48 protein-coding genes (2 of these 48 cut by a window edge) are annotated in these 57,339 nt (G+C 65.1%); 25 read left to right on the top strand and 23 right to left on the bottom strand.

The window, feature by feature from the left end:
- On the bottom strand, positions 1-469 hold the 5' portion of the coding sequence (locus ACHQ4I_RS27245; RefSeq protein ID WP_420774696.1) for a DUF4344 domain-containing metallopeptidase. 365 nt of this gene lie to the left of the window's left edge; 469 of the gene's 834 nt are visible here — the first part of the coding sequence; its start codon is at positions 467-469; the stop codon falls past the left edge of the window.
- Here ACHQ4I_RS27245 and ACHQ4I_RS27240 point away from each other — a divergent pair.
- On the top strand, positions 459-770 hold the full coding sequence (locus ACHQ4I_RS27240) for a hypothetical protein (protein ID WP_420774695.1): 312 nt from the start codon (positions 459-461) through the stop codon (positions 768-770). The genes ACHQ4I_RS27245 and ACHQ4I_RS27240 overlap by 11 nt on opposite strands.
- Before the next feature lie 233 nt (positions 771-1,003).
- On the opposite strand, the gene ACHQ4I_RS27235 is transcribed toward ACHQ4I_RS27240, so the two are convergent.
- On the bottom strand, positions 1,004-1,588 hold the full coding sequence (locus ACHQ4I_RS27235; RefSeq protein WP_420774694.1) for a TetR/AcrR family transcriptional regulator: 585 nt from the start codon (positions 1,586-1,588) through the stop codon (positions 1,004-1,006).
- Between the two features lie 97 nt (positions 1,589-1,685).
- Between ACHQ4I_RS27235 and ACHQ4I_RS27230 the strand changes: the two genes are divergently transcribed.
- Positions 1,686-2,825, top strand: coding sequence for an acyl-CoA dehydrogenase family protein (locus ACHQ4I_RS27230; protein WP_420774693.1), 1,140 nt, complete (start codon positions 1,686-1,688; stop codon positions 2,823-2,825).
- A gap of 20 nt (positions 2,826-2,845) precedes the next feature.
- Here ACHQ4I_RS27230 and ACHQ4I_RS27225 read toward each other — a convergent pair whose 3' ends face one another.
- Positions 2,846-4,069, bottom strand: a complete 1,224-nt coding sequence (locus ACHQ4I_RS27225; RefSeq protein ID WP_420774692.1) for a PucR family transcriptional regulator — start codon at positions 4,067-4,069, stop codon at positions 2,846-2,848.
- A 241-nt stretch (positions 4,070-4,310) separates the two neighbouring features.
- Here ACHQ4I_RS27225 and ACHQ4I_RS27220 point away from each other — a divergent pair, with 241 nt between their 5' ends.
- From ACHQ4I_RS27220 to ACHQ4I_RS27210, 3 genes are all read left to right on the top strand, one after another.
- The gene (locus ACHQ4I_RS27220) at positions 4,311-5,459 is read left to right on the top strand and encodes an esterase/lipase family protein (RefSeq protein WP_420774691.1); all 1,149 of its coding nucleotides are present in this window, start codon (positions 4,311-4,313) and stop codon (positions 5,457-5,459) included.
- 17 nt (positions 5,460-5,476) lie between these two features.
- The gene (locus tag ACHQ4I_RS27215; protein WP_420774690.1) at positions 5,477-6,592 is read left to right on the top strand and encodes a PucR family transcriptional regulator; all 1,116 of its coding nucleotides are present in this window, start codon (positions 5,477-5,479) and stop codon (positions 6,590-6,592) included.
- 188 nt (positions 6,593-6,780) lie between these two features.
- The gene (locus tag ACHQ4I_RS27210) at positions 6,781-8,244 is read left to right on the top strand and encodes an MDR family MFS transporter (protein WP_420774689.1); all 1,464 of its coding nucleotides are present in this window, start codon (positions 6,781-6,783) and stop codon (positions 8,242-8,244) included.
- 388 nt (positions 8,245-8,632) lie between these two features.
- Here ACHQ4I_RS27210 and ACHQ4I_RS27205 read toward each other — a convergent pair whose 3' ends face one another.
- On the bottom strand, positions 8,633-11,452 hold the full coding sequence (locus tag ACHQ4I_RS27205) for a helix-turn-helix domain-containing protein (RefSeq protein ID WP_420774688.1): 2,820 nt from the start codon (positions 11,450-11,452) through the stop codon (positions 8,633-8,635).
- A 127-nt stretch (positions 11,453-11,579) separates the two neighbouring features.
- On the opposite strand from ACHQ4I_RS27205, the gene ACHQ4I_RS27200 reads away from it, so the two are divergent.
- On the top strand, positions 11,580-11,738 hold the full coding sequence (locus tag ACHQ4I_RS27200) for a hypothetical protein (RefSeq protein WP_420774687.1): 159 nt from the start codon (positions 11,580-11,582) through the stop codon (positions 11,736-11,738).
- Positions 11,739-12,070: 332 nt separating this feature from the next.
- Here the strand turns inward: ACHQ4I_RS27200 and cyaB are convergent, their stop codons facing one another.
- The 3 genes from cyaB to ACHQ4I_RS27185 form a co-directional block, all read right to left on the bottom strand.
- Positions 12,071-12,637 carry a class IV adenylate cyclase gene (gene cyaB / locus ACHQ4I_RS27195; protein WP_420774686.1) on the bottom strand — a complete coding sequence of 189 codons (567 nt, stop codon included), beginning with the start codon at positions 12,635-12,637 and terminating at the stop codon, positions 12,071-12,073.
- 8 nt (positions 12,638-12,645) lie between these two features.
- The gene (locus tag ACHQ4I_RS27190) at positions 12,646-14,025 is read right to left on the bottom strand and encodes a class I SAM-dependent methyltransferase (RefSeq protein WP_420774685.1); all 1,380 of its coding nucleotides are present in this window, start codon (positions 14,023-14,025) and stop codon (positions 12,646-12,648) included.
- A gap of 460 nt (positions 14,026-14,485) precedes the next feature.
- A complete protein-coding gene (locus ACHQ4I_RS27185) occupies positions 14,486-14,929 on the bottom strand; it encodes a hypothetical protein (RefSeq protein WP_420774684.1) in 444 nt (147 codons plus the stop codon).
- Between the two features lie 242 nt (positions 14,930-15,171).
- Here ACHQ4I_RS27185 and ACHQ4I_RS27180 point away from each other — a divergent pair, with 242 nt between their 5' ends.
- Together ACHQ4I_RS27180 and ACHQ4I_RS27175 are read left to right on the top strand one after the other, a co-directional pair.
- A complete protein-coding gene (locus tag ACHQ4I_RS27180; protein ID WP_420774683.1) occupies positions 15,172-16,497 on the top strand; it encodes a helix-turn-helix domain-containing protein in 1,326 nt (441 codons plus the stop codon).
- A gap of 7 nt (positions 16,498-16,504) precedes the next feature.
- The gene (locus tag ACHQ4I_RS27175) at positions 16,505-17,419 is read left to right on the top strand and encodes a phosphotransferase family protein (RefSeq protein WP_420774682.1); all 915 of its coding nucleotides are present in this window, start codon (positions 16,505-16,507) and stop codon (positions 17,417-17,419) included.
- Between the two features lie 58 nt (positions 17,420-17,477).
- On the opposite strand, the gene ACHQ4I_RS27170 is transcribed toward ACHQ4I_RS27175, so the two are convergent.
- Complete coding sequence (locus ACHQ4I_RS27170; protein WP_420774681.1) at positions 17,478-18,053, bottom strand: TetR/AcrR family transcriptional regulator; 576 nt, start codon at positions 18,051-18,053, stop codon at positions 17,478-17,480.
- A 78-nt stretch (positions 18,054-18,131) separates the two neighbouring features.
- Between ACHQ4I_RS27170 and ACHQ4I_RS27165 the strand changes: the two genes are divergently transcribed.
- Positions 18,132-18,917 (top strand): SDR family NAD(P)-dependent oxidoreductase, encoded by a 786-nt coding sequence (locus ACHQ4I_RS27165; RefSeq protein WP_420774680.1) that lies wholly within the window; start codon positions 18,132-18,134, stop codon positions 18,915-18,917.
- Positions 18,914-19,420: an SRPBCC family protein gene (locus ACHQ4I_RS27160; protein ID WP_420774679.1), complete on the top strand. Its 507-nt coding sequence runs from the start codon at positions 18,914-18,916 to the stop codon at positions 19,418-19,420. Before ACHQ4I_RS27165 ends, ACHQ4I_RS27160 begins: the two co-directional genes overlap by 4 nt.
- Positions 19,421-19,560: 140 nt before the next feature.
- Here the strand turns inward: ACHQ4I_RS27160 and ACHQ4I_RS27155 are convergent, their stop codons facing one another.
- From ACHQ4I_RS27155 to ACHQ4I_RS27145, 3 genes are read right to left on the bottom strand one after another with little or no spacing between them, the layout of a single operon-like run.
- The gene (locus ACHQ4I_RS27155) at positions 19,561-20,697 is read right to left on the bottom strand and encodes a 2Fe-2S iron-sulfur cluster-binding protein (RefSeq protein WP_420774678.1); all 1,137 of its coding nucleotides are present in this window, start codon (positions 20,695-20,697) and stop codon (positions 19,561-19,563) included.
- 13 nt (positions 20,698-20,710) lie between these two features.
- Positions 20,711-22,198 (bottom strand): phytoene desaturase family protein, encoded by a 1,488-nt coding sequence (locus ACHQ4I_RS27150; protein WP_420774677.1) that lies wholly within the window; start codon positions 22,196-22,198, stop codon positions 20,711-20,713.
- Complete coding sequence (locus tag ACHQ4I_RS27145) at positions 22,195-22,611, bottom strand: nuclear transport factor 2 family protein (protein WP_420774676.1); 417 nt, start codon at positions 22,609-22,611, stop codon at positions 22,195-22,197. The genes ACHQ4I_RS27150 and ACHQ4I_RS27145 overlap by 4 nt, the downstream gene beginning before the upstream one ends.
- 123 nt (positions 22,612-22,734) lie before the next feature.
- On the opposite strand from ACHQ4I_RS27145, the gene ACHQ4I_RS27140 reads away from it, so the two are divergent.
- A complete protein-coding gene (locus ACHQ4I_RS27140; protein WP_420774675.1) occupies positions 22,735-23,298 on the top strand; it encodes a PadR family transcriptional regulator in 564 nt (187 codons plus the stop codon).
- Positions 23,299-23,366: 68 nt separating this feature from the next.
- Here ACHQ4I_RS27140 and ACHQ4I_RS27135 read toward each other — a convergent pair whose 3' ends face one another.
- Positions 23,367-24,551 carry a PucR family transcriptional regulator gene (locus ACHQ4I_RS27135; RefSeq protein WP_420774674.1) on the bottom strand — a complete coding sequence of 395 codons (1,185 nt, stop codon included), beginning with the start codon at positions 24,549-24,551 and terminating at the stop codon, positions 23,367-23,369.
- A 177-nt stretch (positions 24,552-24,728) separates the two neighbouring features.
- Between ACHQ4I_RS27135 and ACHQ4I_RS27130 the strand changes: the two genes are divergently transcribed.
- From ACHQ4I_RS27130 to ACHQ4I_RS27115, 4 genes are all read left to right on the top strand, one after another.
- Positions 24,729-26,291 (top strand): GMC family oxidoreductase, encoded by a 1,563-nt coding sequence (locus tag ACHQ4I_RS27130; protein WP_420774673.1) that lies wholly within the window; start codon positions 24,729-24,731, stop codon positions 26,289-26,291.
- Positions 26,288-27,985, top strand: coding sequence for an aldehyde dehydrogenase family protein (locus tag ACHQ4I_RS27125; protein WP_420774672.1), 1,698 nt, complete (start codon positions 26,288-26,290; stop codon positions 27,983-27,985). Before ACHQ4I_RS27130 ends, ACHQ4I_RS27125 begins: the two co-directional genes overlap by 4 nt.
- A 75-nt stretch (positions 27,986-28,060) precedes the next feature.
- Positions 28,061-29,728: a long-chain fatty acid--CoA ligase gene (locus ACHQ4I_RS27120; RefSeq protein WP_420774958.1), complete on the top strand. Its 1,668-nt coding sequence runs from the start codon at positions 28,061-28,063 to the stop codon at positions 29,726-29,728.
- Positions 29,729-30,168: 440 nt separating this feature from the next.
- On the top strand, positions 30,169-31,077 hold the full coding sequence (locus ACHQ4I_RS27115; RefSeq protein ID WP_420774671.1) for an oxygenase MpaB family protein: 909 nt from the start codon (positions 30,169-30,171) through the stop codon (positions 31,075-31,077).
- Between the two features lie 18 nt (positions 31,078-31,095).
- Here ACHQ4I_RS27115 and ACHQ4I_RS27110 read toward each other — a convergent pair whose 3' ends face one another.
- Complete coding sequence (locus ACHQ4I_RS27110) at positions 31,096-32,010, bottom strand: undecaprenyl-diphosphate phosphatase (protein WP_420774670.1); 915 nt, start codon at positions 32,008-32,010, stop codon at positions 31,096-31,098.
- A gap of 79 nt (positions 32,011-32,089) precedes the next feature.
- The gene (locus tag ACHQ4I_RS27105; RefSeq protein ID WP_420774669.1) at positions 32,090-33,364 is read right to left on the bottom strand and encodes a PucR family transcriptional regulator; all 1,275 of its coding nucleotides are present in this window, start codon (positions 33,362-33,364) and stop codon (positions 32,090-32,092) included.
- 395 nt (positions 33,365-33,759) lie between these two features.
- Between ACHQ4I_RS27105 and ACHQ4I_RS27100 the strand changes: the two genes are divergently transcribed.
- Positions 33,760-35,136 carry an ABC1 kinase family protein gene (locus ACHQ4I_RS27100; protein WP_420774668.1) on the top strand — a complete coding sequence of 459 codons (1,377 nt, stop codon included), beginning with the start codon at positions 33,760-33,762 and terminating at the stop codon, positions 35,134-35,136.
- Between the two features lies 1 nt (position 35,137).
- Here the strand turns inward: ACHQ4I_RS27100 and ACHQ4I_RS27095 are convergent, their stop codons facing one another.
- Entirely contained in the window at positions 35,138-35,773 is a 636-nt protein-coding gene (locus tag ACHQ4I_RS27095; protein WP_420774667.1) for a TetR/AcrR family transcriptional regulator, read from the bottom strand.
- 198 nt (positions 35,774-35,971) lie between these two features.
- Between ACHQ4I_RS27095 and ACHQ4I_RS27090 the strand changes: the two genes are divergently transcribed.
- Positions 35,972-37,363, top strand: coding sequence for a lipase family protein (locus ACHQ4I_RS27090; RefSeq protein ID WP_420774666.1), 1,392 nt, complete (start codon positions 35,972-35,974; stop codon positions 37,361-37,363).
- Between the two features lie 44 nt (positions 37,364-37,407).
- Here ACHQ4I_RS27090 and ACHQ4I_RS27085 read toward each other — a convergent pair whose 3' ends face one another.
- Entirely contained in the window at positions 37,408-38,196 is a 789-nt protein-coding gene (locus tag ACHQ4I_RS27085; protein ID WP_420774665.1) for a GNAT family N-acetyltransferase, read from the bottom strand.
- Positions 38,197-38,557: 361 nt separating this feature from the next.
- On the opposite strand from ACHQ4I_RS27085, the gene ACHQ4I_RS27080 reads away from it, so the two are divergent.
- Together ACHQ4I_RS27080 and ACHQ4I_RS27075 are read left to right on the top strand one after the other, a co-directional pair.
- Positions 38,558-39,772: an LLM class flavin-dependent oxidoreductase gene (locus ACHQ4I_RS27080; RefSeq protein WP_420774664.1), complete on the top strand. Its 1,215-nt coding sequence runs from the start codon at positions 38,558-38,560 to the stop codon at positions 39,770-39,772.
- A gap of 11 nt (positions 39,773-39,783) precedes the next feature.
- Positions 39,784-41,145: an NtaA/DmoA family FMN-dependent monooxygenase gene (locus ACHQ4I_RS27075; RefSeq protein WP_420774663.1), complete on the top strand. Its 1,362-nt coding sequence runs from the start codon at positions 39,784-39,786 to the stop codon at positions 41,143-41,145.
- A 229-nt stretch (positions 41,146-41,374) separates the two neighbouring features.
- Here ACHQ4I_RS27075 and ACHQ4I_RS27070 read toward each other — a convergent pair whose 3' ends face one another.
- Positions 41,375-42,670 carry an NtaA/DmoA family FMN-dependent monooxygenase gene (locus ACHQ4I_RS27070; protein ID WP_420774662.1) on the bottom strand — a complete coding sequence of 432 codons (1,296 nt, stop codon included), beginning with the start codon at positions 42,668-42,670 and terminating at the stop codon, positions 41,375-41,377.
- Between the two features lie 60 nt (positions 42,671-42,730).
- Positions 42,731-43,771, bottom strand: a complete 1,041-nt coding sequence (locus ACHQ4I_RS27065) for an alpha/beta hydrolase (RefSeq protein WP_420774661.1) — start codon at positions 43,769-43,771, stop codon at positions 42,731-42,733.
- Between the two features lie 279 nt (positions 43,772-44,050).
- Between ACHQ4I_RS27065 and ACHQ4I_RS27060 the strand changes: the two genes are divergently transcribed.
- Positions 44,051-45,472, top strand: coding sequence for a condensation domain-containing protein (locus ACHQ4I_RS27060; RefSeq protein WP_420774660.1), 1,422 nt, complete (start codon positions 44,051-44,053; stop codon positions 45,470-45,472).
- Positions 45,469-46,230 carry a hypothetical protein gene (locus ACHQ4I_RS27055; RefSeq protein ID WP_420774659.1) on the top strand — a complete coding sequence of 254 codons (762 nt, stop codon included), beginning with the start codon at positions 45,469-45,471 and terminating at the stop codon, positions 46,228-46,230. The genes ACHQ4I_RS27060 and ACHQ4I_RS27055 overlap by 4 nt, the downstream gene beginning before the upstream one ends.
- Positions 46,231-46,410: 180 nt before the next feature.
- On the opposite strand, the gene ACHQ4I_RS27050 is transcribed toward ACHQ4I_RS27055, so the two are convergent.
- Positions 46,411-46,746: a histone-like nucleoid-structuring protein Lsr2 gene (locus tag ACHQ4I_RS27050; RefSeq protein ID WP_420774658.1), complete on the bottom strand. Its 336-nt coding sequence runs from the start codon at positions 46,744-46,746 to the stop codon at positions 46,411-46,413.
- A gap of 123 nt (positions 46,747-46,869) precedes the next feature.
- Positions 46,870-48,048 (bottom strand): cytochrome P450 family protein, encoded by a 1,179-nt coding sequence (locus ACHQ4I_RS27045; RefSeq protein WP_420774657.1) that lies wholly within the window; start codon positions 48,046-48,048, stop codon positions 46,870-46,872.
- Positions 48,049-48,945: 897 nt separating this feature from the next.
- On the opposite strand from ACHQ4I_RS27045, the gene ACHQ4I_RS27040 reads away from it, so the two are divergent.
- From ACHQ4I_RS27040 to ACHQ4I_RS27030, 3 genes are all read left to right on the top strand, one after another.
- A complete protein-coding gene (locus ACHQ4I_RS27040; protein ID WP_420774656.1) occupies positions 48,946-50,367 on the top strand; it encodes an MFS transporter in 1,422 nt (473 codons plus the stop codon).
- A gap of 419 nt (positions 50,368-50,786) precedes the next feature.
- Complete coding sequence (locus ACHQ4I_RS27035) at positions 50,787-51,866, top strand: alpha/beta hydrolase (RefSeq protein WP_420774655.1); 1,080 nt, start codon at positions 50,787-50,789, stop codon at positions 51,864-51,866.
- A 504-nt stretch (positions 51,867-52,370) separates the two neighbouring features.
- Positions 52,371-53,258 carry an alpha/beta hydrolase gene (locus ACHQ4I_RS27030; protein ID WP_420774654.1) on the top strand — a complete coding sequence of 296 codons (888 nt, stop codon included), beginning with the start codon at positions 52,371-52,373 and terminating at the stop codon, positions 53,256-53,258.
- A gap of 464 nt (positions 53,259-53,722) precedes the next feature.
- Here ACHQ4I_RS27030 and ACHQ4I_RS27025 read toward each other — a convergent pair whose 3' ends face one another.
- On the bottom strand, positions 53,723-54,766 hold the full coding sequence (locus ACHQ4I_RS27025) for an AraC family transcriptional regulator (protein ID WP_420774653.1): 1,044 nt from the start codon (positions 54,764-54,766) through the stop codon (positions 53,723-53,725).
- Between the two features lie 409 nt (positions 54,767-55,175).
- Between ACHQ4I_RS27025 and ACHQ4I_RS27020 the strand changes: the two genes are divergently transcribed.
- On the top strand, positions 55,176-55,859 hold the full coding sequence (locus tag ACHQ4I_RS27020; RefSeq protein WP_420774652.1) for a hypothetical protein: 684 nt from the start codon (positions 55,176-55,178) through the stop codon (positions 55,857-55,859).
- Here the strand turns inward: ACHQ4I_RS27020 and ACHQ4I_RS27015 are convergent.
- Both ACHQ4I_RS27015 and ACHQ4I_RS27010 read right to left on the bottom strand, forming a co-directional pair.
- Entirely contained in the window at positions 55,856-57,241 is a 1,386-nt protein-coding gene (locus ACHQ4I_RS27015; protein WP_420774651.1) for a condensation domain-containing protein, read from the bottom strand. The two genes, ACHQ4I_RS27020 and ACHQ4I_RS27015, sit on opposite strands and share 4 nt — an antisense overlap.
- A gap of 41 nt (positions 57,242-57,282) precedes the next feature.
- On the bottom strand, positions 57,283-57,339 hold the 3' portion of the coding sequence (locus ACHQ4I_RS27010; protein ID WP_420774650.1) for a type I polyketide synthase. It continues 6,291 nt past the right edge of the window; the window shows 57 of its 6,348 coding nt (coding positions 6,292-6,348); its start codon lies off the right edge, out of view; it ends in the stop codon at positions 57,283-57,285.

The following is a 57,339-nucleotide window of genomic DNA, read 5'->3' as shown; positions in this document are numbered from 1 at the left end:
CGGCCGCACCGGCCACCCCGATGACACCCGCGGTGCCGGGGGTGGTCAACTGGATCAGGGCGCCGAGTTGGTCTGCGGAGTCCTCCTCGCGTCCCGTGGCGGGCAGCGAATACAGGTTGATCGCCATATGCGCGGACTCGTGGAAGGTGATCATGCGCGTTATGCCGTCGAAGTACGCGTTGAAGTAGTCCATATTTCCCTCGGAATTCTGCTTCGCGTACTTCTCGGCAATCCCGATCATCTCGTAGCAGAGGACGATCTGCTGCTTCTGCGGGTCCCAGTAAGCGTTGAATTCGCCGCACTCCGTGCCGACGAGGGAAATGTCCTTCGGCAGCTTGTACACCGCGCCGAGGGCACTGGCCAGGTCTTCGATGACCTTATTGTCCTGAGCGAGCTTCTTGCCGTCTTTGGCCAGATCCGAAACCATCGCGCGCTCGTACTTGGGCACGAACTTTCCGGTGTCCGCCACCTGGCTCGTCGTCGCGGCGCTCGTCGTCGCGCCGCTGGTCGTCGCCTGCGACGCCGGTTTCCCCCCTTTATCCGTCGAACATGCGGCAGTCGCCGCAACCAGCATGGCCACAACCCCGGCCGATCGACACCATTTGGGAATCATTGCAATACGCCTCTCCAAATCGCAGGGCGCCCCGCTACGCGATGATTGCTACATGGTAGCAAGACCCGGCCTTCGGAGTCTGGTTTTTCTCGTATCGACGAGGCGCCGCCTCGGGGCGGGTGTGTACACCGAGGTGGTCGACAATTCGGTGTCGTGACCGAAAAGATGCCATTAGCTGCGAGAATTTGGTTTACGCAGGGCGTCTTCAAGCAGTTCGAGGAGCATATTTTCGGCGAGGCTCGTGCCCCCTGGCTGTCGTTCGCGGGCCCAGTTTCTCGGTCGGGCGCGGCATTGCTGTCGCGTAACCGACGAGTGGATGGGTGGACCGCGGGGGAGCTATTTGCCACTCGATTGCGGTAACCGATTCGGGGGAGTCGGCCCGGTGTGCGGCTATGCGTTGATGCCCGCGGTGAGGATGGCGGCCAGTTCTCGGTAGGCGTCGGCGTCGTCGAGTCCGGTTCGGGTGCGGACCGTGCCGCGCTGGATGCGGACCATCATGGTGGCGGCGAGGTCGGCGGCAAAGGCGGCGTGGACGTCGCGGAAGTCTCCCGCTTTCACGCCCTCGGCGATCAGTTCCTGGACGCGGCGGGCGGCGATTCGGGTGTTCTGCTGGTAGATCTCGCGCGCCGGGATGAACGCGTGCAGGTCGGCCATGAATTGGTCCGAGGCCGGGGCGAGTGCGGTGCCGACGGCGGATAGGTAGGCGGTGATGCGTTCGCGCGCGGTGGTGATCGGCGCGATGGCTGCCTCTACGTTCTCGGTGGCGCGGCGGAAGAAGTGCACGGTCGCGGCCCGGACCAACTGCTCCTTGCTTTCGGCGAGGGTGTACAGCGTCGATTTGGAGCAGCGCAGGCGGGCGGCGATCTCGTCGAGAGTCAGGTGCGCGAAGCCCTCGGTCAGGAACAATTCGACCAGGGTGTCGAACAGTTCGGTGCGTCTGCGGGTGGCGAAGCCGACGCCACTGGGCTGGTCCATGACAAGGAATAGTACTGAAGTGCTCCTTGCAGTACTGTCTAGGCAAACAGTACTCTGCACAGTAATTCAGTACTGTATTTCGTAGTCGAGGTGATGTGTGGCCGTCGAACGCTTGCTGCCCAGCGAAGAAGCGCATGAGCTGATCCAGCTCACGCGGGATATCGCCGACAAGGTCCTCGCTCCGGTCGTGGATCGGCATGAGCGCGAGGAGACCTATCCGGAGGGTGTGTTCGCCACGCTGGGGGAGGCGGGGTTGTTGAGCCTGCCGTACCCGGAACAGTGGGGTGGCGGCGGTCAGCCGTACGAGGTGTATCTGCAGGTGCTCGAGGAGATCGCCGCGCGGTGGGCGGCGGTGGCGGTGGCGGTGAGCGTGCACAGCCTGGCTTGCCATCCATTGTTGGCGTTCGGTACCGAAGAGCAGAAGCGGCGGTGGTTGCCGGAGATGTTGGGCGGCAATCTGATCGGCGCCTACAGCCTGTCCGAGCCGCAGGCCGGCTCCGATGCGGGTGCGGTCGCGTGCAAGGCGACGGCAGTCGAGGACGGCTACCGGATCAACGGGACCAAGGCGTGGATCACCCATGGTGGCAAGGCCGACTTCTACAACCTGTTCGCCCGCACGGGCGAGGGTTCGCGCGGCATCAGTTGCTTCCTCGTGCCGGACGACACCGCGGGACTGAGCTTCGGCAAGCCGGAGCAGAAGATGGGCCTGCACGCGGTGCCGACCACGACCGCCCACTACGACGATGCGTTCATACCCGCCGAACGCAGAATCGGGGACGAAGGGCAGGGCCTGCAAATCGCTTTGAGCGCACTGGATTCCGGACGACTCGGTATCGCCGCGGTCGCCACCGGACTGGCGCAGGCGGCGCTGGACGAGGCCGTCGGCTACGCCAAGGAGCGCTCCGCGTTCGGCAAACCGATCATCGATCACCAGGGGCTGGGGTTCCTGCTGGCGGACATGGCCGCCGCGGTCGACTCCGCGCGCGCGACCTATCTGGATGCCGCGCGGCGTCGTGATGCCGGTTTGTCGTATTCGCGGCAGGCGAGTGTGGCCAAACTGGTCGCGACCGATGCGGCGATGAAGGTGACCACCGATGCGGTGCAGGTGTTCGGCGGCTACGGCTATACCCGTGATTTCCGGGTCGAGCGCTATATGCGCGAAGCCAAGATCACCCAGATCTTCGAGGGCACCAACCAGATTCAGCGTCTGGTGATCAGCCGGTCACTGGCCAAGTGACCGGCTGAGCATCGAAGTGCCTAGGGCACCTGATAGGTGCGCTGGATAGTGAGCGATGCGGCCAGTAGGCGGGAATTGTTCGGGTCGGTCGGATCGATGCCGGTGAGTTCGGCGATGCGGCGCAATCGATAGCTGAAGGTGTTGGGGTGCACGTGGAGTCGGGCGGCCGCGGCCTTGCGGTCGGAGCCGTGGCGTAGGTGGGCCTCGAGCGCTTCCAGTAGATGTGGATTGCGTAGCAGTGGGGTGATCCGCTCGGCCAGCCGATCGCGGGCGTGACCCGGTCGGGTGAGTTGGTATTCGAGTAGCAGATCATCGAGTCGGTAGGTTCCGGTCGGGCGGCCGAGTAGGCGTGCGAGCGTGGCGAGTTCGGCGACCTCCTGCGCGGCATCCGGCAGGTCGGCGCGGGGGACCGCCGCGCATTCGGCGAGATGGGCTGGGGCGCTGAACTGTTCGGCCAGCTCGGCTGCCAATCCCGCGTGGCGTGCGGGCTCGGGGCCATCGGAATGCGCTGGCAGCAAGGCGATTCCGGTGGTTCCGTCGAATGTCACGAGGGCGGTGCCATTGCTGAGCGCGTCGAGTGTGCGGTGCAGGATTCGGATGCGGCGGCGGGCCAGCAGATCGGCCACCGAGGTCGGTTGGTCGTCGGATTGGATGTGAATGCCCAGCACGGTATAGCGTTCGGTCAGCGGTGTGTCGGCGCGGGCGGCGTGTTCGTCGGCGGAGTGGCCGCGCAACAGCGCCGAGCACAGTTCCCGGCGCGCTTCGCGCTCGGCGTTATAGATGGACTGCTCGACCTCGGTGTATGTCTCGACCACTGTGTTGTTGATGTGTTTGAGCAGGTCGAGCAGCCGCGAGCCCACCACGACCAGGTCCGCCATCTCGGAAGGCGCGGCGAGCGCGGCCGCCTCCGCGAGCACCGATTGGGCCGAATCGTGGATCGCGTCGATCAGAATCCCGAGCGGGAAGCGGTCCTCGGCATGCCGTTCGGCGACTGGTGCGACGAAGAGCGCGACTTCGGCCCTGGTGAACTCGCGTTGCGCGCCGATGGCCTGCAGGACCGCGCGCCCGCACGCGTAGATGGCGGGCAGAACCTCGGCGGTGAAATGCCCCTCGGGCAATTCCGTCGCGGCGGGCGTAGCGCCGAGACCGGCGGCGAACATGCGCTCAGCGATCTGCGGCCAACGGGTCAAGAGTCTGGTCACCAAAGGGGCGTCGGCGGTGACCGCGGGCGGAGCGACTGACATGTGTCGATTGTTGCCGACGACAGGCCCGGCGACGGCGTTTCAGGGCTGGCGGCCAGAACTTTGTCACCGACGACAACCAGTCGCCGACTTTCTTCGTACGGCAGTGCAGTGACGACCGAGACCGACCGGTTCTACATTTCGATTAGCCGCAATCACGATGGCCCCCATCACATTTCGAGGTGGATGTGCTGCGCGTCATAGGGCCGGAGTGCTGCGCGGACGATCGGATGGGAAGTACGAAATGTTTGCAACGAAGCAACGGGGCTGCCGCGCCTTCGCGGGCGCAGCCCTCATCGCGGGACTGGCCGTGGCGCACGGGCTCGGGATCGGAGCGGCGGGAGCGGAGCCCGCCGTCGAATCCGACCAGCAATTCCTCGCGGAGCAGATCACCGCCGGCCTGACGCCTGCTCCGGATGGGCGACAGCCACAGGCGATCGTGGATACCGGCAGCGGATCCGGCTGGGCCAAGAGCACGTCGTCCAGCACCGTCGGCGAGGGTCCCGAAATGGCTGCGGCCCTAGCGGCTTTCGCCTACAGCCTCACCCACCCCGATGCCGCGCCCGCGGGTGCGAACCATTGGGACTGCAAACCGAGTGCCGAACATCCGAATCCGGTGGTGTTGCTGCACGGCACCTGGCTCAACGCCTTCGACACCTTCGCGTATCTCTCGCCGCGGTTGGCGCACGCGGGATTCTGCGTATTCGCCTTCAACTTCGGGCGCTCAGGGCTGCTGGACGGCGGTGGGATCGGTGCGGTGCTGCCCGGACGTTACGGGCTTGGGCCGATGGCCGAATCCTCCCACCAGCTCGCCGATTTCGTAGAGCGGGTGCGGGCGGCCACGGGCGCGGAGAAGGTCGATATCGTGGGTCACTCGCAGGGCGGCACGGTGGCGAATCAGTATCTGAAGTTCGACGGGGGCGCCGATAAGGTCGGCAAGCTCGTCACCTTCGGCGCCACCCACCACGGCACCTCGTTGATGGGCATCGCCACGCTGGGGCGCGCCATCAATAACCTCGGTGTGAACATTCTCGGGTTCTACGAGCCGATCGTCGGGCTGTCGAATATCGAACAGGCGGTGGGGTCGCCGTTCTATGCGCGGCTGAACGCGAACGGCGATACCGTGCCCGGTGTCGAGTACACGGTCGTCGGGTCGCGATACGACGAGGTCACCAACCCGTACAACTGGACATTCCTGCAACCGGGTCCCGATGCCACGGTGCGCAACATCACGCTGCAAGACGGCTGCGAACAGGATCTATCCGACCACCTGACGATCATGTACTCACCGCGCTCGGCCGCCATCGCCCTCAACGCCCTCGATCCCGCGGCGAATCCGAACTCGGACTGCAGCTTCAACCCGTGGCTGATCGGGGGCGGCGGCACCTTCTGAGCCGACGGCCCATTCAGATGTCAGGGGAGATCGCTCCGGCCACCGAGCACATCGTGCGGCATCTACTCGACACGGTTGCCCCGCGGCACCGCACACCGGGCAGCGTGCTGCGCGAAGAGATCAGCAGCACCGTCGCGACCTGCCTCGACCTGCTGGCGGATGGCTTCGAGGAGCCATCCGACCGGATGAGCCGCATTCGCGGCGCCGCGACACGGTGGGCGGGCGTCGGGTTTCCGATCGACGCCGTCCACCGCTTGGTGCAGGAGGGGTTCCGCCTGCATCTCGAAGCCCATGTGCTTGGTGCCGTGCCGAAACTCTTGCAGTACAACGACATACGCCGACTGGTCGACGCATTGCACGCGGTCACCGCGGCGGTGTCGCTGGCCTACCTGGAAACCGTCTCGGCGGTGCCGACCACGGACGACCCGGCCTCGCGCGCCGTCGCGGTTGCCCTGCTGGATGGGCACCGACCATCGAAGATCGCCCGCGAATACGGTGTGACCGTCGCGGACAGCTACACCGTCCTCGCGGTGGCGGTCGACGGCCGTGCCGCGAAGCCAATGCCGGGATCGACAGTGCCGCAGCGAGTCCGGAATGAATTGGCGCTACTGTGCGGCGAGCCGGTACCAGCCCTCATCAGCGCACGCGGCGGAACCATCCTGGTGCCGGGCATCGCGGACCATGCCTTGGACGATCTGGTCAGCGCGGTGACGTCGATAAGGGCCACCGCCGTGCTCGCGACATCCGAGCAGATCCCGGCCGCTGCCCGTCTTGCGCACGAACTGTTGGACATAGTTCAGCGCCTGCGTGCCAGGCATGGCCTCTATCACTTCGATGAGCTGGCCGTCGAATACCAGCTCACCCGCCCGGGCCCGGGCCGGGACCGTCTCGCCGCGCTACTCGACCCGCTGGAGGACTATCCGGAGTTGTTCCAGACCCTGCGCGAACACATCCGCAATGACCTCAACAGGCGGTTGACCTCCCAATCCCTGCACATCCACCAGAACACCATCGACCATCGCCTCAAGCGAATCGGGCAGCTGACCGGACTCGACGCGACCGGACCGACCTCGCTATGGCGCCTGCGCGCCGCCCTTATCGCTCGCAACTACACCCGCCCTGATTCGGTGTGAGCGCATCGCCACGGCTTGGTGGACGGAAAACCAGGTGATATTTGTCGGTGCCGACCGTAATACTGACGCGCGCCCGATGAATTCGAGCCGATGGTTCCGTCTCAACCACTGTGGCGCTGGGACGCGATCAGGGCGACTCGGCGACGGGCCACACGTATTGCTGTCGACATGCACTGGAGGTTCACCCGATGCCAGCCGAAATTTCCGCTCCCACCTCGCGAGGGCGGACGCCGACCGTCATCCGGGTGCTGGTACTCGCGACCTTCGTGGTGATCCTGAACGAGACCATCATGATCAACGCTATCCCGCGGCTGATGACCGACCTCGAGGTCACCGAGCGGGCGGCGCAGTGGGTGTCCACCGCGTTCATGTTGACGATGGCCGCCGTCATTCCGACCACCGGCTGGTTCCTGCAGCGGGTATCGACCAGACGGGCCTATGTCGTGGCGATGGGGGTCTTCCTGGCCGGTACCGCGCTCTCGGCCGTCGCACCCGCATTCGCGGTGCTGCTGCTCGGTCGGATCATTCAGGCGGGCGGCACGGCGGTGATGATGCCGCTGCTGATGACCACACTCATGACCGTCGTGCCCGAACAGGACCGCGGCCGGGTGATGGGCAATGTCACCCTGGCCATTTCGGTGGCGCCCGCCCTGGGTCCGGTCGTCTCCGGATTGGTGCTGCAGATCGGTTCGTGGCGTTGGCTTTTCGTGCTGGTGCTGCCGATCACGGCGGTGGTCACCTGGCTTGGCCTGCGTCGGCTGGAGAACGTCGGTGAACCGCAAGCCGGGGCGATCGACTGGTTCAGCGTGGTGCTCGCCGCGCTCGGATTCGGTGGGCTGGTATTCGGGCTCAGCCGGTTCGAGAGCGATAACCTCACCAGCCCGGCTCTGATCGTCGCGGCGGGGTTGGCCCTTATCGCGGCATTCGTGTTTCGTCAGCTGCGCCTGCAGCGCACCGGCACGCCGCTGCTGGACCTGCGGGTTCTGCGTTCGGGCACCTACGCGAAGGCGCTGGTGCTGATGTCGGTCGCGTTCATGGCGATGCTCGGTTCGATGATCCTGCTGCCGCTGTATCTGCAGAACCTGCGTGGCCTGAGTCCCTTGCAGACCGGCCTGCTGGTGATGCCGGGTGGGCTGGCGATGGGTCTGCTCGGACCGACCGTGGGTCGCCTGTTCGACCGGCTCGGTGGACGCATGCTGGTGATTCCCGGGTCGGTCGGCATCGCCGCATCGTTGGCGGGGTTCACCCAGATCTCGATGAGCATGCCGTATTGGCAGCTGCTGGCCCTGCATATCCTGCTGATGGTTTCGCTGGCGGCAACCTTCACCCCGGTCTTCACACTCGGCCTCGGCGCGCTCCCGCAGCACCTGTACTCGCACGGCAGCTCCATGCTGGGCACCCTGCAGCAGGTCGCCGCGGCCTTCGGCACCGCCCTGGTGGTGACGGTGATGTCGGCCCGCAGCACCGGCCTCGTCGCCGACGGCGTCGACCTCGTCACCGCCCATCTCGAGGGCATGCGCCTGGCCTTCTTCGTCTCCGCCGCCCTGACACTGATCGTGATCGCCATGGCAACGCTCCTGCCGAGCCGCGCGGCCGCCCCGGCAACAGCCGACGAGCCCGAAACCGCGGTCCCCAACCTGGTCGAGAGCTGACCACGATTCGGCACAACGAAACCGCTGGTTGCCCTGGTGCGCCAGCGGTTTCGTTGTCGGGAGGTCCACAAGGATGATGAAAAAGATATCGACCCCAACGAATCCGCCTCCGACCCCGGGCATGTTCGCCTGGAAAAGCGCAACGGCGAGTACGGCTACTGCTCGTAACCCCTCGATGTCGGGCCGAAATCTCCCGCGCGGTGTCGCGGCGGGCATGTGATCAGCCCGCCGTTTTATCAATCCGCCGCTCGCCGCCACCGTCATGGGCGGCATTGTTACTGGAGACAGGTCAACCAGGCCGCGAAGGGCACACGGCGGTACTCTGCTGGGCCACTCGAGGTTGGACCGAATCACCGGGTCCTGTCACGTGCTCCTAGCCCTCCACTCGTTACCCCAAGTCATCCCATGTCCACAGGGTGGCGGCGCTTGCGTCTGGTTCTCGTCCGAACCGGAATATCTCGTGATGATTACCTATTTCCATGAATCGATCGAACATGCCAGCGTTAGGCAGCCGCTCGATCAGAGCTGCGACCTGGCCGTCGGCCTTCGAAAGTTGAAGGGCGTTGATCAGCCTGATTACGCGATACGGATCGTCGAGGTGTGTGCGTTCTGCAGGATTGCGGGATAGCAACATGGCGACATGGGTGTCTGCGCCTGTCTTTTGAAGGGCCTCGAGTAGATCGGCGACGGCACCGGGGTCGCCGAGCACGGTGTGTTCTGCGGGGTTGCGAGACAGCAGCGTCGCGATTTCGGTTTTCGCTCCGATTTCCTGCAGTTCCTCCAATAGTTCGGCCACTGCACGGGGATCGGTGAGGGGCGTGTGTTCGGCTGCCTTGTCGGCCAGTGTGGCGAGTTGGGTGTCCGCGCCCGCCTTCCGAAGGGCGTTCAGTAGGTAGGCGACGGCACCAGGGTCATTGAGGTCTGCGTGTTCTGCGGGGTTGCGCAACAGCAATACATCGACCTGAACGTCTGCGCCCAAGTCGCGCAGAACCTCTAGCAAGTAGCCGACAGCCCCGGGGTCGTGGAGGTCTGCGTGTTCTGCAGGGTTGCGCGACAGCAATACAGCAACGAGGGCATCGGCGGCGCCTCCTCCTCGACATGACTCAAGGACGTCTGCGACGTCAACGGTGTTGGCGAGGGGGATGTGTTCTGCGGGGTTGCGTGCCAGTAGTTTGGCCAATGCGGTGCCTGCGCCCGCCCACCGCAGGTTTGAAACCGTCGCGGCTACGGCATCGGGATCGGCGATGGGCGTGTGGTCTGCGATCCGATCCGCCAGCATGTCGAACTGGGCGTCAGCGCCCACCTCCCGCAGGGTTTCCAGTAGGTAGGCAGCGGGCAGCGACTCGTCAAGGCGGACTTCTACTGCAGGGTTGCGTAACAACAGTGCGGCAATTTCTGTGTCCGCGCCCACGCCCTGCAGAGCCCTCAGCAGAGAACGTACGGCAGTCGGATCTTGGAGGTCTGCGTGTTCTGCGGGATTGCGTGACAGCAGGGTGGCAAGTGGACCGTCTGCGCCCATCTCCCGCAAGGTGTTCAGTAGCTGGGCGACAGACCATGCGCGATCGAGACTGACGCGTTCTGCGGGATTGCGCGACAGCAGTGTGGTAATTGCGGTGTGTGCGTCCGCGTTCGTGAGAGCCGTCAGCACCCATTCAACATGGGATGGGTTTTCGAGCTTCACGTGCTCTGCAGCCCAGATAGCAGGGCGATGGTCTTCGGGGAGTATCGGTTGTATGTGTTCGATCAGTGCGGCTGCGGCCCGGCCATCGCCGTGGAGTGTCGCCTCTTTCCACAGGCGAGCGGCGTCGATGCGGAGACCGCGGTTCCATGCGGCATCCCCGAGGCGTGCCAGATCGCGGGGAAGGGCGTGGCGCGCAACTACTTCCCAGAAGCCGACCGGGGGAATCTGCTCAGCACGCTGAATGCGACCGTACTGGTCGAGGTAGTCGGCGAGCTGATACTGCGGACCGCTGTCCGTTGACGGTTCTCTGACGCGGTCGGGGGGCACTCGGCTATCGGCCGACAGTCGGCGCGGGCAGGTACGGATCCGGGTCACGGGCCCCTGGGCTCCTTTACACGAACGGCCAGCTTCCGCTAAGGCCTGCTCCAGCCAATCGTCCTCGAGCCCGTCCCAGTTTGCATCCGAGATATACATCGGTGTGGCGTCGCGAAAAAATTCCAATGGCACTGCGTTGCGGTAGCCCATCCGGCGCAGGTCCATCGCTACCTCGATAGTTGCCTTGGCTGCGGGCGACGAGGAGAAGCGATACCGCTCTATTAGCTCCGGTCCTCCGGCCAGGTACTGGGTGATCTCGCCGTCCTCGGCGCGGCTGAAAGCCAGGGCCAACCGCCGATCCGCACCAGCCGCTTGGCGAACCGCTTCCAAGTCCGCGCCGGTGAAGCACTCTGGCACAGAGATCACGTTACCGTCCAATAGCTTTCGCACCTGCGATGCTGGATCCCGGCACAGATTGTTGTGATGGACTGGCCACAGCGTGCCCAGTATCAGCACGGGTGCTCGCGCGGAGTCAGCGAGTATGCGACGTAGCTGCGTGGCGGCCTCTTCGTCACCGGTGTCGGTTCCGTTGCCCAGGTATTTTTGGGTTTCGTTCAGCCACACCACGGTCCGGGGCCGCACCTCTGTAAGCGTATCTACGGCACCGCGCCGTGTCGGATCCAGAGGATGCCACAATCGCCAGCCCCCCGCGTCACGCAACGGCCTCAGAGACTCCCACAAAGCCCTGGTCTTGCCTGCCGACGATCCAGCCACCAAGACCGCCATGGCGCTGTTGCCCACAGCTGCCCGCATCACAACGTCTGCCAGTTTGTCGTCGTGCTTACGTCGGACATACGGGGGCAGCGATGCAGTCTCGTCGGCGACGCCCAGGGAGATCGGCCGGTGCACTTCCAACTCGAACGGATCAGTGACCTTGCTCAAAGGCACGCCAGGCACCACGGTCTTGGCTCGGCCGTGGGCCCGCTGCCACGCTGGCAATTCCGCGTCGACGACGCCGCAGGCGGTCAGCACCCGCGCGAGCGTCCCCCACCGCGGGAGGTCAGTCCGGCCACTGACAAGGTCGTGCAGTGTCCCTTTGCTGACCCCTGTCCTTTCTGCAAGTACGTCGTAGCTCAGGCGCGTGCGCCGGACCAGAATCTGGAGCGCGACACGGAGTTCCTCTCGAGTGCCGATGTCTGCTGCTTCGACCACTGCTGCCTCATCCGTTTCGTTCGGTTTCGTTCGGAGCAAAACACCACATACCGATGGCCGCCAGTCAGTTTGAGCGACTTCGCCAATCGTGATGCGCCCGAACGTCTAACACATCGATCGTTGACATGTGACCAACATCCTCGCCGTCATCGGCACTATCGTTCTCATCCTGCGAGCTGCCACCATTGTGTCCGGTGCGCTCGCTGAACTTCTGCGCTCCTGCCAGCCCGTAGTCACCGAGCTGCGCGCACTGCGTAACGAATGCAACGGCGGTCAAGGTGTTTAACACCAGTGATTGGGGAGACTCCTGTTCACTCGCTCGACAGCGTTCGAAATCGCCAGCGGTGGTTGATGATTGGTGCTAGTCCCGGTTGGTATCAGGGTCTGGCTGCCTGTCGGCGGGGTCAACCTGACAAGACGACGCTAATGTTCGGTGGCAAGCCCCTCAGGGGCGCGGCAGTGCGATCGGGAGGATCGAGAAAACCGAACCCGGCACGGCGCAGCATTGCCGCATGCAAGAACCCCCGGTGTCCGAGGGCTCGTGGACTGACACCGGGGGTTCTGCCGTCCTGCATTCGCGGCGACGTGTGTGCGCGGGAAGATCTCTTCAGGTCGTGATCAGTGGGCGGCGGCCATGACCAGATCGCGGTAGGGCAGGCTGACGACGGGGTGATCGGCTATGCCGAGTTCGGTTTCGACCTCTTCGAGGTGGATGGTTGCGGCGTCGGTGTCTGCGGCGGTGACCTCGGTTTCGACGAAGGTTCCGGCGTGGGTGACGGCGTCGATGGCGACGATGATGTCGTCGTGTTCGGGGTGCTGGTAGATGGTTCGAGTTTTCTCGACGCGGACGAGTTCGACCATGCCGATGGCGGCGAGCAGTTGGTTGGCGGCTGCGGCTTGGTCGGGGCCGCTGAGGGTGACGTTGGTTTCGCGTTTGGCGATCACGTCGGCGTCGCTGTGGGTGGTGGCGTTGGATGGGGGTTTGTAGGTGATTTCGGCGAACCCGTCGCGGTTCCGAATGCGGAGGCATTCAACGGTTTTCATGTAGTCGACGTCGGGGCGGCTGTAGTAGGTGTCGACTTCGGTGAGGTGTCCGGCCTCGCGGTAGCCGAGCTGGGTGAGCCGCTGTCGGAGGAACCTGGGGTCGGGGAGTTCGCGTTTACGCTCGACCTCGATCAAGTGCATGGGGTGGATCATCCTCTCGTGTGGATGGCGGTGTGGACGCGGGCGAGGCTGGGTTTGGAGCAATGTTGGCGGATCGTTGCGAGTGCTTGCTGTAGTGCCTCGGAGTCGGTGACGGGGATGTTCTGGAACAACACCATCTGCTTGGCGTCGCTGAGTGGGTTGGCGAGGTTCTTGCCGAGGAATCGGTTGTAGTAGTGGCGTTCTCGCACGAAGACGTCTGTCGGTTGCACGGGCATGAGGACTGACGGCACACCGGTGTCGGTCTCGGCGGAGTGGACGGCGAACGCGGTGAGCAACTCGTCGGCGGTGAGGTAGGCGTAGGTCTCGCGGCCTTCGCGTTCGAGCCAGCTTCCCCAGATCTGGCTGCAGTCGTTGTTGCCGTGTTCGGCGGCTGCGAGGAACAGGTTCAGTGCGACATCGGTGATGGCGTCGAAGATGTCGCCGTCGATTACGTGGTGGTCGCTGTAGGTTTCGCTGACCGCCTGGATGTTGGCGCGGTCGTTGGTCGACAACCACGCGCTGTCGGTGAAGGCGAAATGCACGCGCTTGTGACCGGTGCGGAAGTCGATCCAGTCTCCCGAGAGTTGACCGTCGAGTATCGGCGTGAATCCCAGGATGCCCGAACGCCATACGTGATCACGCAGAGTGATGTAGTGGCGCTGTGCCTCGCGGAACAGTCCGATCGGGGCGTGGATGACGGCGCACACGCGGGGATCGAGTTCCGGGGCTGCGACAATGCGGGAGTTCTGGCGGACGATGACCTCATCGTCGTGATGGTGGTAGGGGTGGGTGCCGTGATGCAGGTAGTGCGGCAGGAACAGGCGCAGGAACTGCAACCACGATGGGCCGCTGTAGGACTGGACCGCGGGCTCGTGCAGTGACGTTCCGTCCACGGCGTACACGTCGCGGTAGACGAAGAAACCGTAGGGTTTCAGCACTCTCGGGAAGGTCCGGATCATCGTGTGCAGGCCGCTGTAGGCACCGCCGTAGGAGTAGACCTCGTGCAGCAGAGCCGACGCGCTGATGACATCGACGGGTTCGCTGACCAGCGTCGCGATGTCCTGCGCCCAGCCGCGTACCAGTACACACGTGCCGACTGTGTTGAAGCGGTCGATGGCCTGGGTGAGGGAGTGCGACGTTATGCCAGGTGCCTCGATGAGGGTGAGACGAACATCGCGGGGCTCGACCACGAGTTGGGATGCCAGGAATGCGACGGCCGCGCCGCCGCCGGGGCCGATCTCGACGACGTGCGGGGCGGCATCGGCAACCCGAGCAAGGGCACGATGGACGAGTAGTCCCTTCTCGTGGCCGTGGTCGTTGGCGGCCACGTCGAGGTAGGTTGCCTCGGATTTCTGTTGGTGGGCAAAGGAATTTGCTGTACCGATCATCGCGCACCGCTGGGTTCTGGTCTGGGAGTGTGGTCGGTCGACACGAGAGGGGTTAGGGCACGAGGGCGAGGCATTCGTAGGGCGATCGGGTAGTTCGGCAGTGCCATCGGCCGCGGCTACGAATGCGCTTCCGGCTACGAACCTCATTGGGGCTCCCGCGAGGTGTCCGGCTTCATCCGTCCGGCATCGATCAACGTTTGTCGAGCTGCTGCCTTGCGTGGGCACTGATCGGCGCGGCACTGCCTGTGGCGCTGCATGATCTGGTGAGCTTCGGGAACGCTCAGCGGGTGGTCGGGAGCCTCGTGTGGCCACCCGGCAGGCCACAGCCTGGTATCGGGCTGCTCGGCTCTGATGCGCTCGCGTCGGCGTTCGGCGCGCCACTCGGCCTGTACGCGGTCGATGATCGCTTGCGGTGACATTTCGTCTGCCTCGGTTTCTCGCCACCAGTTGAACCCCATGGTCATCCCCTACCGTGGTCGAACACATCGATCCCAACCTCTTGAACCGCACCGATGACTCCGGCGTCGAGGAGGGACTCGATAACGTTGCCGATGTCCTCGCCACGGGCAGCGATCATCTGAGTCCAGGTGAACTGATGGCCCGTTGAACCGTCCGGATAGATCGGCGTCCAAGTGCCATCGTCGTAGCGCACCCATCCACGGGGAAGTTCTTCGGACTCCTCGCTGACATCTGGCATGGCCCCCAACGCGGAAGCCAACCTGGTCAGCTTCTCCACATTGACATCCACTTCGCCTTGTACCCCCTTGAATTCGCACCCTGTGTGTTCGGTCGCAATCTCGCTCATTACCTCTGTTGCAACGCTTTCCAGCCCTTGCTGAACCGCGGAAAGGCTGGTGTGGAGCGGCATCGAGTTCACTGCGCATACCTCGTCGTTTCGAGTCATGAGTGGTGCCTCCCTGCGATTTTCGGATCGCGCCCGACGCCGGGGGCTTGCGCCACCCACCAGCGGCATTGCCGGTCGATGTGCCGAGATAGGAGTCGGCATCGGCCCGGCGCCGGACGCAGGTTCAGTCTGTGACCCAGTGCGCAGAGGTCGGTATATGTTTGATGCGGACAGAAAATCTGTCCGCATCCGAGGCTGCATCGGAACCGGTCCCGAACGACCAGGTCACAGAGGATGAAGCGATGGCCCAACAACCTCGTGAGCTGGCCGCTATGGAGTCGGTGCAGCAGTTCTTCGGCGCTGAACTGCGGCACTGGCGGCTGTTGCGGAAGATGTCGCTGAATCAGCTCGGCGCTATCAGTCACGACAGCGGTTCACTCATTGGCAAAGTAGAGAAGGCTCAACGGCGTCCGGGACGAGATTTCGCCCAGCGGATGGACGAAGCACTGGACACCAGCGGCGTTCTCGAACGCATGTGGGTAGACATGAATTCGCCAGCGCTACAAGAGAATTCACCCGTTCCTCTGGTAGCGGACGAGTCTAACGCGCCGTGGGTTGGCTGCGATGTGTTCGATCCGGTGCGCGAATGGTTGGACGAGACCGTTCCGGTCTTCGCCACAGGCGAGAACCATCGGCGTGTTGGCATAGCCGATATCGAGGTCATGTGGTCGATGTGCGAAGTGTTCTCAAATGCGGACCACCATCTCGGTGGCGGCTACGCACGAGCAACTCTGGCGCGGTTTCTTGATGACGTAGTCGGACCGGCGCTGTGTGGCTCGTACGACAGTCGCACCGCGCCCGAGCTGTTTGCAGTCGCGGCGCGACTGTGCGACCTGAGCGGCTTCATGTGCTTCGATTCAGCTCGGCAAGGACTGGGGCAGAAGTACTTTCGGCAAGCTCTGCGGCTGGCGAAGGCAAGCGGCAATGCCGCGTTGGGAGCGCACATCCTCACAGACATGTCGATGCAAGCGCACTACCTGAACCACACGAAGGAGGCGCTGTGGTTCGGCACCGCTGCGGTACGCGCGGCAGAGCAATCGGGTTCGCCGAGCAGTACCGCCAGGTGCAACGCAGTGCTAGCACGTGCGCACGCATTGAATGGCGACGCGACCGCTGGCGCACAAGCGATGCTGGAGGCAGAACGACGATTGAACCGTGCACGACCGGATGACGAGCCGGATTGGATTCGGTTCTTCACCGAGCGGCAACTGTCGGCAGAGTTCATGTATGTCGCGCACGATGGGCGGCGTGCTGTCGATGTCCAACAACGCGCACCGCTGGTTCTGGCGGACTCCGTTGGCATGGAGCGGCGGCAGGTGTTGGTAGCGGCGACCCTGGCGGCGTCCTACGTACCCGAACCCGGCGAGGCCACAGCGGGCCGCAGTGTCGAGATCGAGCAGGCATGCCAGGTGCTCCAAGACACGATGCGTGCCGCTCGGGGATTGACCAGCGCTCGTGGAATCGAGTCGATCAACGTCGTTCGTCGTCGCTTGGCACCGTACGCTGACCTACCTGTCGTCCAACACGTCGAGAACGAATTTCAAACAACAGTTGCACTGGTTGGGTAAGGCTGGCATGTCATCGGAAGAGTACGCGGCACTATCCCAGGCGTGCGAAGCTCGCGGGCTCGATTCCACTGGCGCGGAATTGATTCACCATTCGAGCAACGCTGTTTACGTCCTGCCGCGTCACGCAGCCGTTGGACGGGTGAGCACTAACGAGGCGGACCCGGACAGGCCGAGACGGACGTACGCGGTAACTCAGTGGCTGACGGCACGGCACAAATTCGGTGCGACAGCTCCCTTGCCTAACGTGGAACCGGTGCGAGTCAATGGCTATACGGTCGGTTTCTGGCAGTACTACCCGCAACTGCCCGACACCTCCGGACCGACATCGAAAGAGCTGGGAGGCCTACTGCGTTCGCTGCATGACCTACCTACGCCCGAGATCGAACTCCAACGATGGACGCCTCTCGCGTCTCTGCGCGGAGCACTGCTCGAGGACCGCGCAACTGGCACGATAAGCGATAAAGAACGGTCATGGCTGCTGCGGCGCATCGACGAGATTCGCAAGGAACTGAGTGAACTCGACTGGCCGTTGGGAGTCGGGCTTATCCATGGCGATGCCTGGGCGGGAAATCTGCTGTGGGACAGCCGAACAAATCCTGTGCGCGCGATACTCGGAGACTGGGACTGGGTCAGCATCGGGCCGCGAGAAGTCGACCTGATACCGACATGGCACGCCGCGGTGCGCTACGGCCGCGACGAGACGTGGGTTCAGAACTTCATCGAGGAGTATGGCTACGACTTATCGCAGTGGTCTGGATACCGAGTGCTACTAGACATGCGCGATCTTGTTCAGGTAACTGGCCCGCTGCGGCGAGCGACGGCGTCAGCAGAGCACGCCGACCGGTTGCAGCAACGAATCGATGACATCCGTGCAGGCAACCGGACGACCTCATGGAGCCAATACGTTCCGCGCGGACATTAGGCTTGACCTTCTGCTGTCCACGCCGATGGGCAACCCTTTCCGGGCATCGACGCGGTGGTCACGGTAGTGCGGTGAGTGCCTGGATGATCGTCCAGGCGTCTTCCTGGGGTCCTGACGTCCATGGGGCTGTTGGCTTGTGGATGCGGAGCGAGGCGATGCCATGTAGGACGCTCCATACGCGCAGTGGGTGCGTCCCTCCGTCGCCGGTGGTGTCGAGCAAGTTGCCGAGGCGGTCGAGTAGGTCCAGGCCCGGTCCGGGGCCGGTTTCGATTGGGGGATCGGGGCGTTCGAACAGTAGTTGGTAGGCGCCCGGATGGTTGTCGGCCCAGTCGAGATATGCCTCGACCAGCGAGCGGAGCCGGGCGGCGGGGTTTGCGTCGGTGGTTTCGTTGGCGTCGAGCGTGGCGCGGAGTCGACCGAACAGCTCTTCTGTGACGGCGTACATGAGTGCTTCCTGGGATGGGAAATGCATGTAGACCGCGCTGGGGGCGACACCGCATGCACGCGCGATCGCGCGCAGCGACGGGGCAGACGGGGCTTGGGGCTCCAGCAGCAGATCGATGGCCGCGGTGACCAGTTCTGCGCGCAGTTGTTCGCCCTCGCCGCGAGCCAGGCGTTGCCGCGTGGTGCTCATCGAACCTCCTTGACATCGATCACTGAACAGGTGTTAAGTATAACTAGCTGAACACCTGTTCACCTTCAGGAGGTAGATATGCGGGAATGGAGCGGCGCGACTGCCGTCGTCACCGGTGCGAGCAGCGGTATCGGGGCCGAATTGGCCACAGCCCTGGCGCGGCGGCAGTGTGATCTGGTGCTGGTCGCCCGTCGGGAGGACCGACTTCGCGATCTGGCAACCCAACTCGAACAGGCGCACGGCATCCGGGCGCGCGTCGTTGCCGCCGATCTGTCGGTCCCCGCGGAGGTCGAGCGGCTCGCACGGCTCCTCGATGCCGGCGACGCCCCGATCGATGTACTGGTCAACAATGCCGGTTTCGCGACCCATGGCACGTTCGTCGAGCAGGACGCCACGCGACTGGGTGACGAGGTCGCGGTCAACGTCGGCGCAGTTGTGGGGTTGACACGGGCGTTATTGCCCGCGATGGTCCGGCGTGGGCGGGGAGTGGTGCTGAACGTCGCCTCCACCGCCGCGTTTCAGCCGATCCCGTATATGGCGGTGTACGGCGCGACGAAGGCGTTCGTGCTGTCGTTCACCGAGGCGCTGTGGGGGGAACTGGAGGGTACGGGCGTCGATGTGCTCGCTCTCTGTCCGGGCGCGACCGATACCGAATTCTTCGATGTGGCAGGCGAATCCGCCAGTGTCGGCGGGCGGCAGACGCCGTCGCAGGTAGCCGCGACGGCGATGCGCGGTCTGGATCGCCGCAAGCCGCCGCCGAGTGTCGTATCCGGTATCGCGAACGCGTGGTCGGCGCGGCTACCCCGAGTTCTGCCGCGGCGGACGGCGATTCGGGTGACGCGCGCTCTGGTGGCACCGAAATGACCATGTACGCCTTGCGCCCCAGCTATCTCGATGACGTCCCGTCGATGCGCCACCACCTGCACAGCCAGCGCATCGTCGCGGCCTCGGCGCAGCGCACCTTCGACATACTCGCCACCGGCGAGGGGCAACGCGGGTGGGCCGAGGGCTACCGTGCCACCACCTGGTACGGCACGGCACCCTACGGTGCGGCCACGGTTCGTGACATCCACTTGCGCTGGATCACCGTGCGAGAAAGGTTCCTCGCGTGGGAGCCGGGACTCAGATTCGCGTTCTCCGCCGACGCAATGTCGATTCCGTTGGCGCGCAGGATGATCGAAGACATCACCCTCGAGCCCATCGACACCGACCATTGCAGACTGGTTTGGCAGGTCCATCTCGACCCGGCCGCCGCGCTACGCCCGGCGCAGTCGCGCCTGGTGCACACCGTGTTCCGGCCCATGTTCGACCGATTCGCCGCCGGACTCGCTCGATACGCCAGCGCCAACCCGATCCCACCGAGCTGAGACGCTGCGAACATCCTCGACATCGTTCGCGTTGGAGGGACCTCGTCGGAGCTGCGGGATTCCTCGAGTTCCATCGGGTGTCCGGTCAATGCGGCAGTCATTGCTTGCACGTCACCGAGGGCGGTGGCGAGCAGTTTCGGTCACAGATCGATCTCCACATCGCTGATCGGGTAGGCCACGCAGGAGTGGGTGTAGCCGAATGTGTCGTCGGACAGCCGCAGTTTCGCCTCCTCGGCGGTGTGCACCTCGCCCTTGACGATCCGCACTCGGCATAGACTGCACTCACCGGAGCGGCATGCGGCTTCGGGCCGAATATTGTTGTCCTCCAACGCATCCAGCAGCGGGCGGTTGCGCGGAGTGCGGAAACTGGTTTCGCCGACGGTGATGGTGACCTCCTCGGCGGGGTCCACGTCGGTGGGCCAATGGGGTTGGGCGGCAGGGTCGCTCGGTGCGCCGTTGGCTTCGAAGCGAATTCGCTTGCGCGGCTGGCCGAGTGCGCGGAGTTGTCCGAGCGCGTATGGGTAGAGTGCCTGCGGGCCGCACACGTAGACCATGCGGCTGTCGAGTTCGCCCGCCAGAGTGCGGATGGTGTCGGCGGTGAGGAATCCGGTGGGGCCGGTCCAGTCGGCGTCGGGCTCGGCGATGACGTGATCGACTACGACACCGGGGTATCGGGCGGCGAGTGCGTCGAGTTCGGTGCGGAAGATGATGTCGGCGGCGGAGCGGGAGCCGTAGACGAGATGGAATGTGCGGTCCAGATCGCCGTCGACGATCTCGCGGATCATGCTCATCGCCGGGGCGACACCGGAACCGCCCGCGAGGAATACCAGGTCGTCGCCGTGGAAGAGCGGGTTGTGGTGGAAGGTGCCCATCGGCCCGGTCGTGGTGAGGATCTGCCCGACTTGCACGGTGTCGATGAGCAGATTGCTGATGCGGCCACCAGGGACGCGGCGGACCGTGAGGTCGTAGTGGTCCAGGCTGGTGGGGCTGGAGGAGATGGCGTAGGGGCGGCTGGTGCCGTCGATGAAGACGTTGATGTACTGACCGGCCAGGAACGGCGGTAGCTCGGACTGGTCGAGGCCCTCGAGGCGGAAGGTCTTGGTGGTCACGGTCTCGTCGATGATCTCGGCGACGACCAGTTGTAATCGCTTGGGGTGGTAGGCGTTTACGGTGGCGCGGGTTTCAGCGCCGTGGTCGCGGGTGTCAGGGATACGGGAATCGATTTCGGCGAGAATCTGCGCCGCGCCGTCGAACCGTTCTGCGAGGGGGTGCTTCATCTATGTGCTCCGTTCAGGCTGCCTTGGTGCGCAATAGGCGACGCGCGACGCGCGCGCCTGCTTCGAGGGTGGGTTGGAATCCGCCGATGCCCGACCACGATCCGGCGAGATGCAGTCCGGGAATATGGGTTTCGCGTTCGCTGTTGCGGAACAGCCAGCCTTCGGCGCTGTCCTGGTCGTAGCCGTAGATGGCACCACCAGGGTGGCCGAGGTAGCGCATCATGGTCAAAGGCGTTGCGACATCGACCTCTTCGATGGCGTCGCGGATTCCGGGAGTGACGGTCTCGCACAGATCCAGCAGCGTGTCGGCGTAGGCGAACTTGGTGCGCGCGTACTCCGAGGGGGCGACGTTCTTCCAGATGTCGGCATACTGCAGCGTCATCAGGCTGACGTGGGTCGCCCCGGCGGGCGCGAAGCCGATGGGCGCGACATCGTAAGAGCTGACACAGATGCCGCGGGCGGGCTGGAAGGATCGCCACGCGTCGTAGGTGCGGTCGTCGTCGGTGTCCATATTGACGAAGGTGGTGCTGGTGGTGAAACCGAGTTCGGCCGGGGTGGCGTCCAAGCCCATGTGCAGCACGAAGCCGGATACGCCGATTCGCCTGGTGGCCAGGTCATCTCGTACCGCGGCGGGCATGTCGATGCCCTCCAGCATGCCGTAGGTGGTCGGCAGCGAGGCGTTGGATATCACGTCGGGCGCGGTGACCTCGGTGCCGTCATCGAGTCGGACACCGAGAACCTGCCCGCCCTCGGTGAGAATGGCCTCGACCGCGGTGTTGAACCGCACCTCGCCCCCGGCCTGCAGGAAGGTATCGAGGATGGCCGCGGACATGGCCTGGGATCCGCCGCGCACATGCCATGGCTTGAATTCGAAGTACGCGAACAGCGTCAGCGCGAGATCCTGGAAGCGTAGCTTCGACGGCGGCTGCCCGAGATAGGTCCAGTACATCCCGAGCGCGACCTTGATCCGGTCGTCGTCGAAGTACTCGTCGAGCACATCCTTGAGCGGCCGAAGCCCGTATTGGAACAGCACAGGGTCGATCTGCTCGACGGGCATCCCGCGCATGGCGGCGATCTGCCAGAACGTGATCTGCTTCAGCAGTTCGAAGAATTTCGCCGTCCGGTCGCGGTTGCCGGGGAATTCGGCCTCGATGGCCTCGATCGCGGCGTCCCAGTCGGCGGGTAGCGTGAGGTCCAGTTGTCCGGGAATCACCGCACGGTAGAGGTCGTGCTCCTGCACGAATTCCAGCTTGTCGGCGATGCCCAGCTGCTGGAACAGGCCCTCCCGCAACGAGATCGGCTGCCCTTGGACACCGACACCGGAAAGCTGGTGCAGCGCCACCTCGAATTCGAAACGTCCACGGCGGAACGAGGTTCCGCAGCCGCCCGGAATATTGTGCCGCTCCAGCAACAGAGTTCGCGCACCCGCGCGCTGCAAGGTGGCGGCGGCCGTCAGCCCGGCATTGCCCGCGCCGACGACGATGGCGTCGTAGTCGTTCACGCCCCGGCCGCCTCGCGCTGGATTTGTGCGGTGGCTTCGGCCTTGATGCGCTCGAATTGCTCACCCATGCGCGCGGCCAGCGCCTGCGCGGCCGACAGCGGACGCACCATGACCATGAAGTCGTCGATCTTGCCGTCCGCGTCGAAGTGCAGGAAGTCGCAGCCGGTGAGCTGTTTGCCGTCGACGGTGGCCTCGAAGACGAAGGCGTGGTCGCGCCCGCCCGCATCGGCGATCTCACGCACGTAGCGGAAGTCCTCGAAGACCCGGATCACCGCGCGCAGGATGGCCGCGGTGATCGCCTTACCCGGATACGGCTTGAACGCCACCGGACTGGTGAAGACGACATTGTCGGCCAGCAAGGCCTCGATGGCGTCATCGTCACGGGCCTCGACGGCTGCACGGAAGGGATGCATGCTTCCACCTCTGATACTCAACTAGTTGAATAGGTTGCTTGAACCGTAGTCACGAAAGACCGCCGTGTCCAGGGTGGAGCGGACAAAAAGTTGAATAGTCACTTGAGCTGGTAGCCTGTGCCGATGGCGCTACGAAACGCGGTATTGGCCGCCCTGCTCGAGGGTGAGGCGTCGGGCTACGACCTGGCCAAGGGCTTCGATGCCTCGGTCGCCAACTTCTGGATGGCCACGCCGCAACAGCTGTATCGGGAACTCGACCGCATGGCGGCCGATGGGCTCATCGAAACCCGGGTGGTCCAGCAGGAGCGTCGGCCCAATAAGCGCCTACACGCCATCACTCCCGCGGGGCGAGCGGCGCTGCGTGAGTTCATCGAAGAGGCCGCCAAGCCCACCGCCATCCGCGACGAAATGATGGTCAAGGTGCAGGGGATGGAGACCGAGGACGCTCCGGCCGTCCGTGCCGCGGTGGCCGAGAAGCTGGAGTGGTCGAAGTCGAAACTGGCCCGCTACGAACGGCTGCGCTCGCGGCTGCTCGATGGTCGCAGCGAGCAGGCCTATCTGGCCGAGGTGGAACGTGTCGGGCCCTATCTGACGCTGTTGCGCGGCATTTCCTTCGAGCAGGAGAACATTCGCTGGGCGGAGTTCGCGCTATCGGTCATCGACAGGCGAGTGGCGGCGCATACCTAGACGCCGCCGCACTGGTCGTACGGGCCCGTCTCGGAAGACTCTGCGCGCATAAACATACGACGCGAAGGTCAGACCCCGTGCAACCGCGCCGCGTGCAGTGCGAAATACAGCTCGGCGGCCGATTTCGGATCGGAGCAGCGCCGACCGGTGAGCGTTTCGATGCGGCGCAGCCGCTGGTGGATGGTATTGCGGTGGTAGTGCAGGTGCTGGGCCACCGCGGTATTGGATCCGCCGTGCTCGAACCATAGTTCGAGGGTGTGTAGGAGGGTGTCGCGGTCCTCGTCCGGGAGGTCGAGTACCGGGCCGAGAATGTCCTCGGCGAGTTCCTGCGCGGCCGCCGGAGCGTGGGCGAGAACTGTTGGCACGGGCGTGCTTCCGTAGGTGGTGACGCCAGGGGTTCCGGGTCGGCCGCAGCGCCCGGCCAGCTCGGCCTCGCGCAGCGCGGTGGCCGCCGCGGCCGGGCTCGGGAAGATCCGGCTCACGCCGACCCTTCCGTCGGCGCAGCGCTGCAGCTGGGCGAGCGCCTGGTCGTGCGCCCGGGGTCCGTTCAGGCTCAGCAGGCCGATGCGTGCGCCCGGCTCGGTCAGCCAGACGGAATTGACGAACAACGCGCGCAGCCGCGATTCGATGCCCGCCAGCGGTTCGGCTCCGTCGGGACCGACCTCCGCATGCGCGACAACGAACATGCCCAGATTCGGGATATGCAGCGCCCGGGTGATCTCGGGTAGCGCCGGGCCCTCGACCTCGGTGCGGAAGAGTGCGCGCAGCATGGTCTGCCGTTCGCCGTCCGCCCGGCGGGCCCGATCGGCGAGGTACTCGGAATAGGCGTCGGCCGCGGCGCTCGAGTAGTCGTCGATCAACCGCCAGACGTCCGCGCCGAGCACGGTGAGGGCCGCCTGCGCGGTGTCGGTGGCCGTCGTCAGCGACCGCTCCCAGATGAGTCGCCCCGCCAAGCGGTACGCGTGCAGGAGGGCGGCCAACGGGAGTCCGAGCTCGGCCTTGGTCCGCCCGGCGGAGATGGCCGGGGCCAACCGGCGACCCGTGATGCCGGCGAGCTGGCCGAGTACGGCCTCGAGGTTGGCGTGCACGACGGTGTGCAGCAGCTCCTCGGTGAGCAATGTCGATTCCGCATAGGCGTGGTCGCCGGCGCGAATTCTCCCGACGAGTTCGCCGGTGAGATCGTCGACGCGCTCGAGAAGGCCGCGAGCAACCACCCCGGGCCCATTAGGCGGCGGCCCGATCAGGGTTGTCATGAGTCGATGGTACGCAGCCGCCCGGACTGCCCAGTGTGCTCGAGCACAGTCGGATGCGGTTTATCGGACGACTCGGGCACATAGTGGGGACGGCACCCGTACCCGCAGGATCGACACCAGTAGTGACCGGGGTCATACGCCCCGGTGTCTGTTGGGAAATGCAGAGAGGTGTCGATCGTGTACGACTACGTCGTCGTGGGCGCGGGATCCGCGGGATCCGTGCTGGCCGCCAGGTTGTCCGAGAATCCGGATGTCACCGTAGCGTTGATCGAGGCCGGTCCGCGAGACACCGCCGAGGAAATTCACGTCCCCGTAGCCTTTCCGGCGCTGTTCAAGAGCCCGCTGGATTGGGATTTCGATACCGAGCCGGAGGCCGGGCTGTACGGGCGCCGGGTCTACCTGCCGCGCGGACGCGTACTGGGTGGATCGAGCTCGATGAACGCGATGATCTATATCCGCGGGGCCCGGGCGGATTACGACGGCTGGGCCGCGGGTGGCGCGGACGGCTGGAGCTACGACGAGGTGCTGCCGTACTTCATCGAGTCCGAGGACAACGAGGGCGGCAAGGACGCCTACCACGGGGCGGGCGGGCCGCTGACGGTGTCGGACGGACGCTCGCGCAATCCGCTGGACGATGCCTTCCTGGAGGCCGCCGAACAGGCGGGGTTCCGGCGCAACGACGATTTCAACGGCGCCACCCAATTGGGCGTCGGCCCCTACCAATTAACACAGCGCGACGGCATGCGATGCAGCGCGGCCCTGGCCTATCTGCATCCGGCGCTGGACCGACCCAACCTGACGCTGATCACCGGGGCGCTGGCGCACCGGGTGATCTTCGACGGCGATCGCGCGACCGGTGTGCTGATCGGTTCGGGCGCCGCGACGGAGGTGATCAGCGCTCGTCGTGAGGTGGTGCTGGCGGCGGGCGCCTACGGATCCGCGCACCTGCTGCTGCTGTCCGGCGTCGGGCCCGCGGATCAGCTGGCCCCCTTCGGGATCGAGAGCGTTCGTGAACTGCCGGTGGGCCAGAATCTGCAGGACCACCCGGCGGTGTTCCTCAACTACCGCACCGATCGCGAATCGCTGATGACGGCCATGTCGCCGGAGAACCTGGCGCTTCTGCAGACTGCCGGTCGCGGACCGTTGACCTCGAATGTCGGCGAATCCGGCGGCTTTTTCGAGACCCGTCCCGGCTTGCCCGGACCCGACGTGCAATTCCATCAGGCCCCGGCGCTGTTCTATGAGGAAGGCATGGGCCCGCTCACCGCGCACGGCTTCGGATTCGGCCCCTGCCTGATCAGCCCGACCAGCCGCGGGGAGGTCACGCTGCGTTCCGCGGCTCCGCAGGCGGCGCCGCGCATCCGCCACAACTACCTGAGTACCGACGAGGACCGCGCGACCATGGTCGCGGCGCTGCGGATCGCCCTCGACATCGCCGATCAACCGGCGCTGCGAGAAGTGATCACCGGCGAATTCACGGTTCCGGCCTCGGATTCCGAGGACGACCTGCTGGACTTCGCCCGTCGCACCACCCAGACGCTGTACCACCCCACATCCACCTGTGCCATCGGCGCGGTCGTCGATCCGCGGCTGCGGGTATTCGGGCTGTCCGGGCTGCGGGTGGCCGACGCATCGGTCATGCCGACCGTCGTGCGGGGAAACACCAACGCGCCCACGATCATGATCGCGGAGAAGGCCGCCGACATGATCGCCGCCGACTCGGAAGGAGCCGCTCGATGAGCGCCACCACCGCAACATCCATCGATTCCGCCATCGCCGCCCTGCGGGAGGGCGAGAAGGCTTGGGGCAAAACAGGTTTGGCCGCTCGGCGGGCACTGTTGGAACAGCTGCACGCCAATGTCGCTGCGTACGCGACGGAATGGGTCGAGACGGCCGCCGTCATCAAGGGTCTGCCCGCGAATTCGCCGCTGCTGGGCGAGGAATGGTCCAGCGGGCCGTACTCGCTGCTGACCTCGATCGCCGCGCTCATCCAGACCGTGCAGGCTCTCGAGGCGGGGCGCAGTCCGGTCGACGGATACCCGATCCGGACCGCACCCGGCGGCCGCGTCGCCGTCGACGTATTCCCGCACGACGCGTTCGAATGGTTGCTGCTCAACGGGTTCCACGCCGAGGTGTGGTCACGGCCGGGCGTCGACGCCGACACCCTGCGGGCGCGAGCTGGGTTGGGGCTACGCACACCGCAGCGCACCAATGGTGTCGGTGTCGTGCTCGGCGCGGGCAATATCTTCTCCATCGCGCCGTTGGATGTGATCTATCAGCTCTTCGCCGATAACCGCGTGGTCGTCCTGAAGCTCAATCCCATCACCGATCCGCTGCTGCCGGTGCTGGAGAAGGTCTTCGCACCGGCCATCGAGCAGGGATTCGTGCGCATCGTGACCGGCGGCGCGGATATCGGTTCGGCCCTGGTCGGCCACCCGGGCGTGGCGGCCGTGCACATGACCGGCAGTGCGGCCACCCACGACGCCATCGTGTGGGGGACCGGTGCCGAGGCAGTAGACCGCAAGGCCGAGGGAAGGCCGTTGCTGGACAAGCCGATCACCAGCGAACTCGGTGGCGTCTCGCCGACCATCGTGGTGCCGGGCCGCTGGTCCAAGGCCGATCTGCGGTTCCAGGCCGAGCATCTGGCCACGCAGCGCCTGCACAACAACGGCTACAACTGCATTGCCGCGCAGGTCGCGGTCATCAGCTCGGACTGGCCGCAGAAGCAGCAATTCCTCGCCGAACTGCGGGCGGCGATCGCGCGGACACCGGCACGCAGCGACTATTACCCCGGCTCGGCCGACCGGGTCGCGGCGGCGCGCAGCACCTATCCGCGAGCGCAGGCCATCGGGCCGCGCACCCTCATCGAGGGCCTGATTCCCACCAAGGGCGAGCGGGCACTGCACACCGAATACTTCGCACCGGTTCTCGGCGTCATCGAATTGCCCGGCGACACCGGCGAATTCCTGGCCGAAGCGGTTCGGGTGTGCAACAGCGAGTTCGAGGGGACCCTCGGGATCAACGTCATCGCCCACCCCCGCAGCGTCAAGGCGCTCGGTTCCGAATTCGAGACTGCCATCGAGCGATTGCGCTACGGCACCATCGCCATCAACGCCTGGACCGGGTTGGGATATCTGACCGCGCGCGCGACCTGGGGTGGGTTCCCCGGCCACACTCTCGACGACATCCAGAGCGGAATCGGCGTGGTGCACAACGCCTTGCTGATCGAGGAACCCGAACGCAGCGTGATCCGCGGGCCGTTCCGCCCCGCCCCGCGTTCGGTGCTGCACGGCGAATTCACCCTCTCGCCCAAACCGCCGTGGTTCGTCACCAACCGCACCCAGGCCACCACCCTGCGACGGCTCACCGACTTCGCGAAGAAGCCCCGGATATCCGCCCTACCCGGCATCTTCGCCAGCGCGCTGCGCGGCTGAGCGCACCGATCTCGATAAGGAACCGATTCTGAAACGATGAGCACGAACAACGAGCAAGCCGGCCTGCCCATGCCCATGTCGAGCACGATGCAGGACGAGCCGTTGTCGCTGGCCGCACTGCTGCGCTTCGCGGCGACTGCACACGCCGACGCGACGGTCCGAACGTGGACGGGTAGCGGGTCCCGAGTGCTGACCTATGCCGAATTGGGCTTCAAGGCAGCACAATTGGCGCACGCACTGCGCTCACTCGGGGTCGGTCCCGGCGATCGGGTGGGCACCTTCATGTGGAACAACAACGAGCATCTGGTCGCCTACACCGGCATCCCGGCCATGGGCGCGGTACTGCACACGCTCAATATCCGGCTGTTTCCCGAACAGCTCGCCTATGTGGTCAACCATGCCGCAGACCAAGTCGTCATCGTCGACGGATCGCTGGTGCCGATCTTCGCGGGCATCCTGCCCGAACTGACCACGGTCCGGCACGTCATCGTGGCCAATGGCGACGCCGCCGATCTGATCGCGCCGCAGGGAATCGCGGTCCACTCGCTCGACGAGCTCACTGCCGGTCAGCCGGTCGAATTCGACTACCCGGCGATCGACGAACGCTCCGCTGCCGCAATGTGTTACACCTCCGGAACAACCGGTGACCCGAAAGGCGTGGTGTACTCGCATCGATCGAACTGGCTGCATTCGATGAACGCCTGCACGGCCGACGGCATGGCGGTCGGCGGCAAGGACAGTGTGCTGGCCATCGTGCCGATGTTCCACGCCAACGCCTGGGGGCTGCCCTACGCCGCGCTGATGTCCGGCGCGTCGCTGGTCATGCCCGACCGGTTCCTGCAGCCGGGGCCCCTACTGGAACTCATGGCCGTCGAGCGCCCCACCTTCGCGGCCGCGGTGCCCACGGTGTGGAACGGAGTACTGGCCGCCCTCGACGACCACCCGCAGGACATCACCCACCTGCGCTCGGTAGTCGTCGGCGGATCCGCGGTCCCGGCACCGATGATCCGTGCCTTCGAGGACAAGCACGGCGTGCGCATCATCCAGGCGTGGGGCATGACCGAGACCTCGCCGCTCGGCACCATCGCCTGGCCGCCGCTCGGCGCGACCGGCGAGGAGGAATTCGCCTACCGGGTCACCCAGGGCCGCTTCCCGCCGCTGGTCAAGGCCAGACTGGTGGCCGAAGACGGCACAGTGCAGTCGTGGGACGGAAAGTCGATGGGGGAGTTGGAGGTTCGCGGCCCGTGGATCACCGGCTCCTACTACACCCCGGATCACCCCGGCGCCGATGCTGACAAATTCCGCGACGGGTGGCTGCGCACCGGTGATGTCGGAACCATCTCACCCGACGGTTATCTCACCCTCGTCGACCGCGCCAAGGACATCATCAAATCCGGCGGCGAATGGATTTCCTCGGTCGATCTGGAGAACACCATCATGGCCCATCCGGCTGTGGCCGAAGCCGCGGTCTTCGGCGTCCCGGATGAGAAGTGGGACGAACGTCCCGTCGTCGCCACGGTGTTGCGCACCGGGGCGGCGGCCGACGCCCCGGCACTGCGCGCCTTCCTCGCCGACAAGTTCGCCAAATGGCAACTGCCCGAGCGCTGGACGTTCATCACCGAGGTTCCGAAGACCAGCGTAGGGAAGTTCGACAAGAAACGCCTGCGGGCGCAATACGCGCACGGTGAACTGGAGATCGTGACCGCGACCGACGCCTCCGACGCGCAGGTCGGCCGCAGGTGAACGGGTAGGGCAGCTCCTTTCCGGAGTGAGACCGCGACCCACTCGCGCGCAGGCCTCGGCGGCCTGCGCGCGAGTGGTAACACACCGCGGCCAATGACCTTCCCGAGGCAGTATGCATTTGCTCTAAGTGACTGACAATTCGAACGCTGTCGGTATGTTTGCGCCGCTGTACCGGCCGCCTTTCCCGATCTTGCGCGCTGGGTTGCATGAAACGTCCTAGACAAGGCTCCGCGTTATCGTACTGGTAATCCAAAGGTATGGCGTCGTGGTCGGCCGGTTCGTCGAGTCGATTCGAGTAGATCGCGGAAAGCTCGGACAGTCCGTTCACATGTTGCTAAGTTACTGTCTATTCTGATACATATGCAGTGAGCGCTGTCTGTATGCATCGCACGCAGTGCTCTGGCTCAATGAGGAGTAGCGAAGACATGGGAAGGAATCTGATGACAGCTGTTGCTCAACCGCTGCCGGAGCCCACGCTGGCGCCACTGACCACGGAGGCAACCCGGATCCATATTCCGGCCATCCATCGTTCCCAGACCAAGCGGCCGCTGAAACTCGCTGACGCACTGGACTTCTGGAATTTCGCGGGTGCCGCGGCCAATGTGGTGATGCAGATGGCCCGCCCCGGTGTCGGCTATGGCGTCTCGGAGAGCCGGGTCGAGTCCGGCGCGCTCATGGTGCATCCGTGGAAGCGGGCCAGGACTACGACGCAGTACCTAGCCGTGTCGATCCTCGGCACGCAGGACGAGATCGACGCCTACCGGGAGGCGATCAACGTCGCGCACCGCCAGGTGCGGTCGGGCCCCGACAGCCCGGTCAGGTACAACGCCTTCAACCGCGAACTCCAGAAATGGGTCGCCGCTTGCCTTTTCATCGGCTTCGAGGACACCTACCAGTTGTTGCACGGCAAGATGAACGATGAGCAGGCCGAGCAGTTCTATCAGACCGCTTCCACCCTGGCCACCGGCGTGCAGGTCACCAAGGATATGTGGCCGGCCACCAGAAAGGATTTCGACCGCTACTGGAACGAGGCGAGCAGGCACGCCGTTCTCGACGACAAGGTCCGCGCCTACCTCGACGATCTGCTCGATCTGCGCATGATCCACTGGTATCTGCGGCTGCCGTTCCGGAACCTGTTGAAGTTCTTGACGATCGGATTCCTGGCACCGCATTTCAAGGAACAACTCCAGGTCGAATGGAGCGACGCCGATCAGCGCCGGTTCGAACATCTCTTCCTGTTCGTCGGATTCGTCAATCGCTTCATTCCGCGCTTCCTGCGCTGCGCCCCGACCTACGGGCTGATGCGGGACCTGCGTCGGCGCATCCGCAAGAACAAGAACCTCATCTGATGGGATGTCGACGGATGTTCAGCTGAAGTGGACGATCGAGAGCAGTCCGGCAATCAGCGAGTACATCGCGAACGGTAAGAGTGTGCGAGTCTGGAAGTGCCGCTCCAAGAATCGCACCGCCAGCCACGACGACGTGCCGGAAACGATGGCCCCGACCAGCACCGGCCCTCGGATGCCCTCGGTCGTCGGTCCGATCAATTGCGGTGTTTCCACTAATCCCGCGCCCAGGATTGCCGGAGTGGCAAGCAGGAAGGCGAATTTGGCTGCGTGTGTGTGTTCGAGACCGCGCCACAATCCACCGACCATGGTCAGACCCGCCCGGCTGAACCCGGTCAGCAGAGCGCCGGCTTGGACGAAGCCGATTCCGACGGCATCGCCCGCCCCGAGGGCGGCCAGCGGCCGGTCGGATTGGCGAGAAGTATTCGCGGCTTTGATGAGGGCGAATCGCCGCCCGTATTCCGCCAGCGAGGGTTCGTTGCGCCGGCGCAGCCCCTCACCGACCATCAGCACGACGCCATTGAGGGTCAGGAAGATGGCGGCGTCGACCGGTCCGGCGAATAGCGCGTGCAGCGGATGTACGAGCAGCGGTCCGAGGATGCCGACCGGGAGGGAGGCGATCACGATCAGCCACGCCAGTCGCTGCGCAACGGTGTCGAGCCGCCTGGTCCGCAGTGTGGTGACGAAACCGGTGACGATCGCACACCAGTCGCGCCAGTAGTAGCCGAGCAGCGCCACCGCGGTTGCCACGTGCAAAGCGACCACGAACGCGAGATACGGTGCGGCCGTGCCGGACTCGTTCGGGGCGACCAGCTTCGTCCAGTCACCTCCGATCCATGCGGCAACCAGCACGGAGTGACCGAGGCTCGAGATCGGGAACAGTTCGGTGACCCCCTGCACCGCACCGATGACAGTCGCTTGAAGGTAGGTGAGCACCGCGAGATTCTTGCATGCGTATCCGCTGACACCCGTTGGTGATCCACTCGATCCGGTGCGGCGGAGGATGTAGCGGGGCTCAGTCGGGTTGGTGGACGGGAGCGCTGGATTGCGTTGGGGTGTCGGCTGTTCGGGGGTGCCGGCGGAAGGTGCGGGCGATGAGCGCCGACCGCAAATACCAGAGGCCGGAGTTGGCGGTGGGATCGAAGCCGGTGAGGGCGCCGATGCGTCTGAGGCGGTAGTCGACGGTGTTGGTGTGGATGTGCAGTCGGCGCGCGGTGCGTTGCCGGTTCAGGTTGTTGCCGATGTGGACCTGCAGCGTTTCCAGCAGTTCGGGGTGGGGATCGACGGGATCGAGTAGGGCGCCGAGGGTTTCGCGGCCGGGCCCGGGCCGGGTGAGTTGGTATTCGAGGGCCATTTCGGTGAATCGGTACAGCCCCGGGACGGCCGCGAGGCGTTGCACCATATCGAGCAGCTCGTGGGCTTGGTCGGCGGCGGTCGGAACCTGGTCCGCAGTGGCGGTGACGACGGCCGCGGTGATCGGCACGCGCGCGGCGCTCGACAATCTGGTGACCAACTCGTCGAGCTCGGCGTCGGCGAGGGTGCCGGTGGGGATGAGCAGGGTGCCGCCGTCCACCGACAGCAGCGACAGGGCGGTATCGCCGCAGCGGATGGCGAGTTCGGCCTGCAGCCGGCGCAGCTTGCGGCGCGCGACGACTCTGCCGTCGAGCATCGGATGTGCCTCGTCGGCGTGGGCCGGAATGGCCAGCGCCAGTACGGAATACGTCTCGGCGATGGTGATGCCGCATTCGCGGGCCATGGTGGAGGTGGGGTGGCCGCCGAGCAGCGCGGAGGTCAGGGTGTGGACCGCGGTGTGGTGTTCACTGACGACGGCTTTGTATTCGCGGAGGTAGGCGCGGGCGACGGTGGCGCTCATGGTGTCCAGCATCGTCACGACGAGTTTGGCGCCGCCGACGAGATTGTCGTAGTCGGTGGCGGTCGCATTGGACACGACGAGGTCCAAACCGATCTTGAAGCCCTCGTGGATGGCGTGCAGGATCGTGTCGATCGGCACGCCCTCGCGGGCCCATCCGGCGGCGGCATCGGCGAGCCGGTCGGTCTTGGCCGGAATGTCCTTACCATCGAGCATGCTGACGGCCAGTTGGAGGCAGATGCCGGTGACGGTGGTGACGTCGCCGGAGATGACGTCACCGGGCAGGGTGGCGCAGGGGAAGACGTTATCGACGAAATGCCCGACCAGTTGCCGTGACACCGTGCGCACGTCCTGCAGCGGGGTGGACATGGGTTTACCGGAGACGGTCAAACCCATGTGCAGTGTTTCGTTGGTGGTCATCGTCGACTCTCCTTCGCCCGGTCACCGCTGTCCGGTGTGAACTGTCGTACTCCGGTGGGGTCCTTCGAACTTTAAAGTGATTTCGCGCTCACCTTCCACTCTGCTTCACGACTCGGTCTGTTTACTGGCCGATCATTACGTTGACCAGTGGAAATGGCCGAAACGGCAGCGGCCGAAGGACATTGGGCAACGGATTCTCGATACAGCTGCTCAGTTTTTGCCGTGCGGATGTGCCCGAGAAGTCGATGAATCATCGCCCGTGGCGGCGGCCACGAGTGTCGGTCGACGCAGCGGGCTGATCGAGGACGAGCCGCTGCGGCTCTTGACCCGCGCGCGTCTGGTGTAGGTATCGTGACGCGCGGCATACGCGCCGCAGGCACATGGAGGTGCATATCGTGGCCGGTCGAGTACCCAAAGGTCGTCTGGCGCGGGGGAGCAGGCTGGGTCGGCTGGCCGCGGGGCAGGCCGTGCGTGGGTTGGGGACTCGATTGTCGATGGTAGGGAGAACCGAAGAGGCACGGCAGATTTTGGCGCAACGTTCGGCCTTGCAAGCAGCGCAGCAAGTCGTCACCGTGCTCGGCGGCATGAAGGGCGCCGCGATGAAGCTGGGGCAGATGTTGTCGGTTCTCGACGTCGACCTCGTGCCGGAATCGCATCGTGAATTGTTTCGGGTCAAACTCGCCGAACTGCGGGATCGCGCTCCCGAAATCTCGTTCGCCGCGATGCGGAACGTTATCGAAGATGATCTCGGGCCGCTGGCGCGGGTTTTCGCCGACTTCGACGAGACGCCGATTGCCGCGGCCTCGATCGGCCAGGTGTATCGGGCGAGATTGCACGACGGCCGCGTGGTGGCGGTCAAGGTGAAATACCCGGGTGTGGACGAGGCCGTCGCGGCGGATATGCGCAATCTGGCATTCTTCAGCAGACTGTGGAAGTCAATCCTGCCGAGCGCGGCCGATGGCGCCGTATTGGACGAGATCGCCCAGAACCTCGGCAATGAACTCGACTATCCACGCGAAGCCCGGACCCAGCATCGGGTTGCGTTGCGCTATCGCGATCATCCCTTCATTACGGTCCCGGACAGCGTCGAGGAATACTGCACACGCAATGTGCTGGTGTCGGTATTCGTCGAAGGGAAGTCTTTCCAGGAGATCCGAGCTCTTCCCGAGGTCGAACGTGATCGGATCGGTGAGCTGATCTACCGCTTCTACGTCAGTTCGCTGTTTTCGGACTACGAATTCTGCGGTGATCCGCACCCCGGCAATATCTTGCTCGCGGCTGATGGCCGGCTGGGCTTCGTGGATTTCGGGCTCTACAACCGGATGGACCCGGCGCATGTCGACTTCGAGCGCATGTGCCTGCTGGCCGCGGGTGAATACCGAGCTCAGGACCTGTACGAGGCCTGGGTCGGGCGCGGCATCATCGATCCCCACGCGGGTGTCACCGCACAGGAATGCCTCGAATACGTATGGGCCGCGGCAGGATGGCATCTGCTCGACGAGGAGATCACGATCACCCCCGAACTCGCCACCGCGGCATTGGTGTTCGCCGTTGATCCGAGGGCCGCCGAATTCCGCGGTATGCGCCACCAATCACTGCCGCCCGAGCACGTCTTCTCGCGGCGTGCGGACCTGTTCACATTCGCGGCGCTCGGCCAGCTGGGGACGACCAATAATTGGCATCGAATCGCGCGCGAGTGGCTCTACAACGAGGCTCCGGTAACCGATATCGGGCGGGCGCACGCGCGATGGCGAAGCGGCCGCCGAGTTTGACTTACGACGCATACTTCACGTCTTTGGACTCGACGTCGAACCATGCGCCGATCATTCGCACGGTCATGTCGATCGCTTCCTTGCGCTGTTGGCTGTCGACCTCCAGGGCAGATGCGCGTAGCACCACCGCAAAGCACGTATTGAGCAGCACGAATGTCATCACGTCGTACTCGTGATCGTCGCCTGGACCGAGTAATTGGATCAATAGCACCTTGACCAGCAGACGCAGGCGCGGTTCGAACTCCGGGATACCGCTGTTGTAGAACTGCACTCCGGCCACCAGTGCACGCACCAATTTCGCGTTGGCAACCAGTTCCTCGGTGATCACCTCCAGGATGTCGGCGACCAGCCGCGGCACCGATTTGTCGGCCACGTCGAATACCCGCTGAGTGAAGTGCCGTTCGACGTCGGTGAGCAGCCGCTCGAGCAGTTCCTCCACGATGACACTGCGATCGGAGAAGTAACGGTAGACCGTCCCGATGCTCACCCCCGCCTCCGCCGCGATCCTATTCGTCGAGGTGTTGGCGATACCGCGCTCCCCGAATAACCGTGCCGCAGTGTCGAGGATGTGCTCGCGGGTAGCCTTCGCGCGCTCTTGGGACGGGCGGCGGCGCTGACCGACAGCCTTCGGCGGCATCGGGCCCTCCTACCTGCGGTTACAATAACTGAGCCTCGCTCATCTTATCGCTGTGCGCCTGTGGTTTTCGACTTTTGTGCTTGAGCTACACCCAAGACGTCCTCGTTCGTGAGAAGTCCAAAACGCGCTGAGCTCGGTTCCGAGTGCGACATAGTCTGGCCTCTCGGGGGGAGTGGCCTCGAATTCCGGAGGATCCAGATGTCGAAGCTCCACACTGTTGTCGTCGCGATCATGGCCGGCTGCTCACTGCTGGTGAGCCCGGTGCCCGCATACGCCCACCCCAGCGCTTCCGACCGCCCGGAAGTGCCGACGCCGCCAGCTGATTCGCCGCCGTCCGAGCTACAGCAGTGGATCGATACTCACATTCCGGCGCCATCGCTCGCACCGGCGCCATCACCGCCGTCGCGCACATTGCCACCGGAACTCGCCGCGCTGTGGCAAGCGGTGCAATCCGCACCGTCGGGAGATCGGATCTTCGACGAATGGCCGGATGGGCTCAACCGGCTCGCACCGGGCGATATCGTCGAATGGCGGGATGTGACAGCGACTTCCGCGCCGCTGGTAGTGTTGCCGATTCAGCGGGCGGTGCTGCTGAAGTTCCGTACGACGGACGCGACGGGCGCACCGTCCTTTGGTACCGCGACGTTGGTGATTCCCGCCGCCGCGTGGACCGGTCCGGGAGAGCGGCCGGTGCTGGTGAATGCGTTGCCGATCAACTCGCTCGGGCTCAGCTGCACGCCGAGCTATTCGATGGCGCACGGGGTGCACAGCAAGTTCAATGCCGGTGATCTGTTCCCGCCGAGCACCGCGTGGGCCGTCAGCCGCGGCTATGCGGTGCTGATTCCCGATCACGAAGGTCCGTGGATGGCGTATGCGGAACCGAATGTCGCCGGGCGCTCGACGCTGGATTCCATTCGCGCGGTGCGCAATGTGCTGCCAACGGAATTCGCGAGCAGTCATTTCGCCGTGAGCGGCTATTCCGGCGGCGCCATCGCGTCGTATGCGGCCGCGATGCTGCTCGACGAGTACGCGCCGGAACTGGCTGGTGTGGTGGTGGGCGCGGCGATGGGCGGACTCGTGACCGATTATCGAATGGTCGCACACCGATTCAATGGAAACATCGCATCCGGCATTCTGCTGGTCGTCGCGCTGGCGATGGGCCGGGAATACCCGGAGATTCTCGGGTATATGAATCACCTGGCGCAGTGGGCGGCGACCTCCCCGGTCAAGGACACCTGCGGTGACAGCAATGGCCCGCTCGGCGTGGTCGGCATACCGATCGACGTCGCGGCCGATATCCGCGACCCGCTGGACAGTGCCATCGCCGATAAGATCTTCGGGCGGTTGGGCCTGACCGACCGGAAATCTGGTGTCCCGCTGTACATTTACCACGCCGCCAATGACATCTGGGTCCCCGTCGAGAACGGCGACAACCTCTACCGCGAACAATGCGCGCGCGGCGTCCCCGCGGTGCACCGCACCGAGCCCGGCGAGCACATCATCGCCCTGTTCACCGGCTGGCCCGGGGAGATCGGCTGGATCGACGGGCGTCTACGAGGCGAGCCCGCCCCGAACGAATGTCCCAGGTAGGCCGTTCGGTATGGCCCAACTCGGGCTGTTGCCGCAGCTCGGACTCACTTCGGCCGGATCGGGGGTGTCCGCTGACCCGTCAACCCGCGGATCGCGATCGGCTGGTTCGGTGCCGGGTCGGCGGCCGATGGTGCCTGCACGATCGTCAACAGGGAGCGCTTGCGCAGGGTGAACCCCAAGGTCTCGTACAAACTGATCGCCGTCGCGTTGTGGGCGACGGCGTGCAGGAACGGTGTCTCGCCGCGGGCCCGAATACCCGCGCCGACCGCACGGGTCAGGCGCGAGGCGAAGCCGCGGCCGCGGAATTCGGCGTCGGTGCAGACGGCGCTGATCTCGGTCCAGCCCGGCGGACGCAGGCGCTCGCCCGCCATCGCCACCAACCTGCCGTCCACCCGTAACCCCAGGTAGGTGCCCATTTCGATGGTTCGCGGCGCATACGGGCCGGGTTCGGTGCGGGCGATCAGCTCCAGGATCTCGGGCACATCCGCCGCGGTGAGTACCTCGACTTCCGGATCGTCGGCGACGCGCAGTGCGGTGCCATCCATCTGCACCGAGCCGAATTCGTTCAGCACCGTCCAGCCGTCCGGCGGCACGTGGCCGTAGCCGCGTAGCGCGGTGCTGCCGCCCGGCCCGAGGAGGGTGGCCAGGTCGGCCCAATCCTGTTCGTCCAGTACCGCCGGATGACCGACGAACCTGGCGACCTCCGGGTCGTAGCGGCCGATGCGGCCCACCCAACTGGCGAACCGGCGGTGCTCGCCACGCAGCGACGCCCGCACCGGGTCGTCGAGCGGGTGCAGTGAGGTATCGACATCGATGGTCGACTCGGTGGTCATCGCGCACTCCTCCGCAACAGGTCCGACCGGAGAACGTTAGCGAGGCGCACGACCGCTTGCACCGGTTGCGCTCATCGCAATTCATATCCGGTGATGGTCGGCAAACCCCTTCGCCCACAGCGTATTTCCCAGCGCTCGAGCTGATCTCAACCGTTGACACCATCGGTGCCGGACCGGAATCGTGCCGTTCGGGCGCCGCGACGAACCTCATGTGGCCACTCGGTACGGGCCTTCGGCGCGGGATACCGGCGTCGATCGGTGAAACCACCGAAGCAGCGGCGGCGCAACGCTGGAGCGGGCTCACACCGGGTTCGCGCGTTGCAGCACATGACATTTCGCGCAAACACAGGAACGGGAGACGATGGCACCGAAACGACTACATCTCGGCGTCGCGCTGGACGGCGCGGGTTGGCATCCGGCCGCGTGGCGGGAGCCGAATTCCCGGCCCGCCGAACTGTTCAGCGCCGGATACTGGACGGATCTCGTCGGCACCGCACAGCGCGGCCTGCTCGATTTCGTGAGCATCGAGGACAGTTTGCGGATTCCGGGCCCGTCGCACGCGCCCACCGATGACGCCGTCGACCAGGTCCGCGCCAGGATCGACGCCAACCTGATCGCCGCGCGCGTCGCGCCGGTCACCCGGCAGATCGGGCTCATCCCGACGGTGACGGTCACCCATACCGAGCCGTTCCACGTGTCCAAGTCGATCGCCACGCTCGACTACACGTCGCTGGGGCGCGCGGGCTGGCAGGTGCGGGTGTCCGGATCCGCCGAGGAGGCCGACCATTTCGGACGCCGCGAAGTACACGACCTGACCGCCGCCGAAATCGCGGAAGCGGTTGCGTCGGGAAGCTTTCCGAGTCGGGTGCGCGATCTCTTCGAGGAAGCCGTCGACGCCGTCGAGGTGGTGCGGCGGCTGTGGGACAGCTGGGAGGACGACACGGAGATCCGCGAGGTGGCCACCCGCCGGTTCATCGATCGCGACAAACTGCACTACATCGATTTCCAGGGCCGCTTCTTCAGTGTCCGCGGACCGTCCATTACGCCGCGGCCACCGCAGGGCCAGCCGGTGGTCACGGCTTTGGCACACGGTCCGCTGGTGTACGAATTCGCCGCCCGCGGTGCGGATCTGGTCTTCGTCACCCCGAGCCGCGAAGCAGGTCCCGGCGCGATTCTGGAGCAGGTCGCGGCGGCCGCGGCACGGGTGGACCGCGTCGGTGAACCGCTGCGGGTGTATGCCGATATCGTCGTATTCCTCGATACCGATGCAGCGACCGGTCAACAGCGCCTTGCGCGGTTGAACGAGGCTGCCGGGGCCGAATTCGCCTCGGATGCCGGGATTTTCGCGGGCGGCGCCGATGAGCTCGCCGAACTGCTCATCCAATGGAGCGAGCAGGGGATCGACGGATTCCGGTTGCGGCCCGGTGTCGCGGTCGATGATCTGGCCGCCATCGCCGACCGGCTCGTCCCCGCCCTGCAACACCGGGGCGTTTTCCGCAACGGCTATCCGGGCGGCCCGCTGCGCGCACTGCTCGGATTGCCTACCAATGTTCCCAACCGTTACGCGACTGCCTGAGCGAGGTCACCATGAGCACTCCACGTAAGCAGGTCATCCTGGGCGCCTACCTCGGCGGCGTCAATCATCACACGTCCTGGTGGCATCCCGAGGCGGGCAGCCAAATCGATTTCAGCAGTTTCGAACACACCGCGCGCACCGCCGAACGCGGCAAGTTCGACTTCTTCTTCCTCGCCGAGGGCCTCATCCTGCGCGAACGCGCGGGCAAGATCTTCGACCAGGACATCATCGGCCGCCCCGACACCTTCACCGTGCTGGCCTCGATCGCCGCGGTCACCGAACATCTGGGGCTCGCGGGCACGATCAACGCCACCTTCAACGAACCCTACGAACTGGCCCGCCAGCTCGCGAGCCTGGATCACCTGTCCGATGGCCGCGCCGCCTGGAATGTGGTGACCTCTTTCGACGCCTTTACCGGTCAGAATTTCCGGCGCGGCGGATTCCTCGATCCGGCCGACCGCTATGTGCGGGCCGAGGAGACGCTGAATGCCGTTCGCGCCCTGTGGGATTCATGGAATGGCGCCGATCTCGTCGCCGACAAGGATTCCGGCCGCTTCCTGGCCCGCCCGGATGCCGGGGCATTCGCCTTCCGTGGCAGCCAATTCGACATCTCCGGGCGGTTCACCGTGCCGCGCAGCCCGCAGGGTCGGCCGGTGATCCTGCAGGCCGGTGTATCACCGCAGGGCCGCGCATTCGCCGCCGCGAACGCCGATGCCATCTTCTCCCCGTACGGCAAGCTGCCGGAGGCCGCGGACTTCTATCGCGACATCAAGGCGCGCGCGGTCGCGGCGGGACGCGCGGCCGATGACATCAAGATCCTGCCGTCGGCGAGTTTCGTGCTCGGCGATACCGAGGCGGAGGCGATCGAGAAGTTTCACGCCGTGCGCGACGAGCAGGTCACCGGGCAGACCGCGCTGATCCTGTTGGAGCAGATCTGGAATCGCGACTTGTCCGGCTACGACCCGGAGGGCCCGGTGCCCGATATCGATCCGGATCCCGATGCCGCGCCGATCATCCAGGGGCGCGCGTTCCTGCACCAGGATCGTTTCGCGACGGTCGAGCGCCTGCGGCAGGTCGCCGAGACGAAGAAGCTCACCCTCCGCGAGGTCGTGATCGATCAGTTCGAACGCGGACCCCTGGTCGGAACTCCCGCTCAGGTGGCCGAGCAGATCGACACCTTCGTCCAGAACGACGGCTCCGACGGATTCATCCTCGGTTCGCACCTGGTGCCGTGGGGCCTCGACGAATTCGTCGACAAGGTGGTGCCGCTGCTGCAGGATCGCGGCGCGCTGCGCACGGAATACAACGGAACCACGCTGCGCGATAACCTCGGTCTCCCGAATGTCCGGTCCGCGGTATCGGCCGACGCCTGACTCACTGAGGTGGATGGTGGGGGCAGTCCACGGAACTGATTCGGGGTTGTCCGCTGCGGGGATATCCAGATTCACCACGATGGCTCCTGGTCGCTGCGAATCATCACGCAGCACAGGGGCTCATCGTCGGTGGCATCGAGTTCCTGGTGCGGTACGCACGACCGGAATCGGCCTGGGCGATGTAGACCTGCTCCCGGGCCAGTTGCTGTCGCCGCGGCGACCTAGTGCATCAGCGCGCGGGTAGCGGGGGTAGTTCGAGGTTTTCGCGGAAAGTGTCGCCGACGTAGTCGTTGCCGACGATGCCGCGGCGGCGTAGTTCGGGGAGGAGTCCGTTGGTGACGAAGTCCCGGGTGCGGGGATCGGCCAGACCGCCCAGGGAAATGACGTCGAGGACGCCCGCGCGGTAGCGCTCTTCGATGGCGTCGGCCAGTTGTTCCGGAGTTCCGGCCGCGGCCCAGTGGCCGGTGTCCTTCGAGGCGATGATCAGCTCACGGAGCGTGCGGCCCGATGCCGCGAGCTTGGTGAAGATCTCCACGCGACCGCGGCGGCGGTTCACCGAATTCAGCTCCGGCAGTAGGGTTTCCGGGATCGGCCGGTCCAGCGGTAGTTCCGAGAGATCGATGTCGCCGCCGAACATGTCGGCCAAACGGATTCGGCCCGCGTCGAAGTCGGTCGCTGCGGCTTCCTCGCGAACCAGCCGGCGGGCCTGCTCCTCGGTTGCTCCGTAGGTCGCGTGCAGTGAGCTCATGATCAGCGGCAGTCCCTGTGCGCGGCCGAGTTCGGTCGCGCGGGCGCGGACAGTCTTGGTGTAGGTGACCGCGTCTTCGAGAGTCGGTAGCGAGGTGAAGACCACCTCAGCGAAGCGGGCGCCGAGCTCGATGCCGCCCGCCGATTGACCGGCCTGGAATTGGACCGGGCGGCGCTGCGGCAGCGGCGGAATATTGAGCGGGCCCCGCACCGTGAAGTACGGTCCCGCATGCTCGATCGGTCGCACCTTGGTCGCGTCGAGGACCGCGCCGCCGCGCCCGTCGGGGGTCAGCGCACCCGGCTCCCAGCTGTCGAACAGCGCGTTGATCACCTCGAGCGATTCGGTCGCACGCGCATACCGTTCCTCGGGGCTCGGCAGGTCCTGGTCGCCGTAATTCTCTTCGCCCACCGAGGATGTGACGACGTTCCAGGCGGCGCGGCCATTGCTCACATGGTCGAGCGTTCCGAACAGCCGGGCGAGGTTGAAGGGGTGATGAAACGTGCTGGTCACCGTGGCGATCAAGCCGACGTGTGTGGTTACCGCGCTCAACGCCGACAGGAAGATCAGCGGCTCCTGCGCGCCGATCGCCCCCTGCGCGCCGAAGCTCAACAGGTCGGCGGCGAACAACGCGTCGAACTTATTGGCCTCGGCGATCTTCGCGATCTCGATCGCGGAGGCCACCGTCGATTCGGTCGGATCGATCGCGGCCGCATAGACGCTCACCGCGCCGCTGACTCCGGTGACCGTCTTCAACGGCCGACGTCGTGCAGAACTCATTTCCGAAGCCAACCGTATTCCGCGCTCGCCGAACAGATTTGCGATCAGGAGGAGCGCAAATCAGTTGAGTGCGGCGCTGAAATGAGGCCAGGAGTTGTGCAGGTCTTGCTGCCAGTAGCCCCAGGAGTGGGTACCCGTGGGTCGGAAGTCGAAGGTCGCAGGAATGTCCAAGTCCTGCAGGCGATTCTGTAGTCGACGGGCGCACTGGTTGGTGATGGCCTCCAGGATGACGCCGCTGGTGAGTTGCCCGACCAGCTTGGGGGTGTTGCCGACGGCGTCGGGTGTGTCGAGTGGTCCTGGTTGTCCGGTGCCGGTGGTGATGTAGATGGTGGTGCCACGGAGTTGGTCGGCGTGGAGGTAGGGGTCGTTGGCGGTCCAGGTGGGGTCGGTGGGTGGTCCCCACATGTTGAGGGGGTTGCCGCGCCAGCGGCCGACCACGGCGGCGACCATGGCTTGACCTTGGGGGTCGGAGGTTTGGATGCAGCCGCTGTAGGAGCCGATGGCGCGGTAGAGCCCGGGTGCGGTGAGGGCGAGTTGGAAGACCGAGGTGGCGGCCATGGAGATTCCGGCGATGGCGTTGCTGGCGGTGGTGTGGAAGGTGGTGTCGATGATGGGTGGGAGTTCGCGGGTGAGGAAGGTGGCCCAGCGTTGGCGTCCCAGGACGGGGTCGTCGCTGTGCCAGTCGGTGAAGTAGCTCCCAGTGCCGCCGATGGGGATGACGATGTTGACGTGTTTGTCGGCGAAGAACTCCGCGACATCGGTCTGATCGAACCACGTGCTGCCCTCGCTGCCGCCGCTCGCGCCGTTGAGTAGGTAGAGCGTCGGCGCAGGACTCGAGTCATTCTGTGCGGGAAGGACTTTCAGAGCGATGGTGGTGTCCATCGCGGCGGAGTAGACGGCTACGTCGAGCATGCGACCTGCTCCGGCGCTAATGGTGCGCAGGTGTGAACCGTCGGGAGCGGTCGGACCAGCTTGTGGTTCCGCGACGGTAATGCCCGCGGGCCCGGCGAGCGGAACTGTCAATGCCGCAGTCGTGAGCAGGGCAATGCCTGCGGTCCGAACTGCCGCGCGGCGAAGGCCGTGTGCGGTACGGGCATCCATTCGGTACCTCCCGAGCGACAATCGATCAAGCTGGACTTTCGGCGACGGTAGGGCGCGATTGCCTTGTCGGGCAACCGATTCGCCGCCTATTTGGGCGGCGGCCCAGTGGAATCCGATCCGGGTTGGTTCCGGTCACAAGATTGCCGAATTTGGTGGCTATCAACAGATTTCTGCCGTTAACTCGGTGATCGTGATGCGGCGCTCGCCGGATCGCGGCGCATTCGGCTGGCGTCGGTTTTCTCGGGGATCTCTCCCTAATTGCATGAATTGAGGGCACCTGTGGTCAATTTCGGTTTCATCGAGGAATGGGTGCCCACCCCGGGCAGGCTGACAAGTTGGACGGCGTCCCCGCAATCGTTGGAGGCGTCGCGGCGGGCGCCGATCGCGCCGACTCCGCCGTCGCACCAGCAGGAGGAATATCTGCGCACGGCGCGCCGCAATGGCGAGGCCGGATTTCCGGTCTCCCGCTTGTGCATGATCGCTTTCACGATACCCGGAGTTCCCGACTATCCCGCCTGGACAAGGACTTTCAATGCGTTCCTGCGGCGCCACGACACGTTTTGGAGCTGGTTCTCCTTCGAATCCGATGGCGCGGTGCGTCGGCATGTGATGAGCCCGTCGGCCATCCGATTCATGCCGACCGAGCACGGTGAATTCGGTGACAGCGCGGCAATACGGGCACATGTGGAGATGGAGACGCCCGCCGCATTATGGTGGGATTGCTGTAGTTTCGGGGTGATCGAGCACGCCGAGTCGTTCACTGTGTACGCGGCGGTCGATCATCTACATACCGACGGTGTCGCGCAGGCATTGTCGTGTGTCGATTTGCTGATGCTCTACGGAAACGAATTATCCGGTGGCAAAGTCGAATCCGCGCCCGTGGACGGGCACATCGCCTATTGTGAGCGCGAACGCCGATCGAGTTCGGAATTGACATTGCGGTCTCCCGAGATCCGCACATGGCTGGAGCTATTGCGGCGCAACGGTGGTGACGTTCCCCGATTCCCCCTGGACCTGGCGGCCGGTGACCAGGGCTATCTCCGTGGTGCGCAGGTCACTGTGCCGTTGGTCAGCGAAGACGACGCGGTCCGATTCGAGCAGGTCTGCCAGCGCCACGGCGGGCGGTTCACGGGTGGACTTTTCGCCGCGGCGGCGCTGGCGGAGGCGGAATTGGGCAGTGGGGACTGGTATTTCGGGCTCACTCCCGCGAACACCCGCAGCACGCCGGGGGAAGCGGGTTCGGTGGGCTGGTACACCAACCTGATTCCGGTCGAGTTCCCGGTCCGGGCCGGTGACCGTTTCACCGCGCTGGTGGCGGCCGCGCAGGCTGCCCACGATCGCGGTAAAGAGCTGATCGACGTGTCGTTGCATCGCGCTGTCGAGCTGGCGACCCCGGAGCTGGGTATCCGCACCGAACCGGGCTGGTCGGCGCGAATGCTGTCGTATGTCGACGTGCGCAAGATCCCCGGCGTCGAGATGTTCGACCAGATCAATGGCGGCATGTACGGCAGTCGTGGTTTGTCCCGCGAGGTATACATCTGGATCAACCGGTTCACCGACGTGACGCAGCTGAGCCTGTTGTTCCCCGACACACCGCAGGCACACGAGGCGATCGGACGGTACGTCGCGGCGCTGAAGGCCATCTTCGCGGCGGTGGCCGCCGATGGCGAATACGCTTTGCCCGCCCCCGTATTGTCGTGATCGGGGCGGTCGACGACGCGGCGGATGCGGTCGTCTCGGACATCACCTCGACGACATCGGTGGAGACGATGGGCCGCACGGCCGTCGGGTCCGCGAAGGTTGTGGCGCCGTTCGCGGTTGGACCCGACGCGGCGGTTGCGGCCGCGGCCGGGCTGATCCTGGTGGTGCGGGCGGGCAGATACGACTATTTCGGTGACGAGCTGTACTTCCTGGCCGCCGGTCGGCGACTGTCGGTCGGCTACGTCGACCAGGGCCCCTTGATACCGCTCGTTGCTCGGCTCATGGACATGATCGCGCCGGGATCGCTTGTCACACTAAGCCTTCCGTCGATCATCATGAGCGTCGCGGGTATCGCCTCTGCCGCTGCGCTCGCCCGCGAATTCGGCAGTGGACGCGGCGCGCAACTGCTGGCGGGGCTCGGGTACGCCAGCTGTCCGTTCCTGATCACGCAGGCGGCGGCGATCGATCGGCTCGGCGGCGCCGATCTGCCTGCGGTGTACAGCCCCAACCGCGGCTTCGCCTTCTTCGGCACACCTCCCGATTCGGCCACGACGGTTCTCTACGTCACCACCGGTGCCGTGGAATCCAGGCTGCGCCCGCTGTTTTCCCAGGTCGAACCGATCATCCGAGTCGACGACCCGCTCGGGTTCCCGGGCATCTCCAGCGGAGTGACGGTGTGGAAATGCCTACGTCCGACCAATAGTTGCTCCGAACTCTGGAAGATCCTCACCACCCCGGTCCTCGATCCGGACCCGTGACCGCGCTGCTTCAGCGTGGACTTTCCGGGCCCGCCCGGCGACACGCAGAGTGTCGCCGGGCGAGTTCCCTTCCCCGTTCGCTGTGCGGACGCCGCCACGTCGCACAGCGCAGCAAGCTTACCCAACTCCGAGCACGGCGCGGGGAAGCCACGCCGTGGCGGCGCAATCCCGGTGGCCCGGTTACGCGTTGGCCTTCTCGTACGCGTCGGCCACCTCGGCCGAAATCCGTCCGCGAGCCGACACGGTGATGCCTTTCTTACGTGCCCAGTCGCGAATGGCGGCGGTGCGTGCCCGGTCGTTCGCCGAGCGAGAGGTGTGACCCTTGCCCCGCGGTGTGCGACCGGTTCTACGGGCGTTGAGCGTCCACGTCTCGAAGATCCCACGCAACTGGCTGGCGTTAGCAGTAGAAAGGTCGATCTGGTATTCGACGCCGTCCAGCGCGAAAGCCACTGTTTCCTCGGCGGGGGACTTGCCGTCGTAGTCATCGACCAGCGTCACAACGACCTTGCGTGCCATGGGCATTTCCTCTTCGTGAGTCGACAGCGGGCAGAGAAACGTGATCATAACGACTGCCCGCCCGCCGATCGATTCGGTCCACCCCGAAGCACGTGGATCTCGACCGCGACTATCGCGTTGTACTTATACGAAAGTGAGCGGTGGTGCCGGTGGGAAGGTCACCGGTACCGCGGTGGGGGCACGGTGAAAGGCGCCCGGCCGCCATTGCAACTGCTCGGTGGGGACTGCCAATTCGATATCGGGTAATGCGTCGAGCAGTTGGTCGAGCGCTTCTTGGACGATGACCATGGCCACCGATTGGGCCGGGCACGAACGCGGCCCGGCGCCCCAGGCCAGATGCGACCGGTTGCCGGTCCGGTCGCCACCGACCGCGGGATCGTCGTTACATGCCGCCAGACTGATCACCACCGGCTGATGTTTCGGCAACCACGAGTTCCCGATTATCTGTGGCTGGCGTGGAAAGCGAGAACAAAAGTTCGCCAGCGGCGGATCGGTGAACAGCACCTCGTCGATCGCGTCGCGAATGGACAGCGCGCCGCCGAGCAACTCGTCGTGGAATTGGTCATTGGTCACCATCAGCACCACTGTATTGACGATCAGGTTCCACGTCGGTTCGGTACCCGTGGCGTACAACATGGCCGTCTGCGCGACGATCTCCGCATCGTCGAGCCGGGCGGAATGTGTGGTAAGCCAGGAGATCACATCCGCGCCCGGATTCGCGCGCTTGGCGGCTACTACGTCCGATATCGCCGAATTGAACCGCTGGTCGTTGCGTTCGGCCGATGCCGCGTCGGCCGCATCGCGCAGTGCCATCAGGGCCGCGAACGCTTCCTGCCCCGCTTCCGGCGAGAACCCCAGCAGATCGTTGAGCACCTGTACGGTGAGTGGGATCGCGTACTGGCCGAGCAGATCGGCGGAACCGGTTTCGCAGAAGCTGTTGATCAAGGGCACCGCGATGGCTTCGACCGTGCGGCGTAGTGCGTACAGATCGACCTTGTCGAGACTGGCGGTATAGGCGCCGCGATGGCGAGCGTGGTCCTCGCCGACTGTTTTGGCGGTGGGCCCCCACTCCATCATCGGCAGCACCGGGCAGTGCTCCGGAACAGTGGACTGCCACCCGCGCGGGTCCGCCGGGAAGTGGGTCGGATCACTCAGGATGTGCAATGCCTCGCGATAGCCGATCACGAGCGTCGCGGGCACATCGCCGGTGATCTCCACCGGAACCAGCGGACCGTGGCGGCGCCGCATATCGTTGTACGCTCCGTGTGGATCGGCTGCGAACTCCGGCGAATGCAGTGACATGGTCAAGAAAGTAGCTCCCAAGAACGAATAGCACGTTAACGGCGAGATCTGCTCAACTGCACGGTCTTACACGCCTGTGTATACGACCGTCTCCAGGTCGTCGGCCCACTATCGTTCACGCGGCTCGGAGCATATTGCTACCGGAACGCTACGAAGCGGATGGATCTCATTGATCCACAGGCAATTACGGCCTCACGCGAATAGAACCTCAGTGGCCGCCCACAGGCCGGCGCTTTCGTCGACGCGCCTGTCCGAAACCGAGCGGTTCACCAAATGTGTTCGACCGTAACACGTTTCGATCACGGTGCGAGCATACCCCTCGGCATCTGGGAACGCAGCACGAACCAGTCGGTACAGCACCGCGGCCGCAAACCCCCGATTACCCGCTTTACACATCATCTAGTAGCTGGCAGATCGCGGGTTTCGGGCCGTGTTCGGTTGACGAACATGCCGCGTCGCTGTGTCCACAGCAACATCGACTGCGTGCGGATCGGCGACCGGCGAGGATCGTGCGGGCGAGCGCGGCGAGCTGACGTGCTGCGTGTGGGTCGGAGCCGCGCCCGTCGACACCGATTCGTCGATCCTCGACGAACGCACTCTATCGTTCGCCCGGTGGCGTTTCGACGATGTCGATGATGGGCTCCGCCGCTTCCGCCACGCGTTTGCCGTGTCCTCGCATGTGCCGCACGAGCGTCAGTGTGTCCGAGTCGTATTCACCGGTGCCGCGGGATGGATCGGGGTCAGTTGTGATCGGCACCAGGTTCGGTCGGGCTTGCCGGTCAGCTGTCCCAAGAAGTTCGGGAATGTCTGTCCGTTTCGGTGGTCGCGGCCTAGCGTCGGCGCACGAGCGGCCGGCACCCATGGGGCGGTTCAGAAGACGCGCTGGGAGGTGCACGCGTGACGGAGACCGACACCCGAAGGTCCGAGTGGGCGGGCGGGGAACTCGGCGCATGGCTCGCCTTCGCCGGGTGCCTCATCGCGGTCTTCATGCAGATGATCGACGTGACGATCGTCAATACCGCACTGCCTAATCTCACCGCCGACCTGCGCGCCTCGCAGTCGGCGCAGGTGCTGGTGGTCTCCGGCTACTCGCTTGCCTTCGCGTGCACCCTGCTCACCGCGGCGCGGATCGGCGCCATTCTCGGGCGCCGCACCGTATTCCTGGTCTCGGTGACGGCATTCACCGCGGCGTCGGTGTGGTGCGGAATGTCCACCAGTGCAACGGAACTGGTAGTCGCACGGATCATCCAGGGGTCGGCCGGTGCCGGGATGGCGGCGCAGACCATCGCCATTCTCATCGCGAGCTTCCCGCCGAGTCGGCATCAGCAGGTGTTCGCGCTGTACGGGGCGACCGCCGGATTCGCCGGAATGCTCGGGCCGATACTCGGCGGGGCGCTCGTCACCGCCGATATCGGCGGCCTCGGTTGGCATTCGGTGTTCCTGATGAACCTGCCGATCGGCGTGCTCGCCTTCGTGCTCGGTTTCCGATATCTGCGCCTGGGCAGGCCGCCGGAGCGCGATCGACTGGACCTCGGCGGGGTGGCGCTGTCCACCGTGAGCCTGTTCACCCTGCTCGCCGGGCTCGCGGACATTCAGCAGAACGGCTGGCGGCCTTGGTCATTCGGTGTGATCGGCGCGGCATTCGTGTTGGGGGCGGTGTTCTTCGGCTACGAGCGCAGGCTGGTTCGGCGCGGCGGCGGTCCGCTGGTGCGCCTGGACCTGTTCGCCGATCGCGGCTTCGCCATCGGCGCGGCACTAGCGGCGAGTTTCTTCGGCCTGTTCACCGCGTTCGTCTTCACCATATCGATCACATTGCAGGACGAATTGCACTTCTCCCCGCTGCGCACCGGCGTGGCAATGACACCGTTCGCACTCGGCGCGGGTGCGGGTGCGCTCGCCTCGCCACTGCTGGTAAAGCGTTGGGGGGTAAAGGTGCTCGCGCTCGGCGTCGCGGTGTACGGGGGATGCGTTGCCATGGGCGCGACGTATCTCTGGCTGACATCCGGCGAGGTGAATCTCGCGCTCGCGCTCGGCCCGGTGGTCATTGCCGGAATGGGGGTCGGCCTGTTCGGCGTGCAACTGCAACCGCTGATGCTCGCGAGGCTGGGGCAGCGCCAGATGGCCGAGGCATCCGGTCAGCTGCCGACCATCGAACAGATCGGCAATGCGGTCGGGCTGGCGCTGCTGAGCGTGGTGTTCTTCCGCGCCCACACCCTGCACGGCAGCATCGTCATGCTGTTCGCCATCGCGGTCGGCGCGATTGGCATGGCAGTGCCGACTCTGGCGCTGCCCGCGCCGCCGAAGCCGCCCACGCGATGACATCCGACGGGTGATCTTGTAGCGCGTCACGATCTCTGGATGCGCCAATTATGTTGTGCCCCAATCATATCGCCGTCGGCACATGATCCGACCTAATCTGGATGCCGCATGGTGATCTCCAGGCGCTGTCGCCGACACCGTGTCTCGAACACCGAGGCGCGACACCGAGGCCGCAGTCGGTGTCGCGGGGGTAGCGGTGGTCGAGGGCAGGGCGCGCACAGTCGGTTCGGGCAATCCGATTCCCTCCCCGGATCTGCTGTGGGCGCGTCCTGCCGGGTAGGCGCGGTTTGTGGCAGGTACCAGGTGCTGGGGTAGATGACCGGCGAGATCACCCAAACCTGTGCCGAAGCGCTTCCGAATACGCGTGATCGCGGCTTACGGTCGGCCGGGATACTGCCTGGTTGTGCTCGGAGGTGCGTGTGGGTGTCGATGCCGGAAAGGGCGGATGCGGTGCGCGTTTGGCCGCGATCCTCGGTGCCGCCATCCTGATCTGCTCGGGCGGTGTGGCATTCGCCGAGCCCGACTCGGACGCGCCGATACCGGTGCGGGCCTTGGCGGCGGCACGTCGTTCGCAGAATGGGTCGCGGTTGGTCGCCGCGGCGCAAGGGCCGGGGCGGGTGCTCGATCTGACGGTGTACTCCGAGGCGATGGGGCGGACAGTCGGCATCGAAGTCCTGCCGGCGGCGGATGATTCGAAACCGGCCCCGACGCTGTATCTACTCAATGGCGTCGACGGAGGCACCGACACCGGAATCTGGAGCGAGGGCAGTAACTGGCTCACCAAGACCGATGTCGAGCGGTTCTTCGCCGACAAACAGGTCACCGTGGTGATGCCGGTAGGCGGTGGCGGCACATTCTTCGCCGACTGGCGAGCCGACGATCCGGTGATCGGCCGGCAACGGTGGACCAGCTTCCTCACCGGCGAACTGCCCACGATCATCGACTCCGCTTTTCACGGCACCGGAGCCAATGCCATTGCGGGCCTGTCGATGGCGAGCTCTGCGGTATTCCGGCTCGCCATCGCCGCGCCGGGGCTCTACCGCGCCATCGGTTCCTACAGCGGCTGCGTGCGCACCAGTGACCCATCCGGACAGGCGATGGTCGACGCCATTGTGACCGCCCGGCGCGGCAATCCGCTCAACATGTGGGGACCACCCACCGATCCTGCATGGGCTGCCAACGACCCCTATCTGCACGCCGACGAGCTGCGCGGCACAACCATCTACGTATCCACCGGCACCGGGCAGCCCGGACCGTTCGACACCCTGGACGGCCCCGGCATCAACGCGAATCCGGTGAAACTCCTCGACCAGCTGCTCATCGGCGGCGTGCTGGACGCGATCACCGCGGTATGCACCCAGCAGCTGCGAGATCGGTTCCGGGAGTTGGATATTCCGGCCACCTTCGACCTCCGGCCCACCGGTACGCATTCCTGGGGCTATTGGCAGCAAGACTTGCACAACTCCTGGCCGGTGCTCAGCGCCGCGCTCGGCGAGTAAGAACTCAGTTCAGAATGAGTGGGCGTGTCGGTTTGGTTTGCTGCGCAACGTCTTTGAGACTGTTGCTGTGGTTGATGAGGTCGTGACCGATGAGTTGTGGTCAAGGCTGGAGGCGTTGATACTGAACTGAGTTCTAAGCGCGTGTACCGCAACGTCTCCGGTTCCGTAGGTCTTGGACACCGCATGCAACCGGATGCCACCCCGGCGCCCGGCACGATCATGCCCGTTCATCGGCTACCCCCTCCTGAATCGTCGGATATCCCGGCCAATCGACGCAAGGGCCCGTCGATGCCGAGCTCACTCGCCGAACATTATCCGGTGAACGGATGGTCTTCCTCCATCCTGGTGAGCCGTTCACCCCCGCCGAAATCGCGCACACCGTCTCACGGAACTGGCGGAGATCGTCGCCGGGGATACCTGAACGATTCGAGCCTGCCGATTCGAGTAACTCTTCAGCCGGTGAACACCTGTGCGCTCAGCGCCGGTGACCCTAGCGTGGCGGCCATGACCAGGTTGGATGTTACTTTCAAGTCGAACGGCAGCAAATGTCGTGCGTGGCTGTATCTTCCCGACGCCGGTGGGTCTCATCCCATCATCGTGATGGCGCACGGTCTCGGCGCGGTGCGCACGATGCGGCTGCCCGCCTACGCCGAGCGATTCCACGCCGCCGGCTATGCCTGCCTCGTCTTCGACTACCGCCACTTCGGCGACAGCGCGGGCGAACCGCGACAGCTCATCGACATCGGCCACCAACTTCAGGACTGGGCGGCCGCGCTCACCTATGTGCGGTCACGTCCGGACCTGGATCCGGAGCGAATCGTGGTATGGGGCACATCGTTCGGCGGCGGGCACGCGATCACCACCGCCGCGCGCGACGACGCGATCGCCGCCGCGGTCGTGCAGTGCCCGTTCACCGACGGCGTGGCCTCGGCGCTGGCCGCGGGCCTGCGCAGCTCGGTCAAGATGTCCGCGCACGTGGTCCGCGACGTGCTCGCCTCCTGGTCGGGCCGGCCGCCACGGCTTGTCCCGATCGCCGGCCCGCCGCACTCGGCGGCGCTGATGTCGGCGCCGGACGCCATGCCCGGCTACCTCGGGCTCATACCCTCGGATGTAACGTTCCGCAACGAAGCGGCCGCGCGGATCGGACTGCGCATCCTGGCGTATCGGCCACGCCGCTACGCCAAGCACATTCGCTGCCCCATCCTGTTCTGTATCTGCGACACCGACAGCGTCGCCCCGCCGGGGCCGACCAGGCGAGCGGCGATCGCGGCGCCGCGGGGCGAGATCTGCTCCTACCCCGTCGGTCACTTCGACATCTACACCGGCGACCCATTCGAACACGCCGTGCACGACCAACTCGAATTCCTCCGCCACCACCTCCCCACCACCTGACATCCCGCCACCGCACCAGGCACCGATTGCGGCCACACCCGTTCTTGCCATTTCCGGCAACTCTTCGGCCGTCGCGCACCTGTGCCCGATGTGGTCGGGCACCTAGCGTGGATCCCCATAATCGAGCCGAATGCCACCACCGATCCGCACGGCAGTGTCGCTGTCGATATCACCCTGCCGTAGAGGCGTTCGCGGTGCCCGGTGCCGTCGGAGAAGCCGAACCGCCAGATCCGCTCGCTCCGACGGTACCGGCTCTCGTCGGTGGCAGTCGGCCCCGTGACCCACAGTGGTAACACCGAACGCCTCGTCAGGGCCCGCGCCCTGACCCAGGCAGCCCAACTGGCCAGCTCCTGATGCCGCAGATTTCCGGCCGGGTGCTCGGTCCCGCGTGGGAGTCGCTGACCGGGTTGCGGTGCAGATGGTCCAGGGATCGCGCGAGGTCGTCGACGAGCAGGCCAGCCAGGTCACGACCGACCCCGTGCCGCACCTGAGTGCTGCTGCCGGTAGGCTCGCGGCCCGATACCTTTCCAGCGGCGGAAGGCCTGGGAGAAACTGGAAACCTCCAGGTAACCGAGACGTTTGGCAATCTCGGCGACCGGAAGGCCGCGGATGACGAGCAGCTCTTCGGCGAGCTGTCGGCGCACCTCGTCGACGAGGATGCGAAACGACGTTCCCTCCTCGGCGAGCCGGTGCCGCAGGGTGCGGTCGCTCATGTGCATCTCGGCCGCCACTTCGGAGGCGTCCGGTAGCGTGGGCAGTCTTTCGATGAGCAGGTCGCGGATCTGCCCGGCCAGACCGGTGCGCGCCTGGCGCCGGGCCAGCAAATCACTGCACTGCTGCACCGCCATGACCGCGGTGTGCTCGTTGGCCTGCGGTAACGGAGCATCCAACACCGTCGCATCGAAGGCGGCCATCGTTTCGGCGGCGTCGAACCGCACGTCGAGGCCGAAGACCTCCTCGTACAGGCGCAAGCCGTCGGGCGGCGGGGCCGGGAAGGCACAGGTCGCGCGGTTGAGCTCGATGGGCGAGGCCAGCAGGTCGCGCTGCAGTGTCATGACCGCGGCCGCATCCCGTTCGACCACATAACGCCGCAGCTCGGGCTCGACCCGCGCAGACGGCTCGAACACCATCCGTATCTCGTCACCCACCTGTTCGACCCGGATATCGGAGAAGGCGAAGGTCAGATTCACGAACTGCAGACCGATCTCGATCGCCGACCGCAGGGTCGGGCTGCTGATCAGCGCGAAGCCCCATATACCGTAGGAGCTCACCCGATATCGAAGGCCCGCCTCGATCCCGAGCCCGGGCGGATAGTCCAGCGCCCGAACCAGATTGGCGACCACCGTCAGCTCCTGGGCGGCACTGATCTCGGCAGTCGGGTCCGCCAACAGCCGCGGGGTCAGACCGGTGTCACGCAGGCAGACCTCGACGGGGACACCCTTGTCCTCACCGAGGCGGGTGGTGAACACAGCGCTCATGGCCGAGCGCGGGATGTCCCACTGAACCACGGCACTCCTAGAATCCGGCGGCCCTTGCGCTGCCGATTCTAGTAACTGTTCGGCCACTGATCATCTGCACAGCAACCTCCTCGCCACTTAAATGCGCGTCATTGAGCTCGTAGACATATCCGCGCGGATTGCCGACGGTCGAATTCAAGGCTTCCGAATTACATAAACGCTGCGTACCGCGCTGTGCTCGCAACCAACCGGGGGTTCGGTCCATGGGCTGCATAGCCGCGCGGGGCGGAACGCATCAACCCGACGGCTCCTGCGATGAGCCGCTGTGCGACGACCACTTTTGTCTCGGGAGATTTTGTGAACCGTCGCAGCGATGGCGATTTCGCTCGTCCCGCACTGCCACAACCGATTTCAATACGTGCAACAATGCAAATCCGGTCTTCGGCCGACAGGAGGACTTGTGCGCACAGCGTTCCGTGATCCGGGTATTCCCGACGGCGAGAAATCCGTTTACACCGTAGGCGCCGTGGATCAGCCGCACCGCTTCGAGGTCACCAGCGTGGTGGCGCACGACGACGACGGCTATCACTCGACTGTCGAGGCGCGCCCCGGCGATGGGAATCCGACGATCCGGATCGAGCAGCGCTTCCGTCGGATCGACGGCTGGTTGCGCGCGGAAGACTATCGCGCGGAAACGCGTTCGGGCGGCTCAGTGGTGTCGCGCGAGGAGGCGCATTTCGTCGATACCACCCACTTTCAGTTCGGCAGCGGCATCGCACCATTTCCGTCGAACGTAATGCCGCTCATCGGTGGTCTGACGCTGCTGCGCGGACTGGACTTCACCGAGGGTGCCGTAGCGTCGCTGGATCTGTGGCTGGCCTTCTCGGTGCATTGGCCGCTGGCTTCGAGGGTGGACAAGCGAACGATGGTCGATGTGCCAGCGGGGCGCATGATCAGCTGGCCGGTGCATCTGCGACCGGCCTTCGCGCATGTGAACACCATGCTGGACAAGGTGATCGGCGGTTTCATACCATCGTCCGTCGCGCATTTCGAGGCGGCGCCGCCGCACCGGCTGGTGCGGTTCAGTTTCCCGACCGAGGCGAATTCGTCAAATCCACGCGGGCTGATGGAACTGGTCGCTTAGCCGACGACCGCCGTGAATACCGCGTGCACAGCGCGAAGATAGCGATCCACCGATTCGTGTGCCACCGGAGTATCGGGGAAGATGACGCTCAGTGACGTTCCCGACGGCATCCGGTTGATCCACACCAGGACTTCTTCGGAGGCCGCGCGATTGGCATAGACGCCGCCGCGCACCTCCCCGAAGAATTCGTGCCCGACGAAATCACGAGCATCCACATACGAGATCATCGGCGTCGACCAACCCGGCCGCGCCCTGATATCGGTATCGGCGGGTAGCAACTCCAGGACGCGGTGAAATGAGGTGGTCGCCAGCCGAAGACCGTTCTCATAGGCCCGCTGTGCAATGGTCACCGTGCGTTCGAAGGTGTTGGGGCCCACTGGGAATGCCACCGGAACGAGGGTCACATACCAGCCGACCGAGGCCCGTTCCGCGGCGGAGGTGCGCGTGCTGATCGGTGTCATGCCGAAGTAGTAATCGCTGCCGGTGAGTTCACCTTCGGCCAGCGCCGCCGCGGCAAAAATGCCGCCGACGAATTCGGCGTCGTTATCGCGGCAGATGCGTTCGAACCGCAGCGCGTCGGCCTCGTCCAACAGGGCGATGCTGCGATGCGCGCTGCGGTTGTATCCATCGGTGCGCTTACCGAGATCCAAAGGAAAGGAGGGTAATTCGCCGTTGTTTCCGCGGATCAGCTCGAGCCATTTTCGTGCACCGGAGGAGGCGAGGGTCAGTTGGGCGGTGTACTGCCGCTCCATGGCGCAGTATTCGAGATAGCTCGCGGCCGGGGGCAAGTCGTCGACGACATCCCACATCTCGCGTGCGTAGAGGTGGGCGAGGTCGAGGCACGACAGGTACTGCCCGAGCCCGTCGGTGTGCAAATGGTCGACAGCCAGATAGACGGTGGTGGATTCACCGTGCTCGATCGCACCGAACGTGAAGCAATCCCATTGGAACGGACCGGGAGTCGTCTTCTGCACGTGCTCTCGGATGGCTTCGGGGTCATCGAGTTCGCCGTAATCGATCGGAACGAAATCAATCGCCTCCGGAGCCACCAGGTGCCGCCGGACCGTGCCACCGTGACCGATGGCGAACCAGGTCCGAAAGGTGTCGTGGCGCAACAGGAATGCGTTGATGCTGCGTGTCATCGCATCCCGGTCGAGGTCACCCATGGGTATCTCGACGGTCACCAGGCACAGGCCCGAGTAGCGGAAGTCGGCCGCGGCGTGCCGATCGGCGAGGCGCAGATATTCCTCCTGTTGGTGTGAGGGTGGTGCGGGATGTATGGGCGCCTGCGCGGCACGGGCCACCGATTCCGGTGCGGCGACCCAGGTAACCAGCCGACCGGGAGCCGGGTCCCATTCGTCGATCAGCCCGAAATTGATCACGGCGATGCCTCGATTCGTCGATACGGCGGAAGATTCGGCGATCAGTGCTGCGGTGCGGCTGGTTCCGGAATCGGTTGCGGCTGGCCGGGTTCGGCGGC

The sequence above is a fragment of the Nocardia nepalensis genome (assembly GCF_048910785.1).
In the GTDB taxonomy this organism is placed as follows: Bacteria; Actinomycetota; Actinomycetes; order Mycobacteriales; family Mycobacteriaceae; genus Nocardia; species Nocardia nepalensis.
The sequence above is the reverse complement of the archived record's forward strand: the minus strand, read 5'-3'. Positions and strand labels throughout refer to the sequence as shown.

Excerpts from the sequence above, each read along its gene's own strand:
- ACHQ4I_RS27140 (WP_420774675.1), top strand. The coding sequence starts at position 22,735 with ATGGCGCTACGAAACGCGGTATTGGCCGCCCTGCTCGAGGGTGAGGCG.
- ACHQ4I_RS27080 (WP_420774664.1), top strand. The coding sequence starts at position 38,558 with ATGGCACCGAAACGACTACATCTCGGCGTCGCGCTGGACGGCGCGGGT.
- ACHQ4I_RS27090 (WP_420774666.1), top strand. The coding sequence starts at position 35,972 with ATGTCGAAGCTCCACACTGTTGTCGTCGCGATCATGGCCGGCTGCTCA.
- cyaB (WP_420774686.1), bottom strand. The coding sequence starts at position 12,637 with ATGCACTTGATCGAGGTCGAGCGTAAACGCGAACTCCCCGACCCCAGG.
- ACHQ4I_RS27030 (WP_420774654.1), top strand. The coding sequence starts at position 52,371 with ATGACCAGGTTGGATGTTACTTTCAAGTCGAACGGCAGCAAATGTCGT.
- ACHQ4I_RS27070 (WP_420774662.1), bottom strand. The coding sequence starts at position 42,670 with ATGAGTTCTGCACGACGTCGGCCGTTGAAGACGGTCACCGGAGTCAGC.
- ACHQ4I_RS27155 (WP_420774678.1), bottom strand. The coding sequence starts at position 20,697 with ATGAAGCACCCCCTCGCAGAACGGTTCGACGGCGCGGCGCAGATTCTC.
- ACHQ4I_RS27160 (WP_420774679.1), top strand. The coding sequence starts at position 18,914 with ATGACCATGTACGCCTTGCGCCCCAGCTATCTCGATGACGTCCCGTCG.
- ACHQ4I_RS27165 (WP_420774680.1), top strand. The coding sequence starts at position 18,132 with ATGCGGGAATGGAGCGGCGCGACTGCCGTCGTCACCGGTGCGAGCAGC.
- ACHQ4I_RS27085 (WP_420774665.1), bottom strand. The coding sequence starts at position 38,196 with ATGACCACCGAGTCGACCATCGATGTCGATACCTCACTGCACCCGCTC.
- ACHQ4I_RS27095 (WP_420774667.1), bottom strand. The coding sequence starts at position 35,773 with ATGCCGCCGAAGGCTGTCGGTCAGCGCCGCCGCCCGTCCCAAGAGCGC.
- ACHQ4I_RS27045 (WP_420774657.1), bottom strand. The coding sequence starts at position 48,048 with ATGTCACTGCATTCGCCGGAGTTCGCAGCCGATCCACACGGAGCGTAC.
- ACHQ4I_RS27065 (WP_420774661.1), bottom strand. The coding sequence starts at position 43,771 with ATGGATGCCCGTACCGCACACGGCCTTCGCCGCGCGGCAGTTCGGACC.
- ACHQ4I_RS27135 (WP_420774674.1), bottom strand. The coding sequence starts at position 24,551 with ATGACAACCCTGATCGGGCCGCCGCCTAATGGGCCCGGGGTGGTTGCT.
- ACHQ4I_RS27235 (WP_420774694.1), bottom strand. The coding sequence starts at position 1,588 with ATGGACCAGCCCAGTGGCGTCGGCTTCGCCACCCGCAGACGCACCGAA.
- ACHQ4I_RS27210 (WP_420774689.1), top strand. The coding sequence starts at position 6,781 with ATGCCAGCCGAAATTTCCGCTCCCACCTCGCGAGGGCGGACGCCGACC.
- ACHQ4I_RS27120 (WP_420774958.1), top strand. The coding sequence starts at position 28,061 with ATGTCGAGCACGATGCAGGACGAGCCGTTGTCGCTGGCCGCACTGCTG.
- ACHQ4I_RS27175 (WP_420774682.1), top strand. The coding sequence starts at position 16,505 with ATGTCATCGGAAGAGTACGCGGCACTATCCCAGGCGTGCGAAGCTCGC.
- ACHQ4I_RS27050 (WP_420774658.1), bottom strand. The coding sequence starts at position 46,746 with ATGGCACGCAAGGTCGTTGTGACGCTGGTCGATGACTACGACGGCAAG.
- ACHQ4I_RS27170 (WP_420774681.1), bottom strand. The coding sequence starts at position 18,053 with ATGAGCACCACGCGGCAACGCCTGGCTCGCGGCGAGGGCGAACAACTG.
- ACHQ4I_RS27125 (WP_420774672.1), top strand. The coding sequence starts at position 26,288 with ATGAGCGCCACCACCGCAACATCCATCGATTCCGCCATCGCCGCCCTG.
- ACHQ4I_RS27180 (WP_420774683.1), top strand. The coding sequence starts at position 15,172 with ATGGCCCAACAACCTCGTGAGCTGGCCGCTATGGAGTCGGTGCAGCAG.
- ACHQ4I_RS27105 (WP_420774669.1), bottom strand. The coding sequence starts at position 33,364 with ATGACCACCAACGAAACACTGCACATGGGTTTGACCGTCTCCGGTAAA.
- ACHQ4I_RS27185 (WP_420774684.1), bottom strand. The coding sequence starts at position 14,929 with ATGACTCGAAACGACGAGGTATGCGCAGTGAACTCGATGCCGCTCCAC.
- ACHQ4I_RS27115 (WP_420774671.1), top strand. The coding sequence starts at position 30,169 with ATGACAGCTGTTGCTCAACCGCTGCCGGAGCCCACGCTGGCGCCACTG.
- ACHQ4I_RS27215 (WP_420774690.1), top strand. The coding sequence starts at position 5,477 with ATGTCAGGGGAGATCGCTCCGGCCACCGAGCACATCGTGCGGCATCTA.
- ACHQ4I_RS27225 (WP_420774692.1), bottom strand. The coding sequence starts at position 4,069 with ATGTCAGTCGCTCCGCCCGCGGTCACCGCCGACGCCCCTTTGGTGACC.
- ACHQ4I_RS27145 (WP_420774676.1), bottom strand. The coding sequence starts at position 22,611 with ATGCATCCCTTCCGTGCAGCCGTCGAGGCCCGTGACGATGACGCCATC.
- ACHQ4I_RS27220 (WP_420774691.1), top strand. The coding sequence starts at position 4,311 with ATGTTTGCAACGAAGCAACGGGGCTGCCGCGCCTTCGCGGGCGCAGCC.
- ACHQ4I_RS27075 (WP_420774663.1), top strand. The coding sequence starts at position 39,784 with ATGAGCACTCCACGTAAGCAGGTCATCCTGGGCGCCTACCTCGGCGGC.
- ACHQ4I_RS27190 (WP_420774685.1), bottom strand. The coding sequence starts at position 14,025 with ATGATCGGTACAGCAAATTCCTTTGCCCACCAACAGAAATCCGAGGCA.